General features: G+C 37.7%; 56 protein-coding genes and 1 pseudogene (2 of these 57 cut by a window edge). 44 read left to right on the top strand and 13 right to left on the bottom strand.

Annotation, left to right across the window (positions count from 1 at the left end):
- Positions 1-436, top strand: the end of a protein-coding gene (gene miaA / locus B6A32_RS16140; RefSeq protein ID WP_085305974.1) for a tRNA (adenosine(37)-N6)-dimethylallyltransferase MiaA. Its footprint begins 479 nt before the window's first position; only the last 436 of its 915 coding nucleotides appear in the window; its start codon lies off the left edge, out of view; it ends in the stop codon at positions 434-436.
- A gap of 212 nt (positions 437-648) precedes the next feature.
- On the opposite strand, the gene B6A32_RS16135 is transcribed toward miaA, so the two are convergent.
- Complete coding sequence (locus B6A32_RS16135; RefSeq protein ID WP_085305950.1) at positions 649-981, bottom strand: PBPRA1643 family SWIM/SEC-C metal-binding motif protein; 333 nt, start codon at positions 979-981, stop codon at positions 649-651.
- 265 nt (positions 982-1,246) lie between these two features.
- Positions 1,247-3,841 carry an ATP-dependent helicase HrpB gene (gene hrpB / locus B6A32_RS16130; protein ID WP_085305949.1) on the bottom strand — a complete coding sequence of 865 codons (2,595 nt, stop codon included), beginning with the start codon at positions 3,839-3,841 and terminating at the stop codon, positions 1,247-1,249.
- A gap of 145 nt (positions 3,842-3,986) precedes the next feature.
- Between hrpB and thpR the strand changes: the two genes are divergently transcribed.
- Both thpR and B6A32_RS16120 read left to right on the top strand, forming a co-directional pair.
- Positions 3,987-4,553, top strand: coding sequence for an RNA 2',3'-cyclic phosphodiesterase (gene thpR, locus B6A32_RS16125; protein WP_085305948.1), 567 nt, complete (start codon positions 3,987-3,989; stop codon positions 4,551-4,553).
- Positions 4,554-4,681: 128 nt separating this feature from the next.
- A complete protein-coding gene (locus B6A32_RS16120) occupies positions 4,682-5,083 on the top strand; it encodes a hypothetical protein (protein WP_143327923.1) in 402 nt (133 codons plus the stop codon).
- Positions 5,084-5,347: 264 nt separating this feature from the next.
- On the opposite strand, the gene pepB is transcribed toward B6A32_RS16120, so the two are convergent.
- Positions 5,348-6,652, bottom strand: coding sequence for an aminopeptidase PepB (gene pepB / locus B6A32_RS16115; RefSeq protein ID WP_085305946.1), 1,305 nt, complete (start codon positions 6,650-6,652; stop codon positions 5,348-5,350).
- A 180-nt stretch (positions 6,653-6,832) separates the two neighbouring features.
- Between pepB and B6A32_RS16110 the strand changes: the two genes are divergently transcribed.
- The 8 genes from B6A32_RS16110 to panC all read left to right on the top strand — a co-directional run bounded on the left by B6A32_RS16110 (position 6,833) and on the right by panC (position 13,911).
- The gene (locus tag B6A32_RS16110) at positions 6,833-7,678 is read left to right on the top strand and encodes a hypothetical protein (protein WP_085305945.1); all 846 of its coding nucleotides are present in this window, start codon (positions 6,833-6,835) and stop codon (positions 7,676-7,678) included.
- Positions 7,679-7,767: 89 nt separating this feature from the next.
- Positions 7,768-8,478 carry a DNA/RNA nuclease SfsA gene (gene sfsA / locus B6A32_RS16105; RefSeq protein ID WP_085305944.1) on the top strand — a complete coding sequence of 237 codons (711 nt, stop codon included), beginning with the start codon at positions 7,768-7,770 and terminating at the stop codon, positions 8,476-8,478.
- A 296-nt stretch (positions 8,479-8,774) separates the two neighbouring features.
- Positions 8,775-9,215, top strand: a complete 441-nt coding sequence (gene dksA, locus B6A32_RS16100; RefSeq protein WP_085305943.1) for an RNA polymerase-binding protein DksA — start codon at positions 8,775-8,777, stop codon at positions 9,213-9,215.
- A gap of 14 nt (positions 9,216-9,229) precedes the next feature.
- Positions 9,230-10,132, top strand: coding sequence for a tRNA glutamyl-Q(34) synthetase GluQRS (gene gluQRS, locus B6A32_RS16095; RefSeq protein ID WP_233131447.1), 903 nt, complete (start codon positions 9,230-9,232; stop codon positions 10,130-10,132).
- Between the two features lie 109 nt (positions 10,133-10,241).
- Positions 10,242-11,645, top strand: a complete 1,404-nt coding sequence (gene pcnB / locus B6A32_RS16090) for a polynucleotide adenylyltransferase PcnB (protein WP_332888774.1) — start codon at positions 10,242-10,244, stop codon at positions 11,643-11,645.
- Complete coding sequence (gene folK, locus B6A32_RS16085) at positions 11,645-12,136, top strand: 2-amino-4-hydroxy-6-hydroxymethyldihydropteridine diphosphokinase (protein WP_085305941.1); 492 nt, start codon at positions 11,645-11,647, stop codon at positions 12,134-12,136. The genes pcnB and folK overlap by 1 nt, the downstream gene beginning before the upstream one ends.
- 54 nt (positions 12,137-12,190) lie before the next feature.
- A complete protein-coding gene (gene panB, locus B6A32_RS16080) occupies positions 12,191-12,985 on the top strand; it encodes a 3-methyl-2-oxobutanoate hydroxymethyltransferase (RefSeq protein WP_085305940.1) in 795 nt (264 codons plus the stop codon).
- A 77-nt stretch (positions 12,986-13,062) separates the two neighbouring features.
- On the top strand, positions 13,063-13,911 hold the full coding sequence (panC, locus tag B6A32_RS16075) for a pantoate--beta-alanine ligase (protein ID WP_085305939.1): 849 nt from the start codon (positions 13,063-13,065) through the stop codon (positions 13,909-13,911).
- A 131-nt stretch (positions 13,912-14,042) separates the two neighbouring features.
- On the opposite strand, the gene panP is transcribed toward panC, so the two are convergent.
- From panP to B6A32_RS16055, 4 genes are all read right to left on the bottom strand, one after another.
- A complete protein-coding gene (gene panP / locus B6A32_RS16070) occupies positions 14,043-15,671 on the bottom strand; it encodes a pyridoxal-dependent aspartate 1-decarboxylase PanP (protein ID WP_085305938.1) in 1,629 nt (542 codons plus the stop codon).
- 418 nt (positions 15,672-16,089) lie between these two features.
- The gene (gene trmB, locus B6A32_RS16065) at positions 16,090-16,782 is read right to left on the bottom strand and encodes a tRNA (guanine(46)-N(7))-methyltransferase TrmB (RefSeq protein ID WP_085305937.1); all 693 of its coding nucleotides are present in this window, start codon (positions 16,780-16,782) and stop codon (positions 16,090-16,092) included.
- Between the two features lie 44 nt (positions 16,783-16,826).
- A complete protein-coding gene (locus B6A32_RS16060; protein WP_085305918.1) occupies positions 16,827-17,600 on the bottom strand; it encodes an ABC transporter permease in 774 nt (257 codons plus the stop codon).
- Positions 17,601-17,605: 5 nt separating this feature from the next.
- Positions 17,606-18,547, bottom strand: coding sequence for an ABC transporter ATP-binding protein (locus tag B6A32_RS16055; RefSeq protein WP_085305916.1), 942 nt, complete (start codon positions 18,545-18,547; stop codon positions 17,606-17,608).
- A 557-nt stretch (positions 18,548-19,104) separates the two neighbouring features.
- Here B6A32_RS16055 and B6A32_RS16050 point away from each other — a divergent pair.
- On the top strand, positions 19,105-19,449 hold the full coding sequence (locus tag B6A32_RS16050) for a DUF4389 domain-containing protein (RefSeq protein ID WP_101685976.1): 345 nt from the start codon (positions 19,105-19,107) through the stop codon (positions 19,447-19,449).
- 121 nt (positions 19,450-19,570) lie between these two features.
- On the opposite strand, the gene efp is transcribed toward B6A32_RS16050, so the two are convergent.
- Entirely contained in the window at positions 19,571-20,140 is a 570-nt protein-coding gene (efp, locus tag B6A32_RS16045) for an elongation factor P (protein ID WP_085305912.1), read from the bottom strand.
- A 58-nt stretch (positions 20,141-20,198) separates the two neighbouring features.
- Here efp and epmB point away from each other — a divergent pair, with 58 nt between their 5' ends.
- The gene (epmB, locus tag B6A32_RS16040; protein WP_085305972.1) at positions 20,199-21,215 is read left to right on the top strand and encodes an EF-P beta-lysylation protein EpmB; all 1,017 of its coding nucleotides are present in this window, start codon (positions 20,199-20,201) and stop codon (positions 21,213-21,215) included.
- A 152-nt stretch (positions 21,216-21,367) separates the two neighbouring features.
- Complete coding sequence (locus B6A32_RS16035) at positions 21,368-21,664, top strand: hypothetical protein (RefSeq protein WP_085305910.1); 297 nt, start codon at positions 21,368-21,370, stop codon at positions 21,662-21,664.
- A 92-nt stretch (positions 21,665-21,756) separates the two neighbouring features.
- On the opposite strand, the gene B6A32_RS16030 is transcribed toward B6A32_RS16035, so the two are convergent.
- Positions 21,757-22,266, bottom strand: a complete 510-nt coding sequence (locus B6A32_RS16030) for a DUF3016 domain-containing protein (RefSeq protein ID WP_085305908.1) — start codon at positions 22,264-22,266, stop codon at positions 21,757-21,759.
- Positions 22,267-22,535: 269 nt separating this feature from the next.
- On the opposite strand from B6A32_RS16030, the gene B6A32_RS16025 reads away from it, so the two are divergent.
- From B6A32_RS16025 to B6A32_RS16010, 4 genes are all read left to right on the top strand, one after another.
- Complete coding sequence (locus tag B6A32_RS16025; RefSeq protein WP_085305906.1) at positions 22,536-23,537, top strand: AEC family transporter; 1,002 nt, start codon at positions 22,536-22,538, stop codon at positions 23,535-23,537.
- Positions 23,538-23,998: 461 nt separating this feature from the next.
- Positions 23,999-26,362: a fatty acid cis/trans isomerase gene (locus B6A32_RS16020; protein ID WP_085305904.1), complete on the top strand. Its 2,364-nt coding sequence runs from the start codon at positions 23,999-24,001 to the stop codon at positions 26,360-26,362.
- Positions 26,363-27,242: 880 nt separating this feature from the next.
- Positions 27,243-28,220, top strand: coding sequence for a DUF1852 domain-containing protein (locus B6A32_RS16015; RefSeq protein ID WP_085305902.1), 978 nt, complete (start codon positions 27,243-27,245; stop codon positions 28,218-28,220).
- A 41-nt stretch (positions 28,221-28,261) separates the two neighbouring features.
- Complete coding sequence (locus tag B6A32_RS16010) at positions 28,262-29,350, top strand: methionine synthase (protein WP_085305900.1); 1,089 nt, start codon at positions 28,262-28,264, stop codon at positions 29,348-29,350.
- A 102-nt stretch (positions 29,351-29,452) separates the two neighbouring features.
- Here the strand turns inward: B6A32_RS16010 and B6A32_RS16005 are convergent, their stop codons facing one another.
- Positions 29,453-30,280 (bottom strand): sulfite exporter TauE/SafE family protein, encoded by an 828-nt coding sequence (locus tag B6A32_RS16005; protein ID WP_085305898.1) that lies wholly within the window; start codon positions 30,278-30,280, stop codon positions 29,453-29,455.
- Between the two features lie 276 nt (positions 30,281-30,556).
- Here B6A32_RS16005 and B6A32_RS16000 point away from each other — a divergent pair, with 276 nt between their 5' ends.
- The gene (locus tag B6A32_RS16000; protein ID WP_085305896.1) at positions 30,557-31,441 is read left to right on the top strand and encodes a LysR family transcriptional regulator; all 885 of its coding nucleotides are present in this window, start codon (positions 30,557-30,559) and stop codon (positions 31,439-31,441) included.
- A 124-nt stretch (positions 31,442-31,565) separates the two neighbouring features.
- Here B6A32_RS16000 and B6A32_RS15995 read toward each other — a convergent pair whose 3' ends face one another.
- A complete protein-coding gene (locus tag B6A32_RS15995) occupies positions 31,566-32,474 on the bottom strand; it encodes a LysR family transcriptional regulator (RefSeq protein WP_085305894.1) in 909 nt (302 codons plus the stop codon).
- A gap of 150 nt (positions 32,475-32,624) precedes the next feature.
- Between B6A32_RS15995 and B6A32_RS15990 the strand changes: the two genes are divergently transcribed.
- From B6A32_RS15990 to B6A32_RS15940, 11 genes and pseudogenes are all read left to right on the top strand, one after another.
- On the top strand, positions 32,625-33,248 hold the full coding sequence (locus B6A32_RS15990; RefSeq protein WP_085305891.1) for a glutathione S-transferase family protein: 624 nt from the start codon (positions 32,625-32,627) through the stop codon (positions 33,246-33,248).
- Positions 33,249-33,320: 72 nt separating this feature from the next.
- Entirely contained in the window at positions 33,321-35,363 is a 2,043-nt protein-coding gene (locus tag B6A32_RS15985; protein ID WP_085305889.1) for a 2Fe-2S iron-sulfur cluster-binding protein, read from the top strand.
- A gap of 47 nt (positions 35,364-35,410) precedes the next feature.
- Positions 35,411-35,878: a nuclear transport factor 2 family protein gene (locus B6A32_RS15980; protein ID WP_085305887.1), complete on the top strand. Its 468-nt coding sequence runs from the start codon at positions 35,411-35,413 to the stop codon at positions 35,876-35,878.
- A gap of 336 nt (positions 35,879-36,214) precedes the next feature.
- Positions 36,215-37,090 carry an AraC family transcriptional regulator gene (locus B6A32_RS15975; RefSeq protein WP_085305885.1) on the top strand — a complete coding sequence of 292 codons (876 nt, stop codon included), beginning with the start codon at positions 36,215-36,217 and terminating at the stop codon, positions 37,088-37,090.
- Positions 37,091-37,178: 88 nt separating this feature from the next.
- Positions 37,179-38,042 carry a nuclear transport factor 2 family protein gene (locus B6A32_RS15970; protein ID WP_085305883.1) on the top strand — a complete coding sequence of 288 codons (864 nt, stop codon included), beginning with the start codon at positions 37,179-37,181 and terminating at the stop codon, positions 38,040-38,042.
- Between the two features lie 429 nt (positions 38,043-38,471).
- Positions 38,472-39,674, top strand: a complete 1,203-nt coding sequence (gene zigA / locus B6A32_RS15965) for a zinc metallochaperone GTPase ZigA (RefSeq protein WP_198946941.1) — start codon at positions 38,472-38,474, stop codon at positions 39,672-39,674.
- Positions 39,671-40,351 (top strand): DUF1826 domain-containing protein, encoded by a 681-nt coding sequence (locus B6A32_RS15960; RefSeq protein WP_101685975.1) that lies wholly within the window; start codon positions 39,671-39,673, stop codon positions 40,349-40,351. Before zigA ends, B6A32_RS15960 begins: the two co-directional genes overlap by 4 nt.
- Positions 40,352-40,365: 14 nt before the next feature.
- Entirely contained in the window at positions 40,366-40,977 is a 612-nt protein-coding gene (locus tag B6A32_RS15955; RefSeq protein ID WP_085305877.1) for a DUF2796 domain-containing protein, read from the top strand.
- Between the two features lie 2 nt (positions 40,978-40,979).
- On the top strand, positions 40,980-41,357 hold the full coding sequence (locus B6A32_RS15950) for an SgcJ/EcaC family oxidoreductase (RefSeq protein WP_085305875.1): 378 nt from the start codon (positions 40,980-40,982) through the stop codon (positions 41,355-41,357).
- 102 nt (positions 41,358-41,459) lie between these two features.
- A pseudogene (locus B6A32_RS19665) lies at positions 41,460-41,546 on the top strand (SEC-C metal-binding domain-containing protein); the annotation flags it as partial.
- Positions 41,547-41,568: 22 nt separating this feature from the next.
- The gene (locus B6A32_RS15940) at positions 41,569-42,570 is read left to right on the top strand and encodes a CobW family GTP-binding protein (RefSeq protein WP_085305871.1); all 1,002 of its coding nucleotides are present in this window, start codon (positions 41,569-41,571) and stop codon (positions 42,568-42,570) included.
- 101 nt (positions 42,571-42,671) lie between these two features.
- Here the strand turns inward: B6A32_RS15940 and B6A32_RS15935 are convergent, their stop codons facing one another.
- Positions 42,672-43,352 (bottom strand): DUF3299 domain-containing protein, encoded by a 681-nt coding sequence (locus tag B6A32_RS15935; RefSeq protein ID WP_085305869.1) that lies wholly within the window; start codon positions 43,350-43,352, stop codon positions 42,672-42,674.
- 96 nt (positions 43,353-43,448) lie between these two features.
- On the opposite strand from B6A32_RS15935, the gene B6A32_RS15930 reads away from it, so the two are divergent.
- The 13 genes from B6A32_RS15930 to B6A32_RS15875 all read left to right on the top strand — a co-directional run bounded on the left by B6A32_RS15930 (position 43,449) and on the right by B6A32_RS15875 (position 56,042).
- Positions 43,449-44,135: an ABC transporter ATP-binding protein gene (locus B6A32_RS15930; RefSeq protein ID WP_085305867.1), complete on the top strand. Its 687-nt coding sequence runs from the start codon at positions 43,449-43,451 to the stop codon at positions 44,133-44,135.
- Complete coding sequence (locus B6A32_RS15925; protein ID WP_085305865.1) at positions 44,125-45,408, top strand: ABC transporter permease; 1,284 nt, start codon at positions 44,125-44,127, stop codon at positions 45,406-45,408. Before B6A32_RS15930 ends, B6A32_RS15925 begins: the two co-directional genes overlap by 11 nt.
- Before the next feature lie 279 nt (positions 45,409-45,687).
- Positions 45,688-48,138 carry a M1 family metallopeptidase gene (locus B6A32_RS15920; protein ID WP_085305863.1) on the top strand — a complete coding sequence of 817 codons (2,451 nt, stop codon included), beginning with the start codon at positions 45,688-45,690 and terminating at the stop codon, positions 48,136-48,138.
- The gene (locus B6A32_RS15915; protein WP_085305861.1) at positions 48,128-48,628 is read left to right on the top strand and encodes a DUF6702 family protein; all 501 of its coding nucleotides are present in this window, start codon (positions 48,128-48,130) and stop codon (positions 48,626-48,628) included. The genes B6A32_RS15920 and B6A32_RS15915 overlap by 11 nt, the downstream gene beginning before the upstream one ends.
- Positions 48,629-49,027: 399 nt before the next feature.
- Positions 49,028-50,101, top strand: coding sequence for a hypothetical protein (locus tag B6A32_RS15910; protein ID WP_143327922.1), 1,074 nt, complete (start codon positions 49,028-49,030; stop codon positions 50,099-50,101).
- 302 nt (positions 50,102-50,403) lie between these two features.
- On the top strand, positions 50,404-50,997 hold the full coding sequence (locus tag B6A32_RS15905; RefSeq protein ID WP_085305857.1) for a DUF2975 domain-containing protein: 594 nt from the start codon (positions 50,404-50,406) through the stop codon (positions 50,995-50,997).
- Positions 50,997-51,227 (top strand): helix-turn-helix domain-containing protein, encoded by a 231-nt coding sequence (locus B6A32_RS15900; protein ID WP_085305855.1) that lies wholly within the window; start codon positions 50,997-50,999, stop codon positions 51,225-51,227. The genes B6A32_RS15905 and B6A32_RS15900 overlap by 1 nt, the downstream gene beginning before the upstream one ends.
- A gap of 20 nt (positions 51,228-51,247) precedes the next feature.
- Complete coding sequence (locus tag B6A32_RS15895; RefSeq protein WP_085305853.1) at positions 51,248-51,742, top strand: helix-turn-helix domain-containing protein; 495 nt, start codon at positions 51,248-51,250, stop codon at positions 51,740-51,742.
- Positions 51,743-52,364: 622 nt separating this feature from the next.
- Positions 52,365-52,499 carry a hypothetical protein gene (locus B6A32_RS19585; protein WP_269844052.1) on the top strand — a complete coding sequence of 45 codons (135 nt, stop codon included), beginning with the start codon at positions 52,365-52,367 and terminating at the stop codon, positions 52,497-52,499.
- Between the two features lie 56 nt (positions 52,500-52,555).
- Positions 52,556-53,788 (top strand): zinc metalloprotease, encoded by a 1,233-nt coding sequence (locus B6A32_RS15890; RefSeq protein ID WP_085305851.1) that lies wholly within the window; start codon positions 52,556-52,558, stop codon positions 53,786-53,788.
- Positions 53,785-54,633 carry a hypothetical protein gene (locus tag B6A32_RS15885; RefSeq protein WP_085305849.1) on the top strand — a complete coding sequence of 283 codons (849 nt, stop codon included), beginning with the start codon at positions 53,785-53,787 and terminating at the stop codon, positions 54,631-54,633. Before B6A32_RS15890 ends, B6A32_RS15885 begins: the two co-directional genes overlap by 4 nt.
- Before the next feature lie 2 nt (positions 54,634-54,635).
- Complete coding sequence (locus B6A32_RS15880) at positions 54,636-55,607, top strand: lysophospholipid acyltransferase family protein (RefSeq protein WP_085305847.1); 972 nt, start codon at positions 54,636-54,638, stop codon at positions 55,605-55,607.
- Between the two features lie 93 nt (positions 55,608-55,700).
- Positions 55,701-56,042 (top strand): PDZ domain-containing protein, encoded by a 342-nt coding sequence (locus B6A32_RS15875; protein WP_085305845.1) that lies wholly within the window; start codon positions 55,701-55,703, stop codon positions 56,040-56,042.
- Between the two features lie 177 nt (positions 56,043-56,219).
- Here the strand turns inward: B6A32_RS15875 and B6A32_RS15870 are convergent, their stop codons facing one another.
- Positions 56,220-56,822, bottom strand: a complete 603-nt coding sequence (locus tag B6A32_RS15870; protein WP_085305843.1) for a TetR/AcrR family transcriptional regulator — start codon at positions 56,820-56,822, stop codon at positions 56,220-56,222.
- Positions 56,823-57,007: 185 nt separating this feature from the next.
- On the opposite strand from B6A32_RS15870, the gene B6A32_RS15865 reads away from it, so the two are divergent.
- On the top strand, positions 57,008-57,671 hold the 5' portion of the coding sequence (locus B6A32_RS15865; protein WP_085305841.1) for an SDR family oxidoreductase. It continues 77 nt past the right edge of the window; the window shows 664 of its 741 coding nt (coding positions 1-664); the start codon lies at positions 57,008-57,010; its stop codon lies off the right edge, out of view.

Raw genomic sequence — 57,671 nt, 5'->3', positions numbered from 1 at the left:
CGCAATTGAAATAGCACAAGGAGAGTTAGCTGCGAAAGACACCATTAATGATTTCCCTGCGCTTAAACCGCTTATATTTGCGATTAAATGGCCACGAGAAGTTATTCGTCAACGCATAACCCTACGTTTAAAGCAACGCATGGAACAAGGTCTTATTGCAGAAGTAGCGCAATTGCATGCACAAGGTGTAAGTTGGGAAACCTTATATTTTTATGGCTTAGAATATCGCTATATTGCGCAACATTTACAGGGAAAATTAAGTAAAAACGACTGCTTTCAAAAATTAAACTCTGCTATTCACCAGTTCTCTAAAAAGCAAGATACTTGGCTAAGAAGATTAGAAAGAAACGGCACTAAAATTCACTGGTTAGATGGTAATAAAAACCTTTTAACTCAAGCGATGGCAGTAATAGCGCAATTAAATAAACAGAATTAACACAAGAAAAGGCAAAGCAAAAGTTAACTAAGCTAGCCACCCCAAACTATTAGCTTGGTTTTTAGAGCTTGAATATATACAGCTCAAAGCTAAAAGGTTATTGCTTTGGATTAACGCGTAAGATTGAGTGTAGGCATATAGCTAAGATTAAGTAACACTGCTCATGCAATAGTGAGCAGTATCAATTTAAGATAATTAAAGATAAGTTGTTGTTAACCGCAACACTTTTTATATTTTTTACCACTACCACAAAAACAAGGATCATTACGGTTTGGTGTTTTCTCAAACGTAGTAGTCTTAGGCTTGTTGAGTATCCCTGTTAGCTCAAGAATATCTTCATCTGCACTACTATCTACCGTGATATCGGCAAATAATTCATTATCTTCAACAACAGCTGCCAATTCTAACTTCTTTTCTTCACTAGTAACTACCAGAGTTAGCGGGTGTTTTTCTGTACCAAGTTTAACAGCACGCTTAGTGTTATAACCTGTTTTTACATGATTTACTCTGGTGTGAATACGGCCTTTGTAATACAGATCGTGCATGATGAACTCCGCTAAATGAAATACTTTTATTTAAATACTAGGTTTGAGCGCGGCAGTATAACGTAAAACTTGAAATAGTCGACTGTTCAATGAGACAACTTAAGGTATGTTAACGTTGGCTAAGAAAACTAATTTTCTGAAAGTGGTAGCTAAATATTTAATTTAAGAGATTAAATCAAAAATATATTAGCTTTCATTATTCATCACAGTGTTATTTATTTTATCAAATAAAATGTTATTAATGTCTACATAGACATTAATGAAGCTATTCTGATTTAATATGACGCTTAGTTTTACGTGTAGCTTCTGCATTTGCTGGATCATCGGGCCAATAATGTTTGGGATATTTTGATTTCATATCCTTTTGCACCTCGCGATAACTACCCTGCCAAAATGCGACAAGATCTTGAGTTATTTGAATAGGGCGCTGTGCCGGAGATAATAACTCGATGATCAAAGCAACTTGGCTATTATGATTGCTGTCACCAACCGAAGGCGTGGTACTTACACCATAAAGTTCTTGCATAGGTAAAGAAACAACGGGCGCTTGTTCTAAGCTGTAGCGGATTTTACATTTTCGCCCTGTAGGCCCTGAGAAATAGCTAGGTGCAAGTTGATTAAACACTTGTTGTTGCTGATAAGATATCTGGCTCATTAAAACTTCAGTTAAATTGAGCTTATCGAGTTGTGCCTTGCTAGTAATATCAGAGAGGTAAGGTCCAAGCCATTGCTCTAATGTATTAAGTAAATGTACTTCACTGACATCCTCGAAGCCTAAATGCTGTTGGGTTTGATTAAGCCAGCGCCAGCGTAGTAATAGTTGCTGAGCTTGCTCATCGAAGTTCAGCCAAGCTAAGCCACGTTTGCGAATATGTTGGCACCAACATTCAACCAACAACACTGGCGAAAGTTTTTGTGTGATATTTTCTTCGCTGATAACAATCGAGCCTATAACCTGCTGCTTAGCACTGCGAATACGGTTTTGCTTTGGATCAAAATGCAGCTGTGTTTTACTTTCTGCTTGGGTAACCTGCCAAGCAATCGCTTGCGACAAATTAATTTCTGCAGCTAGCGCAATAGATAAAGTGTGTTGACGCTGAAAAAACTGCACAGCAACAAGATATTTTTTATCAGCGAGTGCGTCACTCGCACTCATAGTTACGCCTTTGCCATAGGCAGTTAAGTAATTACCCTGGTGATCTCTTTGCTTAGCCAAACGCTCTGGGTAGGCAAGTAAAAGTAACAAACCGCTGCACTGCAATGGCAAGTGGTTAGCTGTAGTACAAAAGCTTTGGCTTGCATTGCTTATTTCAACATAACTGTTGTCGCTAGCCTTACGTTGTTGCTGAACCGCCAAGCGATATAAGCGCTGCGCTTGTTGAATTATGCGTTGATGCTGAGGTTTTTTCGCCTGTTGCAAAAGTTGAATAATACGTTGTGATATATCGCAGTTATCTACTCGTTGTGCTGCGCCAAAAATATCACGCTCTTCTAATAATGCCGCATATAAACAAGCAAGCGACAATAAATGCTCAACCTGCTGTGTTTGCTCAAGTTGCATAGCCGACAATAGCATTTTGGCAAAGCGCGGATGACAAGGGAAAACAGCAACTTGTTTACCTTGCGCCGTTAATTGGTGTTGCTGAGAAACTAAGGCTAACTCGGTTAATTCTTGCCACGCTAATTGTTCTTTTGTTGTGTTGGGCATTTCTATCATGGGTAGCTGATCACAAGCTGTCGCTCCCCACCTTGCCACTTCCATCAGCATAGGCAATAAATCAGCTTGCTGAATTTCGCTATGACTTTGTTCACTTCTGCGCTCAAAGTCATCTTTACTGTATAAACGAATACAGTGCCCAGGCGCTAACCGCCCAGCACGACCGGCACGTTGAATAGCTGAAGACTTGGCAATACGGCGTTGGTTAAGTTTGTTATTCAGTGTTTGTACATCATAAATAGCAACATTCTCCAAGCCAGAATCAATAACAAGGTCGACCCCTTCTATGGTTAAACTGGTTTCGGCAATATTAGTAGCCAACACTAGCTTATGCTGATTTTCGGCGGCAGGCGCAATGGCTTTTTGTTGCTCGGCTAATGACAATTCACCATACAGCGGACACAAGGCCATAGTATTTGGCATATAAGGCTGTAGCTGCTCAGCTAAATAACGAATATCGCCAGTACCTGGCAGAAACATTAAAATTGAGCCTTGATGCGAGTTCACCAAAGACTTTAACACCGATAGCGCATGTTGACGCCAAAGGCGTGTATTACTGGGCGCTTGATAACTTATATCAACAGGGAAGCTACGGCCTTTACTTTCTAGCGCTACGGCATCAGGCAACTGCAAATTTATCGCTTGCGTTGCTAAGGTTGCTGACATTAAAAGTATTTTTAAATCTTCACGTAGCCCTTGCTGAACATCGCGTGTTAATGCAAAGGCTAAGTCGGCGTTTAGTGAGCGCTCATGAAACTCATCAAACACCACTAAACCACAAGCTAAAAGCTCTGCGTCGTTTTGAATTATTTGCGTTAAAATACCTTCAGTGATCACTTCTAAGCGGGTATTATTTGAAGTTTTACTTTCATTTCGTAGCCGATAACCTACGGTGTTTCCAACAGTTTCATCCAATTGCTGAGATAAGTAACAAGCAATATTTTTTGCTGCTAATCGCCGAGGTTGTAAAAGGTATATTTTCTGCCCAGACAAACAAGGTAAATCTAATAACCACAAAGGCAAACAGGTTGACTTACCAGCTCCTGGAGGCGCGGTCAGCAGTATAGTATTGTGCTGAGTTAATGCGGTAATAACATCATTTTTGATATCATCAATGGGCAGTTTTTTAGCTGATAACGTCATAAATTATGAAAGGTTTTCGTCAGTTTATCGTTTATTGCGCTAATGTTACCATAACAACGGATTAGCGTTTGTTTTGTCTCGAGCGCGTTATTAACTTTTTAAGTGACAAATTATTGATGAACGCAAATATAAAAGCAGTGCAAGCATGAACAAACGTATGTTTCTTGCCTTAGATGTTTCAAGTGCTGATAAAGCTACACTTGCCTTATGGCGTACGCAAAATTTAGCCTTACCTTTTAAGGTCATTGAGCCGAATAATTTCCATGTTACATTGGCCTTTCTGGGTCTGCTTGCAAACAATCAACAAACCAATTTACAGGCGCTAATTAATCAACATCACAACGATATTCAACAACACCTAAAACTGCTACTTCCCGAGCAAACCTATTCTTTACAGCTATCAAAAGTTGGGTACTTTAAAAAAGCTCAAGTATTACATCTTATGCCTGAGCATAGCCCGAACTGGCTAATGTATTTAAATACTACACTTGTTGAGTTAAGCCGGAGCAGTAATATCACTTTAGAACAAAAGCGCTATCAACCTCATCTGAGCCTATACCGTAAAGTTAAGCCCGCATTAACAGATACCGACTTCATTATAGAAAATACAGCAATAAAACACGCTATGTGCATCAAAAGCTTTAGCTTATATCACTCTTACTCTACTGACTCAGGCGTTAAATATTTCCCGGTTAAAACTTGGAAGCTTTAAATTAATACGGTTAATTTACATACAAATTAAATTTGCAAAATTCGAAAACTATGCTTACTTGGCAAAAGAATAAAATACTGTTATCACTTGTCACCCGGTTTTAAATGGAGTTATTAATGGAGCTAATAATGGAAACAATAGTAGAAGACAAATACTCAATAGCATCGCAATCGAACATTTTAGAAGTTGAAGCGTTTGGCCCATTTAATGAACAAGTTACCGAAAAATATATTGATGATATGTATAACGCTTGTGATCAGTTTTCTGGCCAACCTTGGGGGTTATTAATTGCTTTTTACGGTAATAGTGTTTTTTCTCCTGAAGCTGAAGAAGCATTAATTAAGGTTAACAAATATCGTGTAGAACAAGGGCTAATTGCTAATGCCAGCGTGTTAATTGATAGCAGTACAGCTGATATTCAACAATTACAATTACGCAGAATTTATCAAGCTTGTGATATAACTTTTTATGTTTTTAGTGATATCGACAGTGCAAAGTCATGGTTAGAGCAATATTTACAATACAACTAAAAAGTGAGAGTTTAGAGCTATCAGCTATCAGCTATCAGCTATCAGCTATCAGCTATCAGCTATCAGCTATCAGCTATCAGCTATCAGCACACAGAAAAACATAAAACATGTAGTGATTAAAGTTAATCTACTTATTTAGCGCTTCATTTGTGTCGGAAACATTAGGTATATAGAGGATAATTTGGCAATAGCGAAAGGTTTAGCTTCCGCTATGTTTAATACTCAATGTTTAATGATTAATACTTAATTTGTTTTTACTGATTTTTATTTCGAGATCAAATCTGCAATTGTAGCAATGCCTAGGCCGGTAGCACCTGCTGCCCATAAGCCAGACTCATTACCGTTATAAGCACCCGCTAAATCAAAATGTAACCAACCAGCGCCATCATTATCAACAAAACGAGATAAAAATCCTGCTGCATTACTTGCGCCACCAGGACCACCACCTTTTATGGTTCGACTATTCGCAGTATCAGCAAACACAGATGGGCATTTATCTTGATGCCATGGCTCTAGTGGTAATTGCCAAATAGCTTCACCAGTAGCTTTGGCACAAACTTGCGCTTGGCTTGCGGCACTTTGGTCTAGTGCGAATAAGGCAGTATAATCACCACCCGTGGCACTAACAGCAGCACCGGTTAATGTTGCAGCGTCAATAATCATCGGCGCGCCTGTTGCACTTGCTGCCATTAAACCATCAGCTAGCACCAATCTGCCTTCAGCATCGGTATTCGCGATTTCACAAGTTACGCCATTTTTATAAGTAATGATGTCGCCCAATTTATAAGCATCACGGCTAATCATGTTTTCTGCACAACAAAGATACAACTTAACACGTTGATTTAAGCCTTGTTTCATTGCTAAGGCTAAAGCGCCTGCAACAACCGCAGCACCACCCATATCGCACTTCATGTCAAACATACCTGCGTTACTTTTAATGCTGTAACCACCACTATCAAACGTAATGCCTTTACCGACTAAGCATGCTGCTACTTGTGCATTTTCATCACCCGTTGGGTTGAAGTCTAATTCGAGTAAACAAGGCTCATTAACACTACCTTTACCCACATTGTAAATACCCATCCATTGTTCTTCTTCTAAGGCTTTACCTTGAACAAGACGTGTTGAAACATGGGCTGGTGCAATGTTTTTAATATAGTCTGTAGTAAGTTGCGCAAGCTTTAATGGGTATAACTCTGCGGGTGTTTGGTTGGTTAAATCACGACTCCAAGCATACACAGCTAGTTTATTACTTAAACGCTCAATTAAAGCTGGCTCGCCACAAAAGCTAATATTTTCTAATTTATTAACACAACTAAAACCAAGGGCAAATGCCCATTGACTTGCCTCATCCCAAGCATCACCTTGTAAAGATGCATGTTCAATGCCTAATTTTTCAATTTTACGTGCCGCCATTTGTATTTTTCGAGAACGAAAAGCAGCCTCTTCTGGTAAATAAATAGCAATATTATCTTGGCTAATTTGGAGCGTTTTATCTTGCTGCCAACCTTGTACATTATTCGTTGTGGTCAACGTTATTGATACTGGAGCAGAATTAACTGTTGTCATGTTATCGCCTTTACATTAATTTTTATGCTGATAGTTTACACTACATAAGTAAATAATTAACCTTGCACTTGCTTAACCCACAAAGCTTTTTTGCTAGGCTTTAGCTAAATGCAAGATCAGTCATCAAAGCTCAAATAAACTTATATATTTAAGCTTTTATAATACAAGGTTTTCAAAAAAATGAGCTTAAGTCACTATAAAATTAATTATTTTCTGACAATATGTATCCTCGTTATTACAACGCAAACGCAAGCTCAAGATAATACTTGGTTATTAATCGATAACTTCGAACAAAAAAACACCCTACAAGGATGGACGAAAGCAGACACTAAAAATGATACGTCACCTAAGCTACCCAACCCGCAAATAACTGAACAACGAAGTGAAGGTTCAAAAATAAAAACCAATAACTATTTAATTAAAAAGCCTGCTGCAGAAAACATAGTAGGCAATCGGAAGGCGCTCACTTATAAAAAGTTGCCCATACAAGTAGCTGTCGGAGAAACTTACACTTTTTATACTCGAATAAATGTTGAGTCTTTTCCCAACAACCATGCATTTGGCATAAGTAACATGCAACCAAAAGACATTGAACTTAACGACTATAACGCTTTTGAACCTACGCTTAGAGTCACCGATAAAACTGAATCTAATGGTTTAATCAATACAGGGGCGCTTATGGTAAAAAAGGGAAAAGGCTACGCCAATATTTTTAACCCTGTAAAACAGCAAGATGCAAAGCCATTGATACCAGGAGTTTGGTATCAAATTTGGTATGTCGTAAATAACGCGTTATTAAGTGAAAATGGACAAACCTATGATGTATACATTCAAGGCTCAGAAGAATTCCCACATCAAACAAAAGTTTATTCAAATGCTACATTTAGAATGGCGAGAGAATTACCACTTATTTATTTTTTAATGAATACCAATACCGGGCCAAAGTCACGTCCGTATGGTAACGGTGGATTAAAGTATGACGATTTATATATGTCGAAAAATCTTAACCTTACGAGTCCTTTGTAGACATTAATTACCAGTTTTACCTGCTCAAGCATTAGCAGTTCAATAGTGAATAACGTAAACTAAAGCAAATACTTTTTACCACTAAAAAAATGGAAATTCCTCTTAAAAAGGCAAAACTCATTAAGCGCTATAAACGCTTCCTCGCTGATATTACATTAGAAGATCACAGTGAGTGTACCATTCATGTGGCAAACACTGGGGCAATGACTGGCTGTGCTGAGCCCAATGACCTAGTTTGGTATAGCACTTCAGACAATCTAAAACGCAAGTACCCATTTAGTTGGGAGTTAACACAAACTCAAGACAAACACTTCATTTGTGTTAATACTATTCGCGCTAATCAGCTAACAGAACAAGCACTTTTAAAGGGTACTATTACAGAGCTACAAGACTTCACTTCATTAAGTCGAGAAGTAAAGTACGGCGATGAAAATAGTAAAATCGACTTTCATCTAACCGATAAGAGTGGCCGAGAAACATATATAGAAGTGAAAAGTGTCACTTTACTTACAGCGAATCAAGGCTACTTCCCTGATGCTGTAACCTTACGGGGACAAAAACATTTACGAGAATTAATGGCGATTGCAGCACAAGGGCACCGCGCAGTACTGTTATTTGCTGTATTGCATTCAGGTATTAATGACGTAAAACCCGCCGAGCATATTGACATTAACTATGCCAAGTTACTTCGTGAAGCAAGTCAGCAAGGTGTTGAAATTATTGCCTACAAAGCAAAATTCAAAAAAGAACAACACAATTTCAATATATTTTTAGCGGATAAAGTACCTGTAATTATTTAACCTCAACAACGAAATACCGAGAATAATGATTGACGAAGGGGCTATAAACTTGCTAAAAGAGCATGCTCAAAAATTATTGTCACTTTCGGTAAAGTTTAGACAGCAGATAACATTAATAAATACTTTTCAATTTTTTCTTGATTATTTTCAATTAAGCCTTGAATTTTATACTAGCTAACACAATATATGTGGAATATTTCAGGTCTATATAAATTGGCAGTTGCAACCAAGCGATGCCGTTACACGATGTAACGATTTACCATCGATTTAGGTCTAGTAGCATTAGGAGAATTAGCATGCCAACACAAAAAACATTAGGTATTTTAGCATTAGCGGGCGTTGACCCTTACGTTGAAAAGCCTAACGAAGAATACATGAATGAAGCGCAACTAGAACATTTTAAAAAAATTCTAGATGCTTGGCGAGTACAACTTCGACAAGAAGTAGATCGCACCGTAACTCACATGCAGGATGAAGCGGCGAATTTCCCTGACCCTGTTGACCGTGCTGCTCAAGAAGAAGAGTTCAGTCTTGAATTACGCACTCGTGACCGCGAACGTAAGCTAATTAAAAAAATTGAGAAAACGTTACAATTAATTGAAGATGATGATTTCGGTTTTTGTGACTCTTGCGGCATCGAAATCGGCATTCGTCGTTTAGAAGCTCGTCCAACGGCTGATCTTTGTATTGAATGTAAAACTTTACAAGAAATCAAAGAACGTCAACTCGCAGGTTAATACCTTCGACTTTGTTGGAATTTAATAAAACGTTGCGACCTGGTATTACTCAACAATACCGAGGTCGCTTTGCACCATCCCCTTCTGGTTTTTTACACTTCGGCTCTCTCATTGCCGCCCTAGCAAGTTATTTAGACGCCAAACACAATAACGGCCAATGGTTAGTCAGAATTGAAGATATTGATCCCCCAAGAGAAAAAAAAGGCGCTAGCGCTGAAATTCTAAAAACATTAGACGCTTATGGTTTACACTGGGATGAAGAAGTGCTTTATCAAAGCCAGCAAAGTGCTCTGTATCAAGCCGTATTAGCCGAGCTAGCTCAACAAAAATCCAGTTATTATTGTCGCTGTACACGTGCGCAAATTAAAGCAATAGGTGGGATATATTTAGGCCATTGTCGTGATATTGAACAACCCCAAAATAACAGTGCCATTCGCGTAATAAACCGTTTTGGCGTTTCACAATATAACGATCTTATTCAAGGCCAAGTCAATTGTAATGCTGCGCTTGCTAAAGAAGATTTCATCGTGCTAAGAAAAGATGGCTTATTTGCTTATCAGTTAGCTGTTGTTGTAGACGATATTTATCAAAACATTAGTCATGTAATTCGCGGTTGTGACCTACTCGAGCCTACCGCTCGGCAATTAAGTTTTTACCAAACATTACAGAAACTCCCTCCACAACATGGTCATTTTCCACTCGCGGTAACCGAAAAAGGCTTTAAATTAAGCAAACAGAATAACGCGCCTGAAATTGATAAAAGTAGCCCCGTACCTTCATTATTTTCAGCATTAACGTTTCTCGGGCAACAGCCAAATGATGAACTGCTTGATGCTAGCGTTGATGAGCTTTTACACTGGGCAATATCTCACTGGTCGATAAGCCAAGTGCCAAAATCACAAGAAATCGTTCTATAAGCCGTTTTTTCACACTGTTTTCATTCTCTTTTACCTTGCACTGTTATATCATTGCGCGAGAAATTTAATGATATAACTGGGGTCCACCATTATCAAAAGCGTCATCAACTTGTGTAAAAAAGTACTTGGAAAAGCACGAAAAAACAACTCTACTCAACCTTCATTTGAGCAGCCAATTATCCTTTCTCGTGATCAGCACCCTGTATCTAGAAAACACATGAGTCACAATGCTTTAAAAGTATTGTATCGCTTAAATAAAGGCGGATATGACGCTTATCTAGTTGGCGGCGGAGTTCGCGACATTCTTTTAGGTTTAACCCCTAAAGATTTCGATATAGCAACTAACGCCACCCCAGAACAAATTAAAGCTTTATTTAGAAATTGCCGTCTTATTGGTCGCCGTTTTCGTCTTGCCCATATTGTTTTTGGCAGAGAAATTATTGAAGTAGCTACCTTTCGCGGCCACCACGATAATGATAAAGACCAAAAAACATCAAAGCAAAATGAAGATGGCATGCTATTACGCGACAATATTTATGGCAGTATTGAAGAAGACGCTGAGCGTCGAGACTTCACGATCAATGCCCTTTATTACTCTGCTAAAGACTTTAAAGTTTATGATTTTGCCAACGGTGTTGCCGATGTTTATGCCAAACAAATACGCTTAATTGGCGATCCTGAAACTCGCTATCGTGAAGATCCGGTTAGAATGCTGCGCGCTATTCGATTTTCAACCAAATTAGGTATGGAAATTCATCCTGACACCAAAGCACCGATAGTAGATTTAGCGCCTTTAATGGCCAACATTCCACCGGCACGTTTATTTGAAGAGTTTTTGAAACTGTTTATGTCAGGTAAAGCGGTAGAAAATTTTCAGTTGCTGCGTGAATACAACTTATTTCAATATTTCTTCCCTGCCGTTGACCAGCAACTTAACCAACAATCACAACCCTATTTAGCTGACTTTATCGCGCTTGCCATGAAGAACACTGATTACCGTGTAAATAATGATCAGCGTGTAACACCTGCATTTTTATTTGCAGCCATGCTTTGGTATCCAATGCAAGAGCACATACAGCGCTTAAACAGTGAAACACAACTAACACCACAAGATGCATTTTTTGGTGCATTAAGTGAAATAATGTCTGAGCAACAACGCAGTATTGCTATTCCGAAACGCTTCCAAGCAGTAATGAAAGATATTTGGATTTTACAAGAAAAGCTAGCGCGTCGAGATGGTAAACGTGCCTATAAAGCGCTTGAGCACCCTAAATTTAGAGCGGGTTATGATTTCCTTTTACTCCGTGCTGAAATTGAAGGTGCCACTAACAAAAACCCTGAAGAAGCTGCGGCACTGCAAGAATTAGCAAAATGGTGGGGCGATTTTCAAGCCTGCAACATAGATACGCAACAAGTGATGATTAAAAGCATTACCAGCAACAAAAGTGGCCCTCGCCGTACAACACGTAAGCGTCGAAAGCCTCGTGTTCAACATGCTAGTAAAGAAGCGTAATGTCACTTGCTTATATCGGATTAGGTAGTAATTTATCTGATCCGCAAGCCCAAATAATTACTGCAATAGAGAAGCTAAAGCAACTTGATGGCGGTAACGTAATCAAAATATCTTCGTTATATTTTAGTCGGCCAATGGGTCCGCAAGACCAGCCCGATTACATGAATGCTGTTGTCGCGCTTGAAACTAATAAAAGCGCTATTGAATTATTAGAGCAGCTACAGCATATTGAAACCATTACAGGTCGCATAAGAAAAGACGACCGTTGGGGTGCTCGAATATTAGATTTAGATATTATCTTATTTGATCAAGAAGTTATAAATACCACTCGCTTAACTATTCCCCATTACGGCTTAAAGCAGCGTGAGTTTGTATTGTTACCTTTAGCTGAAATTACGAGCGATTTATTTTTACCCGATGGTGATAGTATTGATGAATTAGCTAGCAATATTGCTCGAAATGGGTTAAAAATTCACAGCAAGTTAAGTTAGACTATAAACTCTAAAATAAAAACAAAACACGGCATCATAACAAACGGAAATAATATGGCTAAAATAACCACTGCCACCTTAATGAAAATGAAACAACAAGGTGAAAAAATTACCACCATTACTGCCTATGATGCCAGTTTTGCGAAAATATTTGATCAAGCTGGCATTCATGCCATTTTAATTGGTGACTCTTTAGGTATGGTTTTACAAGGCCATGACGACACTCTACCGGTTGATATTGACCATATGGCGTATCATACACAGTGTGTAAAACGTGGTGTAGAAAACACGTTAATTATTGCTGATATGCCGTTCATGAGTTACGCAACTACCGAGCAAGCCTATATAAATGCGGCTAAATTAATGCAGGCAGGTGCTAGCATTGTAAAAATTGAAGGTGGTCAATGGTTAGAAGAAACCATTAAAGGCCTTGTGGAACGTGGTATTCCTGTTTGTGCACATTTAGGCTTAACACCTCAGTCAGTTAATGTTTTTGGTGGTTTTAAAGTGCAAGGTAGAGACAGCGCTAAAGCTCAAGAAATGATAGAAAACGCCAAAGCATTAGAAGCGGCTGGCGCGCAACTACTCGTATTAGAATGTATTCCAAGTAGTTTAGGCAAAGCGATTACCGAAGCGATATCTATACCGACCATAGGTATTGGTGCAGGTAAAGATACCGATGGACAAATTTTAGTGATGCACGACGCCTTAGGTATTTCGTGCAGTTACATGCCAAAATTTTCACGTAATTTTTTAATCGATACCGGTGATATTAAAAAAGCGGTAGAGCTTTATATTGACGAAGTTAGCCAAGGTAACTTTCCTGGACCAGAACATATTTTCAAATAAGTACATCCATACAATAAATTTATCAGGCGCTTAATGAAAATTAAGCGCTTACACATCGAGTAAAAAGTAGAATAACCATGCAAACAATTGAACAAATTTCGATTTTACGCAGCGAAATTAAGCTCTGGCGTCAACAAGGCCTTAAAATTGCGTTTGTGCCGACTATGGGCAACCTTCATCAAGGCCATATTGCCTTAGTAGAAAAAGCCATGTTACTCGCCGATAAAGTTGTGGCAAGTATTTTTGTAAACCCGATGCAATTCGGTATTAATGAAGATATAGATAATTACCCTCGCACTATGGCTGCTGATCAAGAGAAATTAGTTGCTGCAGGTTGTGATATTTTATTTACCCCAACCCCTGCCATTATTTATCCTAAAGGTTTAGAAAACCAAAGCTATGTAGAAGTGCCTAATGTTTCGCACAGCTATTGTGGTGAAAGCCGACCTGGACACTTTCGTGGTGTAACAACCGTAGTGTGTAAATTATTTAATTTAGTGCAACCCGATATTGCTTGCTTTGGTTTAAAAGATTATCAACAGGTGCAAGTAATTCAAACCATGGTTGACGACTTATCAATGCCTATTGAGATAGTGCCCGTTGCTACTGTACGCGAGCCTTCAGGTTTAGCCTTAAGTTCACGCAATAACTACTTAAGTATTGAAGAAAAGAAGATAGCCCCGGCATTAAGTCAAAATATTCAATGGCTCGCAAAAGAAATTCAACATAACAATGATTTCATTGGTTTAGCAAAAAAAGCTGCGGGCTATATCGACAATGCCGGTATGAAAACTGATTACATTCATATTTGCCATGCTCGCACTTTGCAGCCGGCCAGCGAAGACGATAAAGAATTAGTTATTCTAGCAGCAGCGCACTGCGGTAAAGCAAGGTTGATTGATAACTTGCAAGTGCAATTAACTTAATTTTGCTGTGGGAATAAAACACTGGCAAACATAAAAAAAGCGACTAATTAATTAGTCGCTTTTTTTATGTTGCTAAATTTATTTGACTGAGAAAGTCTTTAATTAACTCGTGTCACTTCAGTGAACAATCATTATTTAAATGACAAAAGTGCTGGCAGAAAGGTCTCACTTTCTTGTGCTAACAAGATTTGCTCTGCAAGCACATCTTTGAGAATAGTTTTTGAGGTTAAAGGGTTCGCTAAAACCACTCTAAACACCAAGGTTTTACGTCCTTGATACTTTTGCACTTCAATGCGCGTTCGAGAAACAAACGACTTACCATTTTCACGTTGACGCTTTTGAATAAACTTCGTCAACTTATCCAATAAAACGTTAATCGTTTCTTGCTGTTCGATATCAGCATTAGCTAATATTTTTTGCACAACAGCGGGGTTATATCGATAAGTTAACAAGCATAGTTCTGGTTTTGTGATTAGCTCAAAATCTTTATGCTGAGTAATTAAATTAGCAAAATAGTTCGCTTTTTCAATACTATGATTAATCAATAACTCATAACCAGGTCGGCTAATTACATGCAATGCTGAATACACTAGCATTGCCATTCCAGGTCTTGAACCTTCTAGCGTGTGGCTACCTAAATCTTTTGAACCTTTACGTAAAATATACTCAGCATGATGTTCAATAGCTGCAACAGAAGCTGGGTTTTTAAACACCACTAAACCTGCTCCCATTGGCACATACATTTGTTTATGTGCGTCAATAGTTACCGAATCTGCTAACTCAATCCCTTTTAGCAATGGGCGATATTTATTTGATAATAATGTCGCGCCACCCCAAGCAGCATCCACATGAAAATGAGCCTTATAGCGTTGTGCTATTTCAGCCATTTGTTCAAGTGGATCAATATTACCGGTTTCTGTCGTACCAGCAACACCGACAATACTGAGCACGCGAATATTCTCGCTAGCTAATTGCTGACACTTAGCTTCAAGCAATTTACAGTCGATTTTATTGTTTTCATCGGTTGGAATAGCAATAACACTGTCTTGACCTATGCCTAACACATCAGCTGATTTCTTCAGAGAATAGTGTCCTCGAGCTGACACCAAAATAGCTAAGCCTTCATATTGATAATGTTTAAGTGCCTTAAATAAGCCCTCACGCGCTACTCCTTTAAAATCTCCACTTGGTTTTAATAAATTATTGCGCGCCACCCAAAGTGCCGTTAAATTGGCTACAGTGCCGCCTGAGCAAAATGCACCTAACGAATGATTCGCACTGTGCATCCATTGTTGATAAAACGGCTCATTATCTTGATAAACTAAACGATGCATCATACCCAGAACTTGTCGTTCCATGGGAGTAAATGCTTTAGAGGTTTCAATTTTAACTAAGTTTTGATTCAAGCCTACCATCAGCTTCGACAGTGGCAAAATAAAGTAAGGTAAAGCAGAGGTCATGTGACCGATAAAGCTTGGGCTCGAAGTATGAACTGATTGCGACACTAGCTTATCAAGTAAGTGCTGCATGTGGTCTGAAACAAACGCAGGCTCTTCAGGGATCATTGGATTGGCAAAATCTTTTTCAATTTCGCTAAGGGCTTGCTCGGTAGCCGCTATGTGCTCACCAAGAAACCCAGCCAAGTTCTGAGATATATCATTCTCTATGCGACCCAATGTAGAATCGGGTGCAACTGGAATGGTAAAAATGCGATGTAAAGATTTTTCAGATACTTTTGCCGCGCGTTTACTAGCCGTCATACTTATTCACTATTAACTACTTGCTTAAAGCAAGTTGAGATTTATATAAGATCGGCACTTTAATAAAAATAGCAGCAAATGTCTCGTTATTTCCATCAATACTCAGGTTAAAAGCTAATTTTTATTGTAAAAAGGTTGGGCTTAACCCAGCAAAGTCGCAATATAAACTAAGCCAAGTTCAACAATAGCTAAACTACTTAAGGCCATCATAAATACAGATTTTTTAATATTATTAGTCATAGTGTTTGTCCTAAATTTAACGTTGATACAAAGGTAATATCAACTATCAGGCCAAAACTGTAACTACTTGATATATAATAACTAAAGAAAAAATATCATTAAAAACAAACTAACTAGCCAAGGTTTATTGACTAAGTTTTTGTTAATCTAACCAATTTATTGTTAGAAATATAAACGGTTAGTTTTTAACAATATGCAACTGCCAACATTGTTGACCACTGGCATGAAATTTCGCTTCAAACGGCGTTAAAGGTTGCGTCACATTAACCGTTGAAATTTCACCTTTGCACGCTAATATTTCTGCCGCGACTTTAAACTCTTCTAAATACAGTAACCAATTACTGCGCAATATAAGCGCTTGTCCAATGGCAACAATTTGAGGGAAAACTGCACTGCCATGCCAACGCCTTTGCACGTGTTTTGCTTTTGGCCAAGGGTTTGGGTACAAAATATAATGCTTAGATATTTGCCAATTAGCAGCAAGCACAAGGCGATAAAAGTCATTCAAATCGGCACGTACTAAATGAAAATTTTCAACGTTGCCTGCACCATTGTCGAGTTTAACTTCATCAACATTACGGTTAATTCTATGGGCTGATTTATCAACACCAATAACTAACGCCTTTGGGTTTTGTTTGGCTAATAAACGCGTACTTTGACCAACACCACAACACGAATCGAGTATAACCTCGCCCGAAAACGCCTGAACAATTTCATTTATCTCATCAAATGCTTGTTGAGTATGAGCTTGTATTGGTTTTTGCGACGGATGGGCGATATGCTTGTTAACAATTTCAACGAGTTTTTCATGTACCCCTGGTTGATTGGTAACAATGGCTTTAGAGTCGCCGGTTATTTCCGTGTCGTTCATCAAATACTTACCTTTAAAATTCAATACATTAATCAATAATACTATTAGCTTCTTAAGCCTATACCTTTGGTGATTAGCACCATTGCAATAGTGTATAAACTAACAATAAATACACCCAGTACAGCAAACGATAAGGTTAAGCTCACATCTGTTATCCCTAAAAATCCATACCTAAAGGCATTAACCATGTACACAATAGGGTTGATCTGCGATACACCTTGCCAAAATTCAGGTAATAAGCTGATAGAGTAAAATACACCGCCTAAATAAGTTAACGGTGTAAGAATAAAGGTTGGGATAATCGATATATCATCAAAGCTACCCGCAAAAATAGCATTAATTAAACCACCTAATGCAAAGGTTGCAGATGTTAGCGCCACAGTAACAATAATCACCCAAATATTATGAATTTGAATATCTACAAAGAACATTGATACTAAAGTAACAATACTGCCTACGAGCATACCACGCGCCATTCCGCCACCAACATAGCCAGCAACAATAACCCAATTAGGTACCGGTGCTACTAACATCTCTTCTACGTTTCGCTGCCATTTAGCACTGAAAAAAGACGAAGCAACATTAGAGTATGAGTTGGTAATTACACTCATCATGATTAAACCAGGCACGATAAATGACATGTAATCAAAACCGCCCATTTCGCCAATTCTAGAACCAATTAACGAGCCAAATATAACAAAATACAAACTGATGGTAATTGCTGGTGGTACTAATGTTTGCACCCAAATACGCATAAAACGGTGTATCTCTTTATGCATGATACTTTTCAGCGCAATAATATTTCTAGAAGATCCCATATTTTTTACTCCTTAACTGCGCTTTTGCTTGCTGCTTGACCACTACCAACTAAACCTACGAATAATTCTTCTAGTCGGTTACTCTTATTACGCATACTTAACACGTCAATACCTTGATTATTTAGTTCAGTAAACACAGCGTTTATTGTTTGCGTTTTTTTCACGTCAACTTCTATTGTGTGGCTATCTATTACTCTAGAACTTAAGCCCACTAATTCTTGGGGTTCGCTATTAGGTTTTAAATCGAAAACAAAGGTCTCAACATCTAATTTGGCTAACAGCGATTTCATATCCGTATTTTCAACAATAATACCTGAATCTATAATGGCAATATTGCGGCAAAGCATTTCGGCTTCTTCTAAATAATGTGTGGTTAATATAATGGTAATGCCTTGCTTGTTTAGCTCGCGTAAAAACTCCCACATCGAGCGTCTAAGCTCTATGTCGACGCCAGCGGTGGGTTCGTCAAGGATCAGCATTTTAGGTTCATGCATTAAGGCACGAGCAATCATAAGTCGGCGCTTCATACCACCAGAAAGCATACGGGCAGCGTCATTACGCTTTTCCCATAAATTTAATTGCTTTAAATATTTTTCAGCTCGCTGTACCGCTAACTTTCGCTCAACACCATAATAGCCGGCTTGGTTAACTAAGATTTTCATTAACGATTCAAATTGATTGAAGTTAAACTCTTGTGGCACTAAACCAATAAAACTTTTAGCCGCTTCAAGCTCTTGATCAATGTCATGACCAAAAACAGCGACATTACCAGCCGTTTTATTCACTAATGAAGTAATAATACCTATGGTAGTGGATTTGCCTGCACCATTAGGACCAAGCAAAGCAAAAAAGTCGCCTTGTTTAACGGTAAGGTCAATACCTTTAAGTGCTTGAAAGCCGCCCTTATAGATTTTAGTTAATCCGGAAATTTCTAGTGCTGGTAACATAGCGAACCTCAAAATAATTGCGTGACCTTAACGTGGGGGCAAGTAAATAATTTTCAACAGTAAATCTAGCGGTTAATGCCCTAAAAATAATGAACGAGTCGAATGTTAAGGTGAATACTTTAATCTTGCCCTAGTATAAAACTTAAAGGAAACAAAAACATCAATGATAAAGCATGTTTATCAATAAACGTATATATCAGTATTATTTAGTGTAATTACAGCATAACACGCTACGAAAAATACTATGCTTACTGGTTTTCAAAGCTAACTAGCAATAACATTTCATCTTTGATTCATTAAAGCTATTCATTCATAAAAACAGGGTTATTCCTGAATGCATAATCATGGTAAAAGTTAGCTTTTTACGCTAAATAATGATCGTATTGACAAATAACCAAAGGTTTAATAAAACCTAACCACTTGATTCTATTTAAATAAAAATCTTGGCCTTATCTTTGCAAATTCAATCTATAAATTAGCTTTATAAATTAGCTTGGTAAATCAACGTTGCTAAATAAAGTTGAAACAAATCATACCAATTCAATATGGAGTATTTTATGAGAGATGAGTTAGAAAATGAATTATTTGGTAACAACAAAACCCCTAAAGATTCATGGAAAAGCCCTGGCATTTGGCAGCGCGGTTTAGCTATGCTGTGTTTTGGTTTTATTAGTGGTTTTATTCGATTTTTTATTGCTCTAATCGCTATTTTTCAGTTTATCACTATGCTATTTAGTAACACACCTAATAGCCAACTTTTAAGACTTGGGCAAAGTTTAAATAGTTATATTTACCAAATTAATCAGTTGTTAACCTTTAATTCTGAAGTTTATCCATTCCCCTTTACTGATTGGCCAGAAGGTCGTACTTCACAAGTACCACCTGCAGAACAGGCTCAATAACTCAAGCTGACAAAACAAAAAAGCTCACAAAAGTGAGCTTTTTTAATTTGCTTAAGCATTTAAATAAGTGCTTAACTCAATGAGTACCGAAAGCAATAAGCTTTAGGCTAACAATAAATTTTTACTTACTTGCACGTGAAACATATTCACCCGTGCGCGTATCAACCTTAACTATTTCACCAATTTGAATGAAAAGCGGAACACGCACAACCGCACCTGTAACTAAAGTAGCAGGCTTGCCACCGGTACCGGCAGTATCACCTTTAAGACCTGGGTCAGTTTCAGTAATTTCTAATTCAACAAAGTTTGGTGGATCAACAGAAATAGGGTTGCCGTTCCAAAAGGTAATATTACATACATCACCTTCTGCTAACCATTTAGCAACATCGCCAACGGCTTTTTCGTCAGCGGCAACTTGCTCAAATGTTTCGTTGTTCATAAAGTGCCAAAACTCACCATCGGCATACAAATAGGCTAGGTCTTCGTCCATTACATCAGCACCTTCAACACTCTCGCCTGATTTATACGTTTTTTCTAATACCTTGCCAGATATTAACTTACGAATTTTAATGCGATTGAATGCTTGCCCTTTACCCGGTTTTACGATTTCATTATCGATAATGTTACAAGGTTCACCATCAATCATTAATTTAAGTCCAGCTTTGAACTGGTTAGTGCTAAAATTAGCCATAATTATTATGCTCGCTCGTTCACGTACTAAACGTAAAGGTTAAAAATTGAATATAGAAATGCCGCAAATAATAACCCAAATCAGCAATCAATTGCACACTTCTTGGCAAAAAGAATTAGCAAATGTTATTACCGATCCTAAAACCCTATTAGAGTTGGTGGATATTTCACCAGAAATGTATCAACATCACTTTGCTGCACGAAAGCTATTTCCGGTGCGCGTACCACGACCTTTAATCTCTCGTATTAAAAAAGGAGATATTAACGACCCTATTCTGAAACAAGTAATGCCCTTAGATCTTGAGTTTTCAATCACCGAGGGATATAACGAAGATCCTCTAGAAGAACATGACACTGTAGCGCCCGGGTTATTACATAAATATAAACACCGTGTATTAATGATGGTAAAAACAGGTTGCGCTATTAATTGTCGCTACTGTTTCCGTCGGCATTTTCCTTATGCAGATAATAGTCCGAATAAAGCACGGTGGCAGCAAGCGCTTACCTATATTGAGCAACACAACGAGATTAACGAAGTTATTTTCAGTGGCGGCGATCCTTTAATGGCAAGTGATGAACATTTACAGTGGCTTATTACCGAAATAGAAAAAATACCACATATCAACCGCTTACGTATTCATACCCGTTTGCCAATTGTTATACCTCAGCGCATTACGCCCGCGTTAGTTAACACCTTAAGAACAACACGTCTTAAACCTGTCATTGTATTTCATGTAAACCATGCGAATGAAATAGACAATGATGTCGCTGAAGCACTTGAACCTCTAATATCAGCGCGCATACCGCTTTTTAATCAAAGTGTGCTATTAAAAGGTATTAATAACGACGCAAAAATATTGGCTCAGTTAAGCGAACGTTTATTTGATATTGGTATTCAGCCTTATTACTTACATCTGTTTGATAAAGTACAAGGCGTGGCTCATTTCGACTTAACAGAAACTGAGGCAAAAGAAATTACCTTGCAGCTTATGGCGATTTTACCCGGTTATTTAATGCCAAAATTGGTCAGAGAAATTGCTGGAGAAGCCAATAAAACCCCCATAAATTTAACCTAATATTGCGCAGTAAAACTCATTTTTTTAGGAATATATTGTAAGCGCTAATAACGGTAGCACGGGTATTAGCAAAATTTTATTTGAGACTAACAATAAGCAAATCAATTTGGCATAATAGCGCCATTAAATACACAAACTGAAAATAAGTAATTATGAGCGAAGCCGTACACAAACAACTAATCGAAAATATCTCGATAATTTTAAAGAAATCTCTCGCAGCCGACGCCACGTTAACGACATTACGAGAAGCTAAGCAAGCAGGGTTTGCTGCTATATTTACTGAAGATGCAGGCTTTAAGTGTTCCGCTAATACTTTTCAACCTTACGTTGAAGAAGTAGCGAATGATTTAATTTTTTGGCAAAAAACTTCTGACCAAAAAACATTGATCGATATTGTAAAAAAAATAGAACAACTATTTACCGTGTTGGCTAAATTTGAACATAGCTAAACATACTGTTGAACGTTATATTTACGACTAAAGATAAAAGAAAAAACGCAGCTAAGCTGCGTTTTTTAGTTTTACAAACCTATGATGTTTATTTATTTTTTCTCGTTACTTTTCACGTTGTTTGCAAAGGTTTTTCTAAACCAATCATCTAACATCTTTTTCTCGTATTTTAGACTTTCGCTTCGATATTTTAGGTTGTTATGCATCAAAAAGCCCATATCGTTAAGTGAAACCTCTTCACTTTCTGCCACAGTATTATCTGCATTTAACAACTGATAACTAAACTTCATGCGTGGAGTAAATATATCTTTTACAATACGAATGCGCTTAATGCCATAGTTAACATCGCCCGCCAGATCTAAATTGGTTACATCTAAAAGTAATTTTTGTTGCTCAGGTAACATTTTAGCCATTTTAGCAAAATGTTCTTCTAGTGTTTTAAATGTTTGTTCTTGAAACTTTTTTCTATGCCCTTCACCTGCTTTAATATCAGTGTATTTATCAGGATTTGTCCATTTAACTTCAACTTCTGCAGCTTTTACTGATGACATTTGCACCATAACGATTGCTAAGCTTAATAAACTTGTAATAAATTTAATCATAATTTTTACCTCTTTGTTTTATTATATACCTAATAGACTTAATAATGCGCGATAAGCAAATGACATGTTTTTATTTTATTATATTTTGAGTGTTCTAGATTGATAATGTTCAGGGTTAATTTATGTATTTCAGCGCAGTATTTATCTATAGTTTTTCTGAAAGGTTAACAAAAATAAGTTTAAATTAGAAATTTTCGTCATAAAGCTATTGCTGCCACGTCCAATAAATAGCTAAACTCAAAAGCTAAATCCTGTGTAACCTGGCTAACGTGGTTGCATATCTTGCCTTATTACCAACAAAAACTGAGCCCATAGTGCTAACTGAATTTTTATCTACACTGCATTTCTCGTTTTCAGTAACGGGCCCTATTTTTATGATGGTTGTTCTCGGCGGCATCCTGAAAAAATACGGCATAATTGGCAAAGCTTTTGTCGACCAAGCCTCGATAATGGTGTTTAAAGTATCGCTGCCTGTGATGCTTGGTATGAGCATGATCAGAACAGATATAGCCACGGTTTTTGATCCCATGACCATAGCAAGCGCCTCACTCTCTACATTACTCGTTTTTATATTGCTGACATTAACCGCAAATGTTTTTGTGAAAAACCCACGAGATAAAGGGGTTTATGTGCAAGGCGCTTTTCGCGGGAATTTAGCTATTGTAGGTTTAGCACTCTGTGTCAATCTATATGGTGATGCTGGCATTGCTAAAGCCTCTATTGTGATGTCTATTTTGTCATTGGTTTATAACGTGTTGGCTATTTATACCTTAACGTCGACACTAACAGACAAAAAGCTTAACGTGTTTTCAATGATCGTTAGCATGACTAAAAACCCATTAATTATTGGTATTATGTTTGGCATTAGTATTAATTTATTGCACGTACCAATACATCCAGTGATATTGCAAACGGGTGATTATTTAGCACAATTAACCTTACCAGTAGCACTATTATGCATTGGGGCTAGCTTATCGTTTAATGATATGAAAGATACTAAAGGCGTGGCTAGCATTGCCGTTATTGCTAAATTAGTGGTATCACCGATTATAATTACTTATATAGCTTACCTTAGCGGCTTTTCAAAAATGGATTTAGGCATTTTATTTTTAATGGCAAGTACGCCAACCGCGGCGGCAAGTTATATTATGGTGAAAGCCATGAAAGGTAATGAAACGTTAGCCGCTAATATTATTGTCATGAGTACGGTTGGCTCTTTATTTACCGTCAGTATTGGCTTGGCTATACTTAAATCTTTTGCGTTAATTTAACTGGCTTCATTAGCATTAAATCTGTTTTACTTTCTCTGTTGCTGTTACTAATAATAATTAAACACGTTCTTTAAATATAACCTCAAAACTGCCAAGGTTTTATAGTGGCATCTCCACTAAAGGCTTTGGTGCCTGAAACTCTACATTGATAATAAACGCTTTACTAGCTAAGGATTAAGCTATTGGCACTGGGGGATTAACCTTCATATGTAACCTGAACTCTGGATAATGAGTGCTTGATACTCAAGTGAGTCAAAAGCTTAGGTAGTAAGGTAAATGCTATAACAAGATGAACATCATGAATAGACATCATTAATGCTGCTTATCCAGAATTCAGGTTATGTATAGTCGACATGCCATCAAACACATCATAGTGCTAAGTAGCTTTGATCGCCATGTTTCGTTTATAATATGCAGCTTTTAAAGTCACGTTTGATTAACCTATAAGTGTTAACGCCGATATGAATATTTCTCACAAATCAAAGCCATTTCTGCTTTTAATCTTCATCGCTATTTTGGGTGGTTGTGCCATGATCGCTAATAGTCAATTTGATGATTTATTTGGTAAAGCTGAGCCTCAAGCTCGAATGGTAGATAATAACTCAACACAAGCAACGTTTTATCATGATGAAGTACAGCCAATTATTGAACAGCGCTGTGTGGTTTGTCATGGTTGTTATGATGCGCCATGCCAGTTGAAGTTATCGTCTGCACAAGGAATTGATCGTGGTGCAAACAAAGCATTAGTATATGACGGTACGCGATTACTCGCCGCAACACCACAACGCTTATTCGAAGATCATGACAGTACACAAGCGTGGCGTAACAATGGTTTTTATGGCGTTCTAAACGAACGTCAACAATCGCCAGCATTTAATCAACAAGCAAGTGTTATGTCGAGATTACTTTCACTTAAACAACAGCATCCGCTCCCTAAGGGGAAAATATTACCTAAGCAATTTAGCTTTGCCTTAGATAGACAACAACAATGCCCTACCGATGTTGAAATGGACAGCTATGCACAAAACTATCCCGATTGGGGCATGCCTTTTGGTTTACCTGCGTTATCAGCACCTGAAGATGAAATTTTACAAACATGGTTACGTAACGGTGCAAAAATGGCACCACCAAAGCCTTTAGAAAATAACTACATCGCTCAAATAGCAACATGGGAAAACTACTTAAATGGCGACTCATTAAAAGAAAAGCTAGTAAGTCGTTATTTATATGAGCATTGGTTTATCGCGCACATGTATTTTTCTGAATTACCTGCCGGCGAGTTTTTCAAAGTAGTACGCTCTCGAACACCTCCAGGGCAACCTATTGATATTATTGCTACCCGTCGACCTTATGACGACCCTGGTGTCGATAGAGTTTATTACCGATTTTGGCGCGAGCAAGGCACTATACTAGAAAAAACCCATATGCCTTATGCATTGAATAACGATCGTTTAGCAACGTTTAACCAATTATTTTATCAAGATAATTACCAGGTAAAGACCTTACCTTCTTACAAACCAGAAGTGGCTTCAAACCCTTTTAAAGCCTTTGAAGCAATACCGACTGTCGCTCGTTATAAGTTTTTGCTAGAAGAAGCAGAGTTCACCATCATGAACTTTATTAAAAGCCCCGTTTGTAGAGGGCAAGTTGCGTTGAATGTTATTAACGATCGTTTTTGGGTGTTTTTTGTTAATCCAAATGAAAAAAATGCCAAAGATCACTCCTCATTTTATAATAATCAACAAGATAATTTAGCCTTACCATCAGCCGCAGAAAGCAATGCCTATATCATTACCAATTGGCTTAAATATTCTAAGCTTCAACGTGAGTTCATGCATGATAAAGCGCTTAAAATGAACAAAGCTTTTCCTAATGGCGAACACCTTACTACTGAACAAATATGGGCAGGTGACGGCGATAATACAAACGCGGCTTTAACCATATTTCGCCATATTGACTCAGCAACTGTGGTTAAAGGTTTAGTCGGTCGTCCTCCACAAACCTCTTGGGTAATTGACTATGGCTTATTAGAGCGTATTCATTATCTATTAGCTGCAGGTTTTGACGTATATGGCAATATTGGTCATCAATTAAATACTCGTTTATATATGGATTTTCTTCGTATAGAGGGCGAATTTAACTTTTTAGCTTTATTACCACCAGAAACGCGTAAAACAGAGCTAACAAAATGGTACTCAGGTGTATCAGATAGCCAAAAAGAATACTTAATGACACCGCATAAATTGTTCTCTCAACCTTCTGGCATTAATTATCAAACAAAAGATCATAAGCAAGAGTTGTATCAGTTACTAAAACAAAAAGTTAGTCCTGTGCTAGTTACAGATAATAATTTAGTCAGTAAAAGTACACCGAGAAGTCATAGAAAAGCGTTAGACAAATTACAGAATATAACGGGCGGCCCAATAACCTTAATGCCACAAATTACCTTTTTGTCTGTGCAAAACAGTGATCAAACCTACTATTACAGCGTGCTGCGAAATAATGCTCACAGTAATATAACCAGCTTATTAAGTGAAGATGAGAACCGCTTACCTGAACAAGACACCATTACTGTTACGAGTGGCTTGGTGGGTGCTTACCCAGATGTATTCGTTAATGTTAGCGAGTCTCAATTAACCGGCTATGTTAAAGCGGTTATGGCATTAAACACAGAAGCTGATTACCAAGCATTAATGGACGATTATGCCATCCGCAGAACTGATACTAGTTTTTGGCAACATAGCGACGCAGTGCATGCAGACAATAAGAAAAAGTACCCTTATAAAGCAGGGCTTTTTGATTATAATCGACTACAAAATCGATAGTATTAACTTTAATACTAGGTACAGCAAGGGTAGCGTGTAAAGCGCGAACCCAAAATGAAAAAGCTCAGTAAAATGAGCTTTTTTGCTTTTTAATTTCTAACTTTCAATTTCTTCATCATCGATTAACAAAAACATGCCCTAAAAAACTTAGCATATAGCCAAGCTTTTCCCTTCCTAGATAAACGTCCTGCTTTCAATATCTAACCTGAACTCTGGATAATGAGTGCTTGAAACTCAAGTGAACCAAAAGCTTAGGTAATAAAGTAAATGCTATAGCCAGGTGAACATCACGAATAGCTATCATCAATGCTTCATTTTATGCCATTTCCAAGGCAAAACGTTTATGAATAGCGCGCTATTTATCGACGTTTTAACGCAGAAAATGGCTTAAAAGGGAGCATTGAGCAAGTGCTGCTTATCCAGAGTTCAGGTTATCTATATTTTCACTCTTTCTCTTGAGAAAATAACAAAGCATCACGGTATTTTTTATCCGTTCGAAAGCGTAACTGAAGTCATTTATTACATTCACCCACTTTTATAACTTGCCCTAAAAACAATAACCTCCCCTGAAAACTTTGGACTTGTATGGCTTTAAATAACCGCGAGAATTAATTTAAATTGATGAAAAAACACCATTTATGAGAAAAGCTCATGTAACAATGAAATAAAATCAATTTTATTCATGTAACGAACCCCGTATAAAACACACTCTGCTTTTAACTTTAGACATTATTACAGTTGGTTTTGAATTACGCTTTTGGCAAAAACCAAACAAACTGCAAAGACTTCTAATAGGAAAGTTAGAAAGCAAATGAAGCGGCTCAAAAAAGGGCATGAAATAAATTCAGGTTTTACGACAGCAATTGGATAACAGATTCTCATGAATAAAGATTTTACATTTACTATTAAGCGCATTGGTCTGAATGAAAACTATCACCCGTCAAACAATACGCGCATTACCACCAACTTTGCTAATTTAGCTAGAGGAAATAGCCGACAACAGAATTTACGCAACACCTTAAAGATGATCGACAATAGCTTTAATGCTTTAGCTTATTGGGATAACCCTAAAGGCGATCGTTATTCTGTCGAGCTAGAAATAATTTCTGTTGATATCGATATTGAAGACACCGGACAAGCTTTTCCTTCAATTGAAGTATTAAAAACCACGGTTGTTGATCATCATACTAGCGAGCGTATTGAAGGGATTGTAGGTAATAATTTCTCTTCTTATGTACGAGATTATGATTTTAGTGTGTTGTTGTCTGAGCATAATAAAGGCCAAGCCCAATTTAGCATTCCTGAGCGCTTTGGCGATTTGCACGGCAAAATTTTTAAGAACTTTGTAAATTCAAGTACCTATAAACAGCACTTTAAAAAAACGCCGGTTATTTGTTTAAGTGTTTCAGATAACAAAACCTATCATAGAACGGATAATCAGCATCCTTTATTGGGGGTTGAATATCAGCCTAGTGAATCTTCTTTAACCGAGCAGTATTTCAAAAAAATGGGCTTACAAGTTCGTTACTTTATGCCGCCCAAAAGCGTTGCACCTTTGGCTTTCTTTTTCTTTGGCGACTTACTTAACGATTACAGCAATCTTGAGTTAATCAGCACCATCAGCACCATGGAAACATTTCAAAAGATTTATCGACCTGAAATTTATAACGCAAATGCTGTGGCAGGCAATGTATATCAACCCAATTTAAAGAACCAAGATCATTCATTAACGAAAATTTTTTATGACAAAGAAGAACGCAGTAAATTGGCGATAAAACAAGGCAAGTTTGCTGAAGAAAACTTTATCAAACCTTACCAGAAAGTGCTCAATCAATGGTCGGAAAATTACGCACTTTAATTAATATATTTGAATAAGAAAAAGGTACCGTGGCACTTATTATGAATACGCAAATTAAAAAAACACTTAACAACGAACTTACTAACAAAGCGCTGAAAGAAAAAATAATACTCCCTACATCAACAGCAGGCAGTTTACCCAAGCCCTCATGGCTTGCAGAACCTGAAGCGTTATGGTCACCTTGGAAGCTACAAGGCGATGAACTCATTGCTGGTAAATACGATGCGCTACGTGTTTCATTGCAAGAGCAACAACAAGCCGGCATTGATATTGTTAGTGATGGCGAACAAACCCGCCAGCACTTTGTTACTACCTTTATTGAACACTTAACCGGCGTTGATTTTGAGCACCGTAAAACCGTTAAAATTCGTGATCGTTATGAGGCTAGTGTACCTACCGTAGTTGGCCCGGTTTCTCGTCCAAAGTCTGTGTTTGTTGAAGACGCCAAACTTTTACGCCAGCAAACAAACAAACCTATTAAATGGGCTTTGCCCGGCCCAATGACAATGGTAGATACCTTGCATGACGACCATTACCAAAGTCGTGAAAAACTGGCATGGGAGTTTGCGAAAATACTGAATCAAGAAGCTAAAGAATTAGAGGCTGCAGGTGTTGATATTATTCAGTTTGATGAGCCTGCATTTAATGTGTTTTTTGATGAAGTGAATGATTGGGGCATTGCTTGTTTAGAGCGGGCAATTGAAGGGCTTTCGTGTGAAACTGCCGTACATATTTGCTATGGATATGGCATAAAAGCCAACACAGATTGGAAAAAAACCTTAGGATCACAGTGGCGACAATATGAACAAGCCTTTCCTAAACTGCAAAAATCTTCAATCGATATTATCTCGCTAGAGTGTCATAACTCTCATGTACCTATGGACTTACTGGAGCTTATTCGCGGTAAAAAAGTAATGGTGGGCGCTATTGATGTCGCAAGTAACACCATTGAAACGCCAGAGGAAGTTGCCAAAACCTTAAGAGAAGCGCTTAAGTATGTCGATGCAGATAAACTCTATCCTTGCACTAATTGCGGCATGGCGCCTTTGTCTCGCGAGGTAGCAAGAGGGAAGTTATATGCGTTAAGTGCAGGCGCGGCAATTATTCGAAATGAAATTGAGAAAGTATAAAGCTATCAGCTATCAGTTAAAAGCTAATAGCTTTTAGTTAAGAGCTAATAGCTTTTAGTTAAGAGCTAATAGCTTTCAGTTAAGAGCTAAGAAGCGAGAGTTTTACAGGAATAGCTGTGCTAGCATGCGTATGCCGGTAAAAAGTAGTACGAAGGCAAAGACTTTTTTCAGTTTTACGGCGTCTAGCTTGGCTGCTAATGAAGCCCCGACAGGAGCAAATAAAACCGTTAGTGGCACAATACAAATAAAACTCGCTAAGTTTACCAAGCCAAACGTACCTGCTGGGGCATCAATAGGTGTAGTACCTAACACTAGCATTGTTAATGCGCCCGGCAAGGAAATAATTAACCCTATTGCTGCCGCAGTGCCAACGGCCTTATGAGCAGGATAATTATAGAGCGTAAGCAATGGTACTGAGATGGTGCCGCCTCCAATACCTACCATAGAACTGAAAAAGCCAATCGATGTGCCCATTATTGTTTGTCCTGCTGTACCCGGTAGCTTTTGATATAGCGCCGACTTACCTGTTCTAAATAACATATTTAAAGCAGATAAAACCGCTATCACGCCAAACAATAAGGTTAATATTGTTCCTTCAACCCGAGTCACCAACCAACTCCCCGCTAGCACACCGACAAGAATAAATACCGCCCAACGTTTAAGCAGGCTAAAATCAACATTTCCTTTATGGTGATGTGAACGAATAGAGCTAATAGACGTTGGCACTATGGTGGCCAATGAGGTTGCTGTTGCAATAACCATGGCAGACTCTGGTGATACGCCAAAACTTTGGAACAAGAAAAATAACACAGGTACAATCACGATACCGCCGCCTACCCCTAACAAACCGGCTAAAATTCCAGCGAACATACCAGTAGCAACCAAGGCTAAAATAGTTGGAAAATTATTCGTTATAAATTCAATTATCATGTTTAACTACTACTTATAATTAATGTCTAAAAGCGGATAGGCCTTGCTCGTAAAAAAATGCAGCCTTAAATGTTAGGTTTTTAAGTAAAACTAACGCGTTAGTATCCCTGATCCTTTATGATCTAGCAAAAGATTACATCGCAAATAGTTATCATTATTTATCCCAATTGTGATTGTAAAAAAACTTTTATGATTGATAAAATGATATTCTCTCATCAAACAATGAATGTACTTCATCATTAAAGCTAAAAAACATTTAAAAATAGGAGTTTACAAGTGTTAGAGAGGATCCATTTAGAAATACTAACCGCGATAAAAGATCATGGTACCTTAACTAAAGCAGCTGACTCCTTACACTTATCTCAATCGGCATTAAGTCATAGCATTAAAAAACTTGAAGGCCAAATTGCTACACCAATATGGACAAAAGACGGTAGAAACCTACGCCTTACCGCTGCAGGCGCCCGCATTCAAACCTTAGCAAATAGAGTGTTACCTCAATTTTTACATACTGAATTATTACTGAGCCAAATTGCCAAAGGTGAAATGGGTTCGTTACGCATTGGCATGGAATGTCATCCTTGTTATCAATGGCTATTGAGAGTAATTCAACCCTATTTAGAGCAATGGCCCGATATAGATATGGACGTGAAGCAAGAATTCCAATTCGGTGCTTTAGGTGCTTTGCTTAATTACGAAATCGATGTACTTATTACACCTGATCCACTGTTTAAACCTAAAATTGACTACATACCGGTTTTTGATTATGAGCATAGATTGGTAGTTTCTGCTTCTCACGAACTGGCAAAGCAAAGCTTTGTATTACCCGAGCAGTTAAATAACGACGTACTGTTTAGTTATCCTGTAGAGCCGCTAAGGCTAGACATTTTTAGTCAATTTCTAAACCCTGCAAAATGTTCAGTAAAAAAACACAAGTACATAGAAACTACTGAGATCATGCTACAAATGGTGGCTGCAGGACGAGGCGTTTGTGCCTTGCCAGGTTGGCTAGTAGACGAGTATTCAAAATCAATGCCTATCAAGAGTCTGCGGTTCGGGGAGGCAGGTATTCAAAAACAAATATTTGTAGGAATTCGCAAAGACGAGCAGCATATCGACTACTTAAACGATTTTATTACGCAGGCTAAAAAAACAAAGTAATAAATCACCTCTATTCTAGAACTACTGATAATAAATGAAACACTAAGATAATTGGCTGATAAGACAATGAAGCTTAGTATTTTTTTATTTAACTTTTTGCTGAAATTTTTGCTAAATCAACCGCTCAGTTTTCTTTAGCTGCAAGCGAAGACTGACTAAATATAACTACAAGGTGATCAATCAAAGCTCGCATACGTTTCGCCAAATGTCGGCCCGAAGGGTAGACCGCATGCAAAGGTATAATACGTGCCTCGTTATCTTCGAATAATAATCTTAACGAAGCGTCTTTTAAGTAAGACTCGACTGCATAAGCGGGTCCTGCACCTATACCAAGACCTTCTGCGGCCATGTGAGCTACGGCTCGTGGCGAATTAGCACTGTATGAGCCCGTCACCGGATATAACTTCATTTCATCGCCAAACTTAAATTGCCAATGATAAGGCTCAGCGCTAAATTGTTGTAACAAACAATTGTGGCTCGATAACGCACTTGGGTGCTTTGGCTCACCAAATTTTGTTAAATAAGCTGGTGAAGCAAATACCACAATACGCATATCCATTAGCTTTCTTGCAATCATAGTCGAGTCTTGTAAATTGCCAAAGCGAATAGCAAGGTCAATGCCCTCTTCAACAATACTGACGTTATGATCTGACAAACGCAGGTCAATACTCACCTTAGGGTGTAGCTGTTGAAAAGGTGCCAGTGCTTCCACCAACTTAGTGCTACCAAAGCCTGTTGGTGCCGTTATTTTTATTACGCCAGCTAACTCAGCTTGTTCTTGTTGAACAACATCTTCAAGCTCGTCAAATTGCTCAAGTACTGGTTGGCACTTTTCAAAATAAGCTCGTCCGGTTTCGGTTAATGTTACGCTACGTGTTGTTCGATGAAAAAGCTGGGCATCGAGTCGCGTTTCTAGCTGAGCAATATACTTACTTGCCAACTTAGTACTAATACCTATTAACTTAGCACCACCGGTAAATGACGCTTGCTTTGCTACCGCTACAAAAGTGCGCATACCATCAACTGTATCCATTATATTACTTTCTCATTCTCACCAACTATGTACACAATGTACATAGTTATTCCATAAAACACCATATTGTCTACAAACTTACCAAGCAGTACTATCTAGTTTATTAAATATACAGATACTTAAAAACCACAACATTTCGAGGATTTACTCATGTCGAATACTATAAAAATTCATAGCTTTCCATTATCAGGACACGCACACCGAGTGGTATTATTTGCAGCTATTGCAGGTATTAAGCACCAGGTAAATATAGTTAACTTACCTGCAGGTGAGCACAAAGAAGCACCTTTTCTCGCCTTAAATCCACTGGGCCAAGTACCGGTTATTGAAGATGGTGACCTGGTTATATCTGACTCCAATGCTATTTTGGTTTATCTAGCGAAAAAATATGCGCCCACTTTTTTGCCTAACGATCCAATCATTGAAGCTGACATTCAAAAGTTTCTTACGCTCGCTGCTGGTGAACTTGCATTTGGACCTGCGGCAGCGAGGTTGATCACTGTATTTAATGCGCCAATTAATGTTGAGTACACCATGGTGATTGCCGCAAAAGCCCTGAGTAAATTAGACATGCATATGCAAGGGCGTGAGTTTCTTGTCGGTAACACGCCAACAATCGCAGACATTGCCATTTATAGCTACACCGCCCATGCGCCAGAGGGCAACGTCTCGCTATCACCTTACCCAAATGTTCAGCGTCTTTTAAAGAATATTGAAGCGCTTGATGGCTTTGTCGCCATGCCAACAACTGAAGCTGGCCTGCTTGCTCAATAGCTAAATAGCTAAATAGCTAAATAGTTCATCAGACTAATCATGTAAGAATAATTAACCAAATTTGAGGTCAATATGTCTAATGCATCAGAAAAATCACCTTTTCATCAAGGTGAAAAAATCATGCAACAACGTGTCGGTAAAGCTGAGGCGATGGAAACTATTGGCCGCAAGGTAATCCGCTCTTACTTACCAGAGCAACATCGCGAGTTTTTTGCAAAACTGCCTTTTGTTGTTGTTGGTAGCGTCGACGAAGCCGGCAGGCCTTGGGCTTCTATTTTACCGGGCTTACCTGGCTTCATGAACTCAGTAACACCAACCAGTTTAGATATTAATGCCACACCGGTTAATGGCGATCCTTTATCAAGCTCACTAAAGCTTGGTCAGCCATTGGGCTTATTGGGCATTGAAATACCAACACGCAGACGAAATCGCTTAAATGCACGTATAAGCTCTATCACTGAGAAAGGTTTTAGCCTTACGGTTGATCAATCATTTGGCAATTGTCCACAGTACATTCAAACCCGGGATTTTCGCCAAGTTGACAATGTTGATCCAACAATAAAAACCACGTTTACCCGACTAGATAGTAAAGCAAAAAAAGCTATTTCCCTGTCAGATACTTTTTTTGTCGCTAGTTATGTTAATGACAACGACACGAATAATCCAGATATTACAAAAGGTGTAGACGTATCGCATCGAGGCGGCCGACCTGGTTTTGTTGCTGTTGAGGGCAATACCTTGACCATTCCAGATTATGCAGGCAACAACCTATTTAACACCCTAGGAAACTTTTTATTAAACCCAAAAGCTGGTTTACTTTTTCCTAATTTCGAAACGGGTGAGTTGTTATTTCTATCTGGGCTCGTGGAAATAATTAACGAAAACTCCCCCGCTATTAGCACATTTAAGGGCGCACAGCGCGGTTGGCGATTTATAGTTGAACAAGGACAAAAATTAACAAATGCCTTACCTTTTAGCGCTAGACTTGTTGAGTATTCTCCTAATTCACTGTTAACTGGAAGTTGGGCGCAAGCCAAGCAACTTGAAGTTGCTCAGCAGCAATCAAATAAGTGGCATTCATTTAAAGTTATTAAGGTGATTGATGAGACGGCTGACATACGATCTTTTTATCTAGAAAAACACGACAAAGGTGAACTTGTGCCCTTTAAAGCAGGCCAACACTTAACTATCCGCATAGCGCTTGGCTTAGCCAGTGATTTAGCTATACCGAATAAAAAAGAGTGGGTTATTCGTAACTATACTTTGTCTAGCTCGCCTCATGATGCGTTTTATCGCATTTCGGTTAAGCGTGAATTACATGGTGTGGCGTCTTCACATTTACATCAAAACCTAACCATTGGTGCACTGATTGACGCAAAGCTACCCCAAGGAAATTTTTGGCTAGACACTTCTTCCAAACGCCCTGCCGTACTATTAGCAGGAGGAGTAGGCATAACACCTATGATATCAATGGCGTTACAAACGTATATCGAAGGCATTAGAATGCGCCATATAAGACCCCTCAGTATTTTTCATTCGGCGCAAACAAGAGAGCAACTGGCTTTTTATGATGACTTTACAAAACTAGCCTCAGCCACTGATAACAGCATTGCTTACTACCCGCTTGCAGGTAAAAGAATAGCTAAACAGGTTTTAGTAGAAAACAGCACAGACCTTAATACACTTCAAACAAGTGATTACTTTCTATGTGGACCTAAAGCATTTATGCAAGCAATGTATGATCTTTTGCTTGAACTCGGTGTTGCCGATGAACAAATTTTCGCAGAAACATTTGGGCCAGCCGTTTTACGCCGCTTAACCCATGAAAGTGACATAGCGAAAGAAGCCGATAGCACCACACTAGAGTTTCGCCACTCAAAAATCACACAACAATGGCATAAAGGCGATGAAACACTCTTAGTAGTCGCCGAAAAACAAGGGCTTTCGCCAGCCTATAGCTGCAGAAGCGGCAACTGTGGTTCTTGTGCGATAAAACTACACGCAGGTAAGGTTACTTATAGAATTCAACCAAGCGTAGAAATCGCAGAAAACGAAGTACTTATCTGCTGTGCAGTCCCAGCAAAAGGTACTAGCACTATTATTTTAGATTTATAAACACTCACTTACTAACTTATTTACTAACGACCATTGAGGAAATTATTATGTCAACTAGACCACCACTACCCCCGTTTAATGAAGCAACCGCACGTCAAAAAGTGCGTTTAGCTGAAGACGGATGGAACAGCCGCAATGCCGAAAAAGTAGCAATGGCTTATACACTTGATACTCAATGGCGAAATCGTTCCAGCTTTGTTAACGGTCGCCAAGAAGCAGAGAATTTCCTAAAGGCAAAGTGGCAAAAGGAATTAGAGTATCGCTTAATCAAAGAGTTATGGGCCTTCACTGACAACCGCATTGCCGTGCGATATGCCTACGAATGGCAAGATAAAAATGGCGACTGGTTTCGCTCCTACGGCAACGAAAACTGGGAGTTTGACAACAATGGCCTAATGCAAAACAGATATGCCAGTATTAACGACCTACCGATCAAAGCATCAGAGCGAAAGTTTCACTGGCCACAAGGTCGCCGCCCTGATGATCACCCTGAATTATCGGAGCTAGGGCTTTAAACATGCAACAAAATCACAAACGATTATAAATAATACTGTTCTATAACCATGGTTAGACAAGAATTTCCTTGCTGCTTTTCTTGTCATCGCCATAAAGTATCGTCTAACGCAAGCAAGGCTATTTGAAATTAACTAGGCGATGCAAATCCATAATGTAAAAAAACACAGCATTAACAATGCGATAATAATATATAACACGCTGAAATTAGCCTTACCATGACAGAAATCGCTTGGTAAACCCTGATATTATTTGATGCAATACACCTTCAACTCGGTTAATTTACAGATATCATTAAAAAAATAATTTTAATAAAAATTATTCATACAAGTCTATTTATGAAAATCCCAGACATTAAATTTAGCCCGAAAAATCATAAAAATATTGGTATAGAAATAATTGAGTTATCTGATATATATAACCGTTTAGATAATGAGGAAATAAGTTTTTCGACAAAACCTCACCGTATACAGTTTCACAGTTTGTTGTATATCACCCAAGGGCATGGCACACATTTTATTGACTTTATAACTTATACTATTCAGCCGGGGAGTGTAGTATTCGTTAAAAAAAATCAAATTCATGCTTTTGATTTAATCAATAAACCACAAGGAAAGTTAATTGTTTTTACTGATGAATTTCTTGATAGTATTTCGTCAGCAATGAAAAGAACGGTATTTTCTCCTAACCATTTATTAGTATCTTACAGCCCTTCATTTACCTTGGCAGATAATTTGATAATAACGTTCAGTACATTGTTAACAGAAATAGAAAAAGAGCTCTTATTAGAGTCATCTAACCTAGCTTTTATTCATCTGCTTTTTTCTGCCTCTCTCACTAAGCTTGTCAATGCACGGCCAAAATCTTATGAGCTTAATCTAAGTGAACCGCGAGCAAAAAAATTTAATCAGTTTATTCAATTACTAGAACAAAACTTTACTACAACGCGCGACGCCATAACATACGCGGGTATGTTGAATATGACTTATAAGTCGCTTAACCAAATATGTAAGCTCGCGAGTAAACAAACCACAAAACAATTAATTGATGCTCACACCATTTTAGAAGCTAAGCGAAAGCTAGCTATTGAAGGGATTCGTATTCAGCAACTTGCTGATGATTTAGGTTTTGACGAAGTGACTAATTTCGTCAAGTACTTCAAAAAAAATACCCTGATGACTCCTTCGCAATTTAAAAAATACAACAAAGGTTAGCTATTTACCATTTTTACGCGCTCATTCACCTGAACACTTATTAGACATAAATACATAATGTATCCATCAAATTTTTAAGGTGAATATTATGAAAACAAATCTTTTAGCTACTATGTTAGCTGGGGTTTTAACCCTAACAGCTTGCAGTTCAACAGCAATGAATGCGGAGAGTGAAATGAACAAATCAAATAAAGACAAAGCGGTTGCGTTACTAAACAGCATTGAAACAGGCGACCAAACAGCGATTAGCTATGTTAACCCTGCACACTACACTCAGCACAACCTAGCGGTGGAAGATGGACTAGCGGGATTTGGTGCTCTTTTACAGGCTTTACCTAAAAATAGTGCCAAGGTGAATGTGATTCGTGCATTTAGTGATGGCGATTACGTTTTCACACACACTGATTATGAGTTTTTTGGCCCTAAAGTTGGTTTTGATATATTCAAGTTTGAAAATGGCTTAATTGTCGAGCACTGGGATAACCTTGATACAAAAGCAAGCACAGCAAACCCAAGCGGCCGTACTCAACTTGATGGTCAAGTCCAGAGTAAAAATTTAGATAAAACAGCTGAGAACAAAGCGATAGTGGCTGATTTTGTTGATACCATTTTAGTGAAAGGTCAAATGGATAAGTTAAGTTCATTTTTTGATGGTGATACCTATTATCAGCACAATACTATGATTGCAGATGGTTTATCAGGCTTAGGGCAAGCGTTTGAAGCCATGGCAAAACAAGGCATTAAAATGGTTTATACCACTAATCATAAAATTCTTGGGGAAGGTAATTTTGTTTTAAGTATTAGTGAAGGTACATTTGCCGAAAAGCCAACCTCATTCTATGATCTATTTCGTGTTGAAAATGGAAAAATTGTTGAGCATTGGGATATATTGGAAACCATTACGCCAAAAGAACAATGGAAAAATGCCAACGGTAAATTTGGCAATTTATAATTGATTACTCTCTGTTATTCTCATAAAAGGTATTCGCACAGCAGTGCAGTACCTTTTATACATTGAATCATTAATCGAATCCTCACTAAGCTAAGCTAAGCCAACCTAAGCTAAGCTCATCACTCACAGATTTACATGCTGATATACCAGCCTTTAAAACGTTATAAACATTCAAACTTACGCCTGAATAAAGAATAAATATACCTTCCCTCTGAAATACAAATAACCTATCAAAGCAGATCTCTTTAATAAAGCGTTAGATAGCTGAAGCTATTTGTGCTCAGGATAAACTGACTTTTAGCGATGACACTACCTTGCCTGAACGCATGTTTTATTAAGGGCTTCACTATTTGCAAGAATAAACTACCAAAACAAAATGATACGTTGTAACATATCTAACCATCATAAATTAGAGATATTAGTAACGTGATTGAACAAAAATTACCTGTAACCGTGCTATCCGGTTTTCTTGGTGCGGGAAAAACCACCGTGCTCAGTCATATTCTCAACAACCGTCAAGGCAAGAAGGTTGCCGTTATTGTTAACGATATGAGCGAAATAAACATTGATGCAGCCTTCGTAAAAAATGAGGTTTCACTTAATCGCAGTGACGAGAAGCTGGTAGAAATGAGTAACGGCTGTATTTGTTGTACGTTGCGTGAAGACTTGCTGTTGGAGGTTGAAAAACTCGCGAAAGAAGGCAGGTTTGATAATCTTGTTATTGAATCAACAGGCATTTCAGAGCCACTACCTGTTGCTGAAACTTTTACCTTTGCCGACGAAGATGGCATTTCGTTATCTGACGTTGCTACCTTAGATACTATGGTTACCGTTGTTGATGCAGTGAATTTCTTAAAAGATTTCGACGAAGCGAAGTACTTACAAGATGCTGGAGAATCACTTGGCGAAGAAGACGAACGAAGCGTAGCCGACTTATTAATTGATCAAGTTGAATTTGCAGATGTACTGCTCATTAGCAAAACAGATTTAGTGAATACAGCTGATATTGAACGCCTTGTCGCTATACTCAAGGTGCTTAATACTCGTGCTAAAATCATTCCAATATCATCAGGAAAAATTGATATTAATGAAGTATTAAACACTAAGCTTTTTGATTTTGAACAAGCGGAAAAAGCCCCTGGCTGGCTCAAAGAAATGCGTGGAGAGCACGTTCCGGAAACAGAAGAGTACGGTATTGGTAGTTTTAACTATATTGCACGCAGACCATTCAACCCTGAAAAATTTTATCATTTCCTGCACAACACCGAACAATTCGGCAAACTTATTCGCTCTAAAGGTTACTTTTGGCTTGCGTCCCGACCACAGTTTTGTGGCCAATGGAGCCAAGCTGGCGGTATAGCACATTACGGCTTTGCAGGCATGTTTTGGAAAGCTATTCCGAAGAAAGACTGGCCCACCGATGAAGGTTCACTTGATGCGATTCAAAAGCAATGGGTTGAACCCTTTGGTGATATGCGCCAAGAACTGGTGTTTATAGGCCAGAAACTTGATCAAAAGAAAATGACGTTAGCATTAGATCAATGCTTACTAACTGAAAATGAATTACTACAAGGGCAAAAGTATTGGGTCACATTAAATGACCCATTTCCAGTCTGGGGAGAAGAAACATGAGTAGTGCAGCGATGATCAAAGAAAAGAGTTACTCAGAAACACATGTTGAGCGCTCAGTACAAGGCAATACGCCTAACGTATTTACCAATATTTACCAAGAAAACACCAATATTGCGACATGGCAACGTGATCTTTCCCAAGAGCTAACCCTAGCCGTTGACGACTTTTTAAAGCGTAATAAAACAAAAGCAACTGTATTGGCAGTAACACCAGAAAACACTCAAGATGCTCTAATAGAAGCTTTTGGCGTTACCGAAATAGCGCAAGCGCTAAGGGATGATATAACCCTACTGGTTGATATGTTTTGCTGCTTGTTCGACATAAAAGGCGTAGGGCTAAGAATTTCTATACTTGAACGTGCTATGTGTCCTCGCTTTCATGTAGATAAAATCCCCTGTCGTTTAATCACGACATATCATGGAGTTGCAACTGACTGGCTTCTTCATGATGTAATCGATAGAGGCAAACTAGGTGCTGGCAACCAAGGTAAGCCAGATGAACAATCAGGACTTTTTAATAGTCTCAGTGATATTAATCGACTAAAAAAAGGTGATGTTGCACTGCTAAAAGGTGAAGGTTGGTATAACAACAACGGCGCGGGGCTTGTACATCGTTCACCGCCGGTAGCTGAAGGTGAACGTAGGCTTTTATTAACGCTTGATTTTCTCTCTGATTAAATACGGCATAGCGCATGAACCTTAGTCAATACAGTTTTATACCAATATACACAATGCTAGTTGCATTGTTAGCCCACCTGCACAGTTTTGCCGAGGATAAGGTAACGTTTAATGCGCATGTGCATGGCGTATCTGAGTTGACCATAGCATTAGAAAAACAACAGCTTGAAATTGAGCTGAGATCGCCCGCCATGAACCTACTTGGTTTTGAACATAGTGCGATAACTAGAACAGATAAAGCGGCCATCAATCAAGCCGAATTACTTTTGGCTAATCACCATGATGTATTTTCATTTTCTGGTGGCGACTGCGTATTAGTCAATCAGTTCATTGATTTATCAAGTGTCATTCAAACTCAGCAAGAAAAAAGTGATCAACATATGGATTCACATAATCATCGTGATGATCACCATCATGAACAAAAAATAAGTGAAAGCGCTGGGCATAGAGAAGTGATTGCTAAGTATCATTACCGTTGTAAAAAGTCATCGACGTTATCAGCTATTAAAATTAAGCTATTTGATCTTTTTTCAGGCATTGAACAAATAAAAGCCATGTGGCTTACCGAATCAAAACAAGGCGCTTCAACCCTAAATGTTAATAATAAAAACATAACCTTTAAGTAAAAATGGATAAACGTGAAATATTAGCGTTATTTGAACACTGGAATAACGCAATAAAAACAAAAGAGCCAAGGCGCGTAATTGAATTGTATGCGCATAACGCGGTGCTGCTGCCAACAATATCCAATAACGTCTGTCATAATCATGAAGAAATGGAAAAGTACTTTACTGACTTCTTAACCAGAGAGCCTGTTGGTGAATTAGATGAAACTAACATTTCTATTTTCAATGATATCGCAATGAACTCGGGCCTCTATACGTTTTCTTTTAAAGACGGTTCAAAAGTACAAGCGCGATTTACCTTTGTTTATCAGTGGAATGGTAAATCTTGGAAAATTATAAAACATCATTCTTCACAAATGCCAGAGTCAACATTTATTTGAAAAGGTTTAATCATGGAAAACAATAATCAAGATAGTATTAACCAGCCAATGGTAGATAATGAAAGCTGTTGCAGCCAAGCAAGCTGTTGTGCACCGCAAAGCCCAATAGTGCATGAACAGCCCAAAGTAGGTCGTAATGACCCTTGCCCCTGTGATAGTGGCCGCAAGTTTAAAAAGTGTTGCGGCTAGAATATAACGTTAAAGAGGTTAAATGAAGTCGATGAAAATCACCGCAGTTCCGACCAATATTATTACCGGTTTTTTAGGTGTAGGTAAAACATCAGCAATTCTGCAATTGTTAACACAAAAACCTTCAAATGAGCGTTGGGCTATTTTAGTGAATGAATTCGGTGAGATAGGTGTTGATGGCAGCTTATTATCCGGTCAACACGCAGAAAAACAAGGTGCTTTTATACGCGAAGTTCCCGGTGGTTGTATGTGCTGCGCCGCAGGTGTACCTATGCAAATAGCCCTTAACCAACTGCTGTTACAGGCAAAGCCCGACCGTTTATTAATAGAACCAACTGGGCTTGGACACCCTAAAGAGATTGTTAAGGCACTGTCGGATAAACATTATCAAGAGGCACTTTTATTACAAAAAACCATCACCTTAGTTGATGCCCGGAACTTAACCAACACCCGATACACAAGTCATGATATTTTTAATCAGCAAATAGCGATTGCTGACACCATTATTGGCAATAAAGTAGATTTATATCAGAATGAAGATAAAACAAGGTTAATGGATTATATAAAGGCACATGGCCAAGCCAATGCCGATGTACATTACGCTCAGCAAGGCGATATTGCACTTTCACTTTTAGCTGGCACGACGACATTGGGCTTATCCTCATCGTCGCACCACCACACAACTAAAAAAGTCATGACAGCTGATTTAGTGATACCTGAATGCGGATATATTAAGGCAATCAATACCGGGGCAGGTTTTGCCAGTGTTGGTTGGCGGTTTGCTGAAGAAAAAACATTCAATTACGCTAAACTGCAACGTTTTCTCAGCAATATCAACGCCGAGCGCATAAAAGCCGTGTTTATCACCGAACAGGGTATATTTGGCTATAACTTTACCGCTGATGGCGTAACAGAAACAGCGCTTGAGATTGCTAAGGAAAGTCGTATAGAAATAATAGCTAAGCAGCTAGATGACGCTATTGAAACGCAGCTCATGGCCTGCATTAACAAAAGCCCCAACTAATTTTTTGCACACTGATTCATTAACTTTAACTTAAACTTAAACTTTCACTTAAACTTAAACTTAAACTTAAACTTAAGTCCAAGTTTACTAAATCAATTTAATCACGGCTCTTCGGTATAAAGTTCAAATGCATGCATTTCCATTGAGTAAGCAGCGGTAGCAGTATCGTTTTCAACTAGCGATGTTTTTATAACACCTGAGATCCAATACGCATCGTAAAGTGATTCAAGCTTAAGCCCTTGTGGGTAATTCACAAAAATTGTTTGATTAGGCGGTGGCGGCGGTAAATGAAGACATGCACCAAAAAATGGCACCATAAAAAATTGTGTTACGTTTTGCTCATCATCAAACTCAAGTGGCACAATAAACGCCGGGATTTTGATTGGAGCATTATCAACAATAGCCTTAACATTAATTGATGCTAACGCTTGTTGATAACGATCATCTTCGCCATTGGTTAGTTCATTTTTTAATGGGTTACTCAATTGATCTTCAGCAGAGCCATCAACGATATCATCAAGATAACTTGGCGGGTTTAACAGTGCATTTAAATCATCTTCGGGTAATAAATCGAGCCAATCAGCTTTCATAAAAGCAGATGCAGGTATATTTGGCTTTTCTATCCTAGTTTGCTCGCTAGGCTCATTCAACGGCGCTGTAACAGTCGTTGGCTTTTTATTTTCTGCGGCTACGCCGGCCTGGTTAGAGGCATTACTGTTTTTAGATTGCTCACACGCTAGTAAGAATAGGCTTGTGATAATAACGATACTTAATTTACTCATATAACATCGGCTAAAAATGTGTTTAATAGCCAAATGATACACTGTATCATTTAGCTATTACATTAGTTTTTCTTTATGTTGAGTTATAAGCCAGTCATGATAATTGATCTCGTTAACCTTAAGTTTAGCTACGCTGAACAACCCAGCTCTTGTGTGATAGATATACCATCTTGGTCATTATCTGCCGGTGAGCATACGCTTATTCACGGCTCATCAGGCAGCGGTAAGTCAACGTTATTAAACATTTTAAACGGTTTACTCTCGGTTGATAGTGGTCATGTTAAAGTGCTCGACCAACGTATTGATGAAATGACCAACCGGCAGCGTGATACTTTTAGAGCAAACAACATTGGTTATGTTTTTCAGCAGTTTAATTTAATTCCGTACCTTGATGCCATCGATAACATTCAACTGGCAAACTATTTTTCAAAGGCAGTATCACAATCTTCACTTAGCAAAGAAATTAAAACATTACTTCAAAGCTTAAACATACCAGAAAAAGATTGGAAAAAGCCGGTACGTACACTAAGTATTGGTCAGCAACAGCGTATTGCTATTGCACGTGCGCTCATCAATAAACCGACATTAATTATTGCCGATGAACCGACTTCATCACTCGACCAAGAAAATAGCGATGCTTTTATGAAGCTTTTAATGGCACTTGTTAATAAACATGAAATAACATTATTATTTGTGAGTCATGATGTCTCGTTATCACACTATTTTTCCCGTATTGAATTATTAAGCGATATTAATCATGCAGGAAATCTACATGCTAATTAAACTTGCCCTGAAAAGCCTACATGATCGCAAAGACTCCATTGTTTTATCAATTATCGCGATGACCGTCAGTGTTTTTGTTTTACTCGGTGTTGAGCATATTCGACATCAAACAAAAGAGAGCTTTGCTAATACCGTTTCTGGGGTTGATATAATAGTGGGGGCACGAACTAGCAGCTTAAATTTATTACTGTATTCAGTGTTTAAAATTGGCAGTGCAAGCAATAATATAAGCTGGCAGTCATTCGAAAAAGTGGCGAGTAACCCTCAAGTAAAATGGGCGGTTCCCATTTCGCTAGGCGATTCTCACAAGGGCTTTAGAGTACTAGGTACCATCCCTGCCTATTTTCAACACTTTAGCTACGGCAAAAAACACAAGCTATTATTTAAGCAAGGGCAAGCTTTTAGTAATGTATTTGATGTGGTTTTGGGCTATCAAGTGGCCGCTAAATTAGGTTACCAGCTAGATGATAAGCTTGTATTAGCTCATGGTATAGGCAAAAACAGTTTTAGCTTACATGCTGAGAAACCATTTACCGTTGTAGGGGTTTTAGCTCCAACCGGTACACCTGTAGATCATACGTTACATGTTAGCTTACAAGGAATAGAAGCAATACATTATACTGGTAAAAACAATCCTTATTCTCATCAAATTGATGCCAGTAAAATGCATAATCACCACAAAGAAGCTGATTTAACCACACAAGTAGCCTCTCATTTAACCCCAAAAAGCATTACTGCTTTTATGTTGGCTCTTAACTCAAAAATGTCGACATTTAAAGTACAGCGCGACATTAATAATGATAAACAAGAGCCCCTATTAGCCATATTACCCGGTATCGCATTGTCAGAGCTTTGGCAGATAATGGGGGTTTTAGAAAGCACACTGTTTTTAGTTTCTATTTTAGTCTTTATTTCAGCTAGCTTAGGTGTAAGTGCCATGTTGCTCGCTTCAATTAAACAGCGAACAAGAGAAATACAGCTATTACGTGTGATTGGCGCACCTCCTTTATTTTTGTTTTTGTTAATTCAACTCGAAGCTTTATTTATTGCCATGATAAGCTGTGCGTTAGGCACAGCCATACTGCTAGCCAGTTTATCTTTAACGCAAGATTATTTAGCATCTTATTTTAGCCTGCAAATCAGTATGAATATATTTACACCTAATACGCTCATGTTAATAATAACAATGCTTGTAACATCTGCACTTGTTGCAGTAATTCCGTCAATTAATGGTTATATAAAATCAAAAAAACATTCTTTATCAGATAGATAGATTGTAAAATCACTTTCCTGCGCGCAAAGATTGAATGTGAATAACTACTAATTATCAAAATAAAAGTAAGGCGTTGCTAAAATTTTACGCTATGCTCTTGTGCGCTAAATGCAGGCACTTTAAAATACCACTTGAACACCTGCAATGTTACAAGGTAACATTGCAGCATGTGTATATATTTTTAGTCTTAAAATATATAACCAATATCTATTAACGTTATGCGCTCTGTCGTAGCTAAAAATAAAGCCAAATTATAAATTAGTGTATAAAAGGAACACCATGTTCATTAAATTAATTAAAATAACACTGCTATCGTTAACGGCAATTGCTTCGGCAAATGCGGCGATACAACAAACCAAAGGCGATTTTGTTGATAAATTTCGTCAATTGGATGAAAGCTTACCAACACCTAACGTATACCGAAATGCGGCCGGAGAACCAGGCCACAAATATTGGCAGCAACAAGTAGACTATAAAATTAAAGCTAAATTAGACGAGAAAAAGCGTCGAATTGAAGCTACTCAGTCAATTACTTATTACAACAACTCTCCTGATACGTTGAAATACTTGTGGGTGCAGTTAGACCAAAACAAATTCCGCAATGACTCGCTTTCAGCGACAACAACCACTTTTGGTGGCATTGGCAACCGAGGCCCTGGTACAGCAGCGGCAACATCAAGCAAACCAGCACAGTTAAGCTTAGGTGCACTTCGTCGCCAGCACTTTATGGATGACAATGTTGTTGGTTATGACATTCAGTCGGTTACGGATAGCAAAGGCAATAAATTACATCATGTTATTGTTGGCACAAATATGCGTATTGATTTACGCAATAAATTAGCGCCCGGAACACAAGTTAAATTCGGCATTGATTATGCTTTCAATATTGTTGAAGAAGATGCTGTTTCTGCACGTTCAGGGTACGAGCATTTTCCTGACGATGCCCGCAAAGGCGGTAACGACATTTTCTTATTAGCTCAGTGGTTCCCACGTCTTCACGCATACACTGATTATGAAGCATGGACTAACAAAGAGTTTATTGGCCGTGGTGAATTTACCTTAGAATTTGGTAATTATGATGTTGAACTAACGGTTCCTGCTGATCACATTGTTAGCTCTACAGGTGAACTAACCAATGCTAAAAAAGTACTAACATCTACGCAGCGTAAGCGTTTGAAAGAAGCTGAAAAAGCAGATCGTATTGTTTTCATCGTTACTGAAGAAGAAGCCTTAGAAAACGAAAAAGCTGGTACCAACAAAACTAAAACATGGAAATTTAGTGCTAAAAATGTACGTGACTTTGCCTGGGCTTCATCACGTAAATTTATGTGGGATGCACGTGGCCATCAACAAGGTGGTGACGAACAACCTTCTGTAATGGCAATGTCGTTTTATCCAAAAGAAGGTGGTGATTTATGGAAGAAATATTCAACTGAATCAATCATTCATACCTTAGAAGTTTACTCACGATTCTCATTTGATTACCCATACCCTGTTGCACAGTCAGTAAATGGCCCAGTAGGCGGTATGGAGTACCCAATGATCACATTCAATGGTCCGCGTACAGAATTACAAAAAGATGGCAGCCGTACCTATACACAAGCAGAAAAGCGCTTCTTAATTGGTGTTGTTATTCATGAAATTGGACATATCTATTTCCCGATGATCGTTAACTCTGACGAGCGCCAATGGGCATGGATGGATGAAGGTTTAAACAGCTTTTTAGATGGTGTTGCTGGTCGCGAATGGGATCCAACCATTCCATGGGGTGTTGAACCACGCGATATTGTGAGTTATATGAAGTCTTCAACGCAAGTACCGATTATGACCCAGTCTGACAGCGTTTTAAAACTTGGTCCAAATGCTTACACTAAACCAGCAGCGGCTTTAAATATACTGCGCGAAACTATTTTAGGCCGTGAATTATTTGACTTTGCATTTAAAGAATATGCAACTCGCTGGAAGTATAAGCGCCCTACGCCGTCTGACTTTTTCCGTACTATGGAAGAAGCTTCAGGTGTTGATTTAGATTGGTTCTGGAGAGGCTGGTTTTACAGCACAGATCACGTAGATATTTCTTTAGACAAAGTATCTAAATTACGCTTAGATACGAAAAACCCAGACATAGACTTTGACCGCCAACGCCAAGAAGAACTAGACAAGCCATTGTCTAAAACTGACGAGCGTAACAAAGCTGAAGGTAAAGAGTTATGGGTTGATCGCTTTTCAGACATCACTGATTTTTATGACGAAAACGACCGTTTTACCGTGACAAATAAAGAGCGAAATAAATATCAAAAATTCCTTAAGAAACTAAAACCTTGGGAACGTAAAACGCTAGATCGCGCGATTAAAGAAGACAAAAACTACTACGTGTTAGATTTCTCTAATAAAGGCGGTTTAGTAATGCCGATTATCTTAGAGCTAACATTTACTGATGGCAGTAAAGATACTCAATACATTCCAGCTGAAATCTGGCGTCGTACGCCTAAGGCTGTAAGTAAGTTGATTATTACTGACAAAGAAAAAGAGCTAGTCAGTGTTACGGTTGACCCTCGTTGGGAAACAGCAGATGTTGATGTGCATAACAACCACTACCCGCGTCAAATTATTCCGTCGCGTATCGAAGCATATAAGAAGAAGAAATCTACCAAGAAGGTTTCTCGAGATATCATGCAAGATATAAAAACAGAATTGAAGAAAGAAACTCAAGGTGACAATGAAGAATAGTACCCCCTTCATTGTTATGCTGATATTGGGGCTGCTTTTAGCAGCCCCATACTCTTTTGCACATCAGCAAAAGTCGGCAATCACTAGCGTTTCATTTAACCCAAGAACACATAATATTGAGATAATGCATCGTTTCAGAGTTCATGACGCTGAGCATGCGGTTAAGTATATTTTTGGTAAAGACGCCGACATTATCGGCTCAACAAAAACACAACAGCAGTTTAGCAACTATGTAAACAAGCACTTTTCAATGTTTACGGCTGGTAGTGCTTTAGAGTTAGCCGCTATTGGCTATGAAAACGATGGACAATTCTTTTGGGTATACCAAGAGACCGTTGAGCCACCAACACTGAAATCGCTAAGCATTCGTCACAATGCCCTTCAAGAAATATGGCCCAGCCAAGTTAATACGGTCAATATTGAAGGGAAAGGAAAACTACAAACAATGACTTTTGATAACTCAGTAGAGTTACTTGAAGTTACGTTCTAGAACACCTTTATCGATAACTTGTTTAATAGGCGTGTTTTAATGATTTACTCATTATCAAAACCGCGCCTTTTATCAAGCTATTTTGAATAAATGACAATAACGCTATATTTTCATTAAAGTTAAAACGACTTACTTTGCAAATGGTGCCTTGCAAACCGTGCCTTGCAAATAATACCGTGCAAATGAACTAGCTTATTCATTAAAAATTTACCAACATTATTATCAACAGAGCAATCAATTTTACGCCAAAGCGCTGCATAATATCTCCTCAACTTTTGATGTATTTATATACCTATAAAAATACCACGTTCGATTAATTTTAGACTAAGATAATAGCTCGTAAAATATATGTGTTATCCGTATATTTCATATAAGCAACAATTAAATTTATTGGTTAAAATGTCTTATAAAAAACGCGCGCTCTTAGTAATAGCCACTATTGTGATCATTATCCTCATCTTCAGTCATAAGCTCTATGGGTATTTTGAGCTTACTTTTGATAAGTTAGCAGCTGTTTATCAATCAAGCCCTCACTTGAGCTCACCTGTCACGCCTAATAAAAAAGAAAGCAACAATCGCTCATTAACAAATATCGCAGCAGATCAAAACAGCCAATCATTATCAGCCTCATCTAGTCCTCATAAAGCCGACAAGGTAACCGTAAATAGATGCCGAATTCCTGAGTTAGTTAACATCACTACACAGCGCCAAAAATATATCAAAAATGATGGTTCGATAAATTATCGTGTCAGCAAAAATTATTATCAATTAGAAACAAACTTAGGAAAGGGATATGAACCATTTTTAGAAGAATTAAACCTAAAGCTTAATGCTGCCTTTCAACATATTGAAAATCGACTAGACATACGGCTTAATAAAAAAATAAAATTACAGATTGTATTTCTCACTTCAAGAATAGAATTTGAAAATTATTTAAACACCCTAGGAGTTCCACCTAGCGGATATCAAGGCATGTATCAAAGTTATAATAATTTAGCTGTTGTAGAGTTTATAAACCATAAGCAAGCGATAAATGCCGCGATACATGAAGCTATTCATGCTTTTAATTATGCTTATTTTGGTTATTCTTTACGATTTCTGAACGAAGGCATGGCGCAGTATCTTTCTGCCATTACAAGTAATGGTGCAATAGCAACATTCAATTTTTCATGGTTAAAGCACCAACGCTACCCGCATCAAATATCAATATTGTTATTTTCTGAATTAGACTGGCATGGCAATAATAATCATGAGTTATACCAAAACAGCAATGCATTGTTTCATTTCTTAATGACAAATGCTCAAGGCCGAGCATTAGTTCAACAGATACTAAAACTCGAAATGAAAGAGCCCTGCTCAGTGCTAACACAAGGCGTGATAGAGGAACTACTATTCGAACATTTTCCAAACCATCAACAAGAGTTTGATTATTGGTTTGAAAATAGTGTCAATAGTTTTTTAAGTGAAGAATAATGTTAATCAATATTGCACTTAACTTATTATTTATATTGATTATTTTATTCACTACACGTTCAATGGTAAATATTCAATAACCGAATACATCTAGAACAACTAGATAATTATTTACTTTAGATCAGGTAACTTAGCTTCGATAGCGCCAATCATATGCTAGACATAGCAATTTACTGCCCCTAATGCCCTTTCATAAAGAAACGTTTATCATGCATTTTTTATCGATAAACGATAAATAAATTGACCTAAAATCTTTATTGATTATAATTATTATCATTACTAAAAAAATTATAGCAATCAGAATGTCAGATAAAGATAGTAAAAAAACACAAACAATACATAGAATTATACGACTTAGTAAAATTACTAAGTTGATGATCCTTATTGGTGGAGCAATTCATATTAGTGTTTTTCTATTTTTTGTTGGACTTAACTCCGATGCAGTGCAATCAAAACAAAGCTTCGGTGATAATAATGTCAATTTATCAGCCATTAGTGAAAAGTGGTCAAGCTATGCGAGTTCACTTGAAAGTTCTGGCCTAAATAGTTTCTGGATTTTAGGTACTGTTGATTTTATTGCCCAACTATTCGTCTTATTTTTTCTCTTCAAGTTATTCTGTTTATATGAAAAAGGCGAAATATTTATGGCGCAAAGTTGTCGATATTTGCAACTCATAGGAATCACTTTGTTTTCATACGGTATCGTTATGATATTCCTGCCTTCTGCAGTTTCATTCATCATAAATTTATTATTTGAATTTCCTAAGCTTGAAGTAAATTATTACTTTGGTAGTGCCGAATTAACTCAATTAATTTGGGGTGCTGTAATTTTAGTGATCTCTTCAATTATGAAGGAGGCTTGTACCATGAAAGATGAACAAGGTTTAGTTATCTAATGGCAATAATTGTCAATCTGGATGTGATGTTAGCTCAACGAAAGTTGAAATTGAAAGATCTATCAAAACAGATAGATATCACGATACAGAATTTATCCGTACTTAAAAGTGGTAAAGCTAAAGCAATTCGATTTACCACCTTAGATGCTATATGCGAAGCACTCGATTGTTGTCCTGGCGATATTTTGCAATATCAAGCAGACAATAACACTGAAATGGAACAAGATTAGGCACAAATAAGGAAAATGACATGGAAAGTATAATGCTAACTATTACGTTATGTATTGTATCAGTTATGGTTTTTAGTTTTTTCAATCTAAAACGCTTTGAGAATACAGTAACGGAGACCTTTTTTAAAAGATCGAATAATAAATTAACCCAAGAGCGCGAACAGGATTTAATACTGACTAAAGCTGCAATGGTCTTGATTTCAGAGCATTACTGTGACCCTCAATTTAACACCGAAAAACTTGCACTTATGCTGAATTCAAGCCCACGTAGTTTACAACGAAAATTTAAAGCAACATATCAATCATCGCCAAGTAAAGAAATAAAAAAATCACGCCTAAAACACTCAGTTACAGGACTGAATGCTAACCTCCAAATTAAAAGAGTTGGATTTGAGAGCGGCTTTTCATCGGCATCATATTTTTGTAAGTGCTTTAAAGAGCACTACGGGTGTACCCCTTCTGAGTACTTAGTTAAAAACAATAAAAATCCCCCCAAATCGACAACATTAATATAAACGCTATTGTGCCATTAAGGCTAAGTATAAAAATGCATTAAGTTTGATAGAAGTTTTCAACAACGTATTTATTTAACCGCACTCATCGTTAGGTATAGCTTGTTATTACGATAAATAAAGCGACCAAAGAAAACAAAGAATATGCTCAAGTAATACCACTTACCAAGGTGTTTTTTCTGCTTAAAAAAATCGGCTCTTATATATTAATAAGATTACCTCTAAAACTCACTGTTTATAAAATTCTGTCAAGAACCTCATTATAAATATGCACAGCAATCACTTAATTACCTAGATATTAATTGAATAGAATATAAGTTTTTGAAAAAGAATTTCATTTCCTAAGTCTAAAAGTAAGGTCATTTCATCAGCTCAAATTAAATATGTAAAAAATATGATTGTAATTTTTTACATTCGAAAAATCCTTAGCGCTATTAAATAATATAGCTGCCTAACAAAGCTAATATTTTTCTGACTGTTACTTGTAATTTATCGCCAGACTCATTTTTTAAAGGGCTTGGCGTGTTTTTACTATTTTTTTTATTCTGTCGTGATGCAATCATAATTTGGTCGAGGCAATGACGTTTCGATGAACTTAAAATTATTATAAATTAAGGAAAGTCACATGAATAATGATAAAAATGAGCTAAACACTGAATATACTGTAGAAGCTTTAGAAGCACGTTTTGAAATGGAAGCAGTCGTTGATGATGGCGGCGCTGAAACAGATGGAAGCTGCGAATGTAAAGTTACTTGGTAATTTAAAGCGAGAGGGGTCGCCCCCTCTCAATTTTGTCACTTACTGATTAACTTAATATGCCTATTCAACTTCATCAAAACATTGAAATTAGCGAATTTATTTTGACGACAGCTTCATCGCCAGAAGAGAAAAACAATAAATTTCTAATCCAATGTGAACATCTTAACTTTGTGGTATCAGCACCTGTAAAATCATTAATTGAGAGTTTACTTACTTATCAAAATTCGAGTCAATCATTGGTTGAAAGTTATTTTATAAAAACTCGCTACAAGGCTACTGAAGAAGACATTATCGCGCTGGCTCGCCAACATATTCCCGAAGAGCTGTTTGCAGATATGGAGCTTCCTCCGCAACGAAACCCTTTTATATTTAGTATGACTCTGTTACCTGAGTATATATTAAAGTACTTATCTGTTTTATTGACCCCATTATTTAATAAGTGGCTAAGTGCAGCCCTCGCCCTTGTTTTTATCTGTGTTCACTTTTCGCTTTTCGCTAATATTAGCCATGCAGCAACACTCGGCATATCGATGTCTACCATCCCCATGTTTCTACTGGCAATGCTAATGAGTTACTTTATTCACGAACTTGGCCATATAACTGCTTGTAAACGCTTCAATTGTCCGCACGGCAGCATAGGTTTTGGTATATACATAGTGTTCCCTGTATTTTATGCTGATGTTTCTAAAGCATGGCGATTATCACAAAAACAGCGTGCTGTTGTTGATTTAGGTGGGATATATTTTCAATTAATACTGCTGATTGTTGTTGATTGCTACGCCTTTTTCTATGAAAGCCAGTTTGCTTATGTCTTATCTTGGACAATCACCCTAACAATGCTACATACCCTCAATCCCTTTTTTAAATTTGATGGTTATTGGTTGCTCAGTGACCTCAGTGGTATTACTAACCTTCATGACAAAATGCGCACAGCGCTAAATCGCATAAAACATAAAGTTTTCAAAGGTACGCCACTGAACTTTAAAAATGACAAAACGCTATACTTGTTAGTACCTTATAGCTTAATGGCAATGTTATTTTTTACCTATATTGCAACCTTTCTAGGTAGTAAGCTTTGGCAAACGGGGCAAGAAATTGCTGCTGTGATCTTTTCTCTGCCCAATAGTAGTTTACTTAGCAATATTGACCTAATGCTAGAGCAAGGTACCTTACTTTCATTGCTAAAAGCCTTAATGTGGGCAGCGCTATTCACATTACTACTTTCTTTTTATTTAAAGCGTATTAAAAACTTATTGGTCAATAACAATGTAAAGGCGAGCAATAAATGAAATTTTTCTTATCTAAATTTTTAAATATGAATGAAGATTTTTTATTATTGACGGAACAAAATAAACAGCTAGGAGTTTTTTGTGCCTCAAATGCCACAACAGTTAACGAAAAAAATAGCCCTCATCATTTAGCGGCAATGGAGAAAGTTGATAATAATATTTCAATGTATACCAGCAAAAAAACTTCTCAGTCGAATTATAAAAAACCTATACCTTTTGAACAAGCCAGTGTTATCAACGCTGCGTATGGTAGTGCCTTAATTGAGCTAATCGCAAAAATGTACTGTAACCCTTCACTTCATTTTTACTTGATTATGGATCAGGTTGAAGTATTACCTTATTTAAAAAGGCTGCTCTCGTTATCGCGTATTACTTTAATAAACCATCAAAAAGCATTAAACCCCTTGCCTGTACTACCTTCTGAAACACAAATATTTATCAGTGTTCCTGAGTTTCATCCGAAAAGCTTAACCAGTGAGTATAGAACGTATATTCATGGACATGCCTGCATGTTCTCGACATATTCTTGGTTACTTAGTGCTAAAAAAAATCTTCCATCATACTTCCTTAATGTGGAACAAAATTTAGTCTTAGTAAAACACCCAAGTGATATGTACAAAGACTTGTCACTCAGTTATCAATCGCCAAATGGCAGCATATATAGCTGGAGTAGGCTAAAAAATCATAAAGTAGAGCGATTAGAAAAAGTGTTTATTTCTCAAGTTAATCAATTAGAAGCGCTACTCAGGCATTTAAGGCCTAGGTTAGAATCTACTGATTTACAACCTACATTTGCAGCAATTAAGCACCAGAAAACAGTCGTACTACAAAGGAACAGATCATAATTATGTTACCGATTACACAGCGTCTCTCACAACAGCTGAATGCTTTTACAAGGCTTGTTACTGATCAAGAAACTCGACAACAATTACAGCAATCTTTGCAACGCATTAATCCTAAGTTTAATCACTTAAAAATATATCAACACTTTCAATCAATGGCCCGAGTAGATGAACTAAATAACTTTTGTTTATCTAGTACTCGTGAAAATTTAAAGCACTTCATTAGCGCTAAAGTTTGGGTAGACAAACCTAAATATTGGCATCAGGCGCATACCTTTGATGGGCCCGTTATTTTTGTTACACCACATTATGGACCTTTTGCAATTGGCTGCTTAAAGGCTGTGCTTGATATGGGTGAAAATAAAACTGTCAATGCCTTTTATGATCCTCCAGAAAAGAATCCAACCACAGCGGTTTATAAAGAGGTTTTAAGTAGTTTAGGTGACAAGTTCAATCCAATATTCAATGACAATCGGGGCTTAGTCAGGGCTTTAAAGTGTCTTAAAAACAAACAGATATTAACAATGATGCCTGATGTATTTGACTTGTCTGGGCAGTCTATTTCAATTCCTTTTTTCGGTCACTTTACTACAGCAATGGCAGGTACAGCATTTTTAGCACTTAAAACTAATGCTCTGATCATGCAAGCGTATTGTGTACCTGATAACAATGGCGGTGTTAAATGCATTCTTCATAAACCATTTCAGTTTAAAAGCACAGATGATTTTGAACAAGACACCTACGACCTAACAAGTCATTTGTTTAAATCAATCGAACAGCAGTTAGCCCATGCACCACAACATTGGATTTACCTAAGACAATTAAATAACCGACTAGGCTTGCCGCTACCTGAGCAACCTAGTTTCTCTATGAGCAAACATAAAATACTTGCTCTAGCAAACAGCTTACAATTAGAGACCGCTTCAATTAAAAGTGCGTTGAATGTCGCGAATAGTCATGTTGATTTTAACAAATAACAAAATAATTTTTAGTTTATGAACTGCACTTGCACATTTTTAATTACACAGTATTCATTATCAAATATATAATTGATAATAGTTGGAGGTTTTATGTATAAGTATTTATCGGTATTGTTTTTAATGTTATTTATTAATCCGAGTTTCGCTGCCGAAAAACGTGATCTTGGTTTTAAGTTAGATGTAGTTGTTCAAGGCTTTTTCTCCCCTGAGGTGAAACAAGCCACCGTGAAGTCGGTAAGAAGTGGTACATTAGCCGAATCTGAAGGCGTGAAAGCGGGAGACCAATTACTTGCTATCAATGGTTGCGAGATACCAAGCTGTCCGGCAAGCACAGCAAAAGCACATATATCTCAACCTATAGGCACCATGGTAAATTTTCAATTTAAACAAGAAAATGGACAGCAATACTCAGTAGACATTCAGTTAATGTAACCTCCATAGTGTGCATTCGGTTCTTTGTTAAACTTTGCCATAAATAGATACTCGACAAACGCTATTTAGTTTTTAATTTTTAATTTTATGCTCAATAGCGTCTCTTTAATTATTAGTGCGCTCTCAACAAGTCATTATTAGGTAGCAGTGAAATTTTATCGCTACGCATTTATTGAGTTATTTAGCGTTTGTTTTCCATGAAGCAATTGTTGCTAACACCATATCAGCGTAACCCTCAGTGCCTTTTATGTTATTTGCATCACGGTTCATGACATTCATCGAGATTATTGCTCCATTTATAAATTCTGCTGCGTGAGTAGCGTTTACTGACTCTTTTACCGTGCCATTAATTTTAGCTTTATTGACCAGCTCAAAAACAGCCTCTTTTAGGCTGTCAAAATGGGGCTGAGTATATGCATTAAATTCAGGATATTGGTAAGTCGGGGTTTCAATCATGGTATTTACAAGTAGGCAACCATGGTTTAGTCGTGCATCATATTCTTCGCTTGCTGAGCGTTCAAAAAAACCTTCAAGCGCACTTATATCATCTGCTTCTCGAATAGGCTGAATCACAAGTTCAGTATACTCTTTTGTATAAGTCGCCAATGCTTCTTTAAATAACCCCTCTTTACCATCAAAGTCTGTTCGAATAGCAAACCGGCCAATACCCACTAACTCTTCAATCGCTCTAATACCTAAATTTTGATAACCATGCTCTCTAAAAGCATTGGTGGCTTTGATAACTGCTTCTTCTCGGTCATAGCTTTTCTGTCTGGCCATAGTCAACGTCACTTCTTGTTAACACTACATGTGATAATTTTATTTTAATAAACTAGGTTGACATAATAACACTACGACTGTATTGTTACAATCACTTCGTGTGTAGTGATTTGTTTTAAGCAAATAAATCACACTTAAAATATGAAAAAATTACGAGTGCAGAATAACTAACAGAGGTTTATATTATGAGCAAAAACATTGAAAATATAGTTGTGGTTATTACAGGTGCTAGCAGCGGGCTTGGTGAAGCAACGGCTCGTTACTTAGCACAAAAAGGAGCCTCTGTTGTATTAGGCGCTCGTCGTTTAAATAAACTTGAAAGCATTGCCGCAGATATCACGAAAGAAGGCGGCAAAGTGGCTATACTAGCAACTGATGTAAGTAAGGCTGCGGATGTACAAGCCTTAGTTCAAAAAGCCATTAGCAGCTTCGGTAAAATAGATGTGATAGTTAATAACGCTGGCATCATGCCATTAGCACCACTAGCAGCGACCAAGGTCGACGAGTGGGACCAAATGATAGACGTCAATATTAAAGGCGTTCTTTATGGTATTGCCGCCGCATTACCTGTATTTCAAAAACAAAACAATGGTCATTTTATTAACTTGTCATCTGTTGCTGGTCATAAAGTCTCACAAGGCAGTGCAGTATACGCAGGAACAAAGTTTGCGGTTAGAGCCATAAGCGAAGGCCTTAGAATGGAAGTAGGCGGCAACATACGAACCACTATTTTATCTCCTGGGTTAATCGATTCTGAATTGAAATTAGGTAGCTCAGACGAAGCGACGTCTCAATTTGTTCAAGATGTATATAAAGACGCTATTTCACCTATATCTATTGCCAAAGCTG

Source organism: Colwellia polaris, assembly GCF_002104515.1.
In the GTDB taxonomy this organism is placed as follows: domain Bacteria; phylum Pseudomonadota; class Gammaproteobacteria; order Enterobacterales; family Alteromonadaceae; genus Cognaticolwellia; species Cognaticolwellia polaris.
Note: the sequence above shows the minus strand (reverse complement) of the source record. Positions and strands in the feature narration are given on the sequence as shown.

Coding starts and splice junctions, on each gene's coding strand:
- B6A32_RS15995 (WP_085305894.1), bottom strand. CDS start 32,474: ATGGATACAGTTGATGGTATGCGCACTTTTGTAGCGGTAGCAAAGCAA.
- B6A32_RS15900 (WP_085305855.1), top strand. CDS start 50,997: ATGGCAATAATTGTCAATCTGGATGTGATGTTAGCTCAACGAAAGTTG.
- hrpB (WP_085305949.1), bottom strand. CDS start 3,841: ATGACGTTATCAGCTAAAAAACTGCCCATTGATGATATCAAAAATGAT.
- B6A32_RS15950 (WP_085305875.1), top strand. CDS start 40,980: ATGGATAAACGTGAAATATTAGCGTTATTTGAACACTGGAATAACGCA.
- B6A32_RS16010 (WP_085305900.1), top strand. CDS start 28,262: ATGAATACGCAAATTAAAAAAACACTTAACAACGAACTTACTAACAAA.
- B6A32_RS16020 (WP_085305904.1), top strand. CDS start 23,999: ATGAATATTTCTCACAAATCAAAGCCATTTCTGCTTTTAATCTTCATC.
- pepB (WP_085305946.1), bottom strand. CDS start 6,652: ATGACAACAGTTAATTCTGCTCCAGTATCAATAACGTTGACCACAACG.
- B6A32_RS15970 (WP_085305883.1), top strand. CDS start 37,179: ATGAAAACAAATCTTTTAGCTACTATGTTAGCTGGGGTTTTAACCCTA.
- B6A32_RS16050 (WP_101685976.1), top strand. CDS start 19,105: ATGAGAGATGAGTTAGAAAATGAATTATTTGGTAACAACAAAACCCCT.
- thpR (WP_085305948.1), top strand. CDS start 3,987: ATGAACAAACGTATGTTTCTTGCCTTAGATGTTTCAAGTGCTGATAAA.
- B6A32_RS15930 (WP_085305867.1), top strand. CDS start 43,449: ATGATAATTGATCTCGTTAACCTTAAGTTTAGCTACGCTGAACAACCC.
- B6A32_RS16035 (WP_085305910.1), top strand. CDS start 21,368: ATGAGCGAAGCCGTACACAAACAACTAATCGAAAATATCTCGATAATT.
- epmB (WP_085305972.1), top strand. CDS start 20,199: ATGCCGCAAATAATAACCCAAATCAGCAATCAATTGCACACTTCTTGG.
- B6A32_RS15980 (WP_085305887.1), top strand. CDS start 35,411: ATGTCAACTAGACCACCACTACCCCCGTTTAATGAAGCAACCGCACGT.
- folK (WP_085305941.1), top strand. CDS start 11,645: ATGTCACTTGCTTATATCGGATTAGGTAGTAATTTATCTGATCCGCAA.
- B6A32_RS15905 (WP_085305857.1), top strand. CDS start 50,404: ATGTCAGATAAAGATAGTAAAAAAACACAAACAATACATAGAATTATA.
- B6A32_RS15990 (WP_085305891.1), top strand. CDS start 32,625: ATGTCGAATACTATAAAAATTCATAGCTTTCCATTATCAGGACACGCA.
- B6A32_RS16120 (WP_143327923.1), top strand. CDS start 4,682: ATGGAAACAATAGTAGAAGACAAATACTCAATAGCATCGCAATCGAAC.
- B6A32_RS16005 (WP_085305898.1), bottom strand. CDS start 30,280: ATGATAATTGAATTTATAACGAATAATTTTCCAACTATTTTAGCCTTG.
- B6A32_RS15885 (WP_085305849.1), top strand. CDS start 53,785: ATGAAATTTTTCTTATCTAAATTTTTAAATATGAATGAAGATTTTTTA.
- efp (WP_085305912.1), bottom strand. CDS start 20,140: ATGGCTAATTTTAGCACTAACCAGTTCAAAGCTGGACTTAAATTAATG.
- B6A32_RS15985 (WP_085305889.1), top strand. CDS start 33,321: ATGTCTAATGCATCAGAAAAATCACCTTTTCATCAAGGTGAAAAAATC.
- B6A32_RS15960 (WP_101685975.1), top strand. CDS start 39,671: ATGAGTAGTGCAGCGATGATCAAAGAAAAGAGTTACTCAGAAACACAT.
- B6A32_RS16110 (WP_085305945.1), top strand. CDS start 6,833: ATGAGCTTAAGTCACTATAAAATTAATTATTTTCTGACAATATGTATC.
- B6A32_RS15870 (WP_085305843.1), bottom strand. CDS start 56,822: ATGGCCAGACAGAAAAGCTATGACCGAGAAGAAGCAGTTATCAAAGCC.
- B6A32_RS19585 (WP_269844052.1), top strand. CDS start 52,365: ATGAATAATGATAAAAATGAGCTAAACACTGAATATACTGTAGAAGCT.
- panB (WP_085305940.1), top strand. CDS start 12,191: ATGGCTAAAATAACCACTGCCACCTTAATGAAAATGAAACAACAAGGT.
- B6A32_RS15890 (WP_085305851.1), top strand. CDS start 52,556: ATGCCTATTCAACTTCATCAAAACATTGAAATTAGCGAATTTATTTTG.
- B6A32_RS15975 (WP_085305885.1), top strand. CDS start 36,215: ATGAAAATCCCAGACATTAAATTTAGCCCGAAAAATCATAAAAATATT.
- B6A32_RS16015 (WP_085305902.1), top strand. CDS start 27,243: ATGAATAAAGATTTTACATTTACTATTAAGCGCATTGGTCTGAATGAA.
- B6A32_RS16030 (WP_085305908.1), bottom strand. CDS start 22,266: ATGATTAAATTTATTACAAGTTTATTAAGCTTAGCAATCGTTATGGTG.
- B6A32_RS15955 (WP_085305877.1), top strand. CDS start 40,366: ATGAACCTTAGTCAATACAGTTTTATACCAATATACACAATGCTAGTT.
- B6A32_RS16055 (WP_085305916.1), bottom strand. CDS start 18,547: ATGTTACCAGCACTAGAAATTTCCGGATTAACTAAAATCTATAAGGGC.
- B6A32_RS15875 (WP_085305845.1), top strand. CDS start 55,701: ATGTATAAGTATTTATCGGTATTGTTTTTAATGTTATTTATTAATCCG.
- B6A32_RS16135 (WP_085305950.1), bottom strand. CDS start 981: ATGCACGATCTGTATTACAAAGGCCGTATTCACACCAGAGTAAATCAT.
- B6A32_RS16060 (WP_085305918.1), bottom strand. CDS start 17,600: ATGGGATCTTCTAGAAATATTATTGCGCTGAAAAGTATCATGCATAAA.
- B6A32_RS15910 (WP_143327922.1), top strand. CDS start 49,028: ATGTCTTATAAAAAACGCGCGCTCTTAGTAATAGCCACTATTGTGATC.
- sfsA (WP_085305944.1), top strand. CDS start 7,768: ATGGAAATTCCTCTTAAAAAGGCAAAACTCATTAAGCGCTATAAACGC.
- B6A32_RS15915 (WP_085305861.1), top strand. CDS start 48,128: ATGAAGAATAGTACCCCCTTCATTGTTATGCTGATATTGGGGCTGCTT.
- trmB (WP_085305937.1), bottom strand. CDS start 16,782: ATGAACGACACGGAAATAACCGGCGACTCTAAAGCCATTGTTACCAAT.
- B6A32_RS15920 (WP_085305863.1), top strand. CDS start 45,688: ATGTTCATTAAATTAATTAAAATAACACTGCTATCGTTAACGGCAATT.
- B6A32_RS15935 (WP_085305869.1), bottom strand. CDS start 43,352: ATGAGTAAATTAAGTATCGTTATTATCACAAGCCTATTCTTACTAGCG.
- B6A32_RS15925 (WP_085305865.1), top strand. CDS start 44,125: ATGCTAATTAAACTTGCCCTGAAAAGCCTACATGATCGCAAAGACTCC.
- B6A32_RS15940 (WP_085305871.1), top strand. CDS start 41,569: ATGAAGTCGATGAAAATCACCGCAGTTCCGACCAATATTATTACCGGT.
- B6A32_RS15880 (WP_085305847.1), top strand. CDS start 54,636: ATGTTACCGATTACACAGCGTCTCTCACAACAGCTGAATGCTTTTACA.
- dksA (WP_085305943.1), top strand. CDS start 8,775: ATGCCAACACAAAAAACATTAGGTATTTTAGCATTAGCGGGCGTTGAC.
- B6A32_RS15895 (WP_085305853.1), top strand. CDS start 51,248: ATGGAAAGTATAATGCTAACTATTACGTTATGTATTGTATCAGTTATG.
- panC (WP_085305939.1), top strand. CDS start 13,063: ATGCAAACAATTGAACAAATTTCGATTTTACGCAGCGAAATTAAGCTC.
- panP (WP_085305938.1), bottom strand. CDS start 15,671: ATGACGGCTAGTAAACGCGCGGCAAAAGTATCTGAAAAATCTTTACAT.